The organism is Micromonospora chokoriensis (assembly GCF_900091505.1).
Taxonomy (GTDB): Bacteria; Actinomycetota; Actinomycetes; order Mycobacteriales; family Micromonosporaceae; genus Micromonospora; species Micromonospora chokoriensis.
Map to the genome: position 1 here is coordinate 744,377 of NZ_LT607409.1, position 56,402 is coordinate 800,778.

The following is a 56,402-nucleotide window of genomic DNA, read 5'->3' on the forward strand; positions in this document are numbered from 1 at the left end:
AAGCACGCCGCTGCCGCTGCTGTCGAAATTCTTCAATCTCTGCCGGCGGGTGTCAACGGGTCAGGGGCGGTAGCGGTAGCCCATTCCCGGCTCGGTGATGAGGTGCCGGGGGCGGGCCGGGTCGTCCTCCAGCTTGCGCCGCAGCTGGGCCAGGTACTGCCGCAGGTAGTTGGTCTCGTTCTGGTACTCCGGCCCCCACACGTCCTGCAGGAGCTGCCGTTGGCTGACCAGCTTGCCGGGGTGCCGCAGCAGCTTCTCCAGCACGCTCCACTGGATGGGGGTCAGCTTGACCTCGGTGCCGTCGTCCCTGCGCACGCTGTGGTCGGCCAGGTCGACGGTGTGCTGACCGATCCGCAACGCCGGCACCGCCTCGCTGGGCGCGCCGAGGCGGCGGGTCACCGCGCGGATGCGGGCCAGCAACTCCTCGACCCCGAACGGCTTGGTGACGTAGTCGTCAGCACCAGCGTCCAGCGCCGCCACCTTGTCCTCGCTGCCGGCCCGGCCGGAGAGCACGATGATCGGCACGCTGGTCCACCCGCGCAGGCCCCGGATCACCTCCACCCCGTCGATGTCGGGCAGGCCCAGATCCAGCACCACCAGGTCCGGTGGGTGGCCGGCGGCGGCCTTCAACGCGGCGGCCCCGGTCGCGGCGACGTCCACGTCATAGCGGCGGGCGCGCAGGTTGATCCGCAGGGCCCGCAGGATCTGCGGTTCGTCGTCGACGACCAGGATGCGCGTCATTCCTGCGGCCCCTCCGAGCTGGTCGGTGCGGCCGGCAGCCGCAGCACCATGGTGAGCCCACCGCCGGGGGTGGTCTCCGGGGTGATGCTGCCACCCATCGCCTCGGCCAACCCCCGGGACAGGGCAAGACCGAGACCGACACCGGTCTGGTTGTCCCGGTCACCGAGGCGCTGGAACGGCAGGAAGATGTGCTCCCACTGGTCCTCCGGGATGCCCGGCCCCCGGTCGATCACCCGCAGCTCCACCTGACCGGCGTGCGCGCTGGCGGTGATCGTCGGCGGCTGGTCCGGCGGGCTGTAGCGCAGCGCGTTGGCGACGATGTTGACCAGCACCCGTTCCAGCAGGCCCGGGTCGGCGGTGGCGGCCGGCAGGTCGGCCGGGATGTCCGTGCCGACGGTCGCGGCCACCGGGCCAAGTTCGTCGAGCGCCAGGGGTACGGCGTCCTCCAGCCCGATAGCGGTCGCCGAGATGCCCAGGACACCGGCCTGGAGGCGGCTCATGTCGAGCAGGTTGCCGACCAGCCGGGCGAGCCGGTCCAGCGACTCCTCCGCGGTCTCCAGCAACTCCTCGCGGTCGGACTCGTCGAACTCGATGTCGTGGCTGCGCAGACTGGTCACCGCTGCCTTAGCCGACGCCAGTGGCGTACGCAGGTCGTGGCTGACCGCGGCGAGCAGCGCGGTGCGCATCCGGTCCGCCTCGGCGAGGGGTCGGGCGGTGGCGGCCTCCTGGGCGAGCCGTTCCTGGCGGAGCGCGACGGCGGCCTGGGCGGCGAACGCCTCGACGATCCGCCGGTCGGCGGCCTCCAACCGTCGGCCGCTGAGCACCACCGTGATCCGCTCGTCGACCGGCACCGCCGTCTCACCGCCTTCCGGGGTGCAGGGCGGGCCCTCACCGACGCTGGCCACGACGTGCCAGGCGTGCTCCTCGCGGGCCCGGTCCGGGCGTCCACCGGCCTCCTCGGCCAGCTCCAGCACGCTCACGGCGCGCAGCCCGAACGTCTCCCGGAGCTGGTCCAGCAGGGCGGGCAGCGGGCGCTCGCCGCGCAGCACGCCACCGGCGACGGCGGCGAGGGTCTGCGCGTCGGCGGCGGCCCGGGCGGCTTCCCGGGTACGCCGGGCGGCCACGTCGACGACCCAGCTCACCGCCAGCGCCACCCCCACGAAGACGGCCAGGGCGAGCAGGTTGTCCGCCTCCGCGATGGTCAACGTGCGGAACGGCGGGGTGAAGAACCAGTTGAGCAGCAGCGAGCCGCCGAGAGCGGCGACCAGGGCCGGCCACACGCCGCCGACCAGCGCGACCCCGACGACCCCGGCGAGGAACAGCAGGATGTCGTTGGTCAGGGTCAGGTCGGGCAGTGTCTTGAGCAGCACGGTGAGCAGTGGCATGCCGAGCACGGCCAGGGCGAAGCCGAGCAGCCGTCGACGTCGGGACAGCGCGGCCGGCACCGCAGCCGCCCGACGGCCCTTGCCGGCCTGCTTGTGGGTGACCAGGTGCACGTCGATCGATCCGGAGAGCGCGGTGGTGGTCACCCCGACACCCCGGGCGAAGATCTGCGCGAGGCGGCCCCGGCGGCTGGCGCCGAGCACTAGCTGGGTGGCGTTCACCCCCTGGGCGAAGTCGAGCAGCGCGGCCGGCACGTCGGTGCCGAGCACCTGGTGGTACGTGCCGCCCAGGCTCTCCACCAGCACCCGCTGCCGGGCCAGCTGGGCCGGGTCGGCCCCGGCCAGGCCGTCACTGCGGGCCACGTGCACGGCGAGCAGGTCGGCGCCCTTGCTGCGGGCCGCCACCCGGGCCGCGCGCCGGATCAACGTCTCGCCCTCCGGGCCGCCGGTCAGCGCCACCACGACCCGTTCCCGGGCCTCCCAGGTGGCCGCGATGCCCTGCTGGCTGCGGTAGCGGTCGAGCTGCTCGTCGACCTTGTCGGCCAGCCAGAGCAGCGCCAGCTCGCGCAGCGCGGTGAGGTTGCCGACCCGGAAGTAGTTGCCCAGCGCGGCGTCGATCTTGTCGGGCCGGTAGATGTTGCCGTGCGCCATTCGCCGACGCAGCGCCTCGGGGGTCATGTCGACAAGCTCGACCTGCTCGGCGGCGCGGACGATCTCGTCCGGCACGGTCTCCCGCTGGGTGGTGCCGGTGATCTGCGCGACGACGTCGTTCACCGACTCCAGGTGCTGCACGTTGACCGTGGACAGCACGTCGATCCCCGCGTCGAGCAGCTCCTGGACGTCCTGCCAGCGCTTGTCGTGGCGGGAACCGGGCACGTTGGTGTGCGCCAGCTCGTCCACCACCGCGATCTCCGGCCGGCGGGCCAGCACCGCGTCCAGGTCCATCTCGGTGAACTCGACGCCCCGGTACTCCATCGCCCGGCGGGGCACCTGCTCCAGCTCACCGAGCATCGCGGCGGTGTGCTGGCGGCCGTGGGTCTCCACGAAGCCGATCACCACGTCGGTGCCGCGCGCGGCCCGCCGCTGGGCCTCCTCCAGCATGGCGTACGTCTTGCCGACGCCGGGGGCGGCTCCGAGATAGATGCGCAGTTCTCCGCGTGGCACGGGGACATTCTCCCTGGTCAGATCGGCGGGCCGGGCCGTGCCCGGTGGACACGGCCCCGCCTGCGGTGTGCTCAGCGCGCGGCGAACTGCCTGTCGAGGGCGAGGTTGAGTTCCAGCACGTTGACGCCGGGCTCACCCATGAAGCCGAGCGCCCGCCCGTCGGTGTGCTCCCGCACCAGCTTGCGGACCGCCGCCGGGTCCGCGCCGCGCTCCCGGGCGACCCGGTTCACCTGCAACTCGGCGTACGCCGGGCTGATCTGCGGGTCGAGGCCGCTGGCGCTGGCGGTGACCGCGTCGGCGGGCACCGCCGGGTCGGCCGGCGCGTCGCCCCGGATCGGGGTGACCACCCCGCCGGCCGCCACGTAGTCCTCGCCGGGCTGGGCCAGCTCCACAGTGACTCCCTGGTACGAGCTGACGAACGGCGTCGCCGGGGCGGTCTGGTTGACGCTGACCACCCGGGTGACAGTGCCGGTCAGCCCGTCGGCGCGGAAGACCGCGAGCACGGCGCCCACCCCGTCGTCGGTGCAGAAGGGGCGTCGCCCGTCGACGCCGTTCAGCTCACCGACGGCCTTGCTGCGCCCGCACACCTGGGTGAGCAGGCTCTCGCTGGACTCCTCCGGGTCGCTGGAGATGGTGTCGACAACGCTCTCCGGGCCCAGGTTGCTCGCCGAGGTGGCCCTCGGGTCGTAGCCGTCGCCGGCGGCGGAGGGGCGGGACTGGAAGTAGCGGGCGACGGGGTTGCCGTCCGCGTCGGTGAAGGACTGGCCGATCAGCGAACTGCCGACGGTGGCGCCGCCCACGGTGATCAGCGAGCCGTCGGCCTTGTGGTTGAGGCCGGGCAGGTGGCCGAGCGCTACCAGGGCCAGCGGGTAGACCAGGCCGAGCAGCACCGTGAAGACGAGGACGGCGCGCAGGGCGGCGAGGTGTTGGGCGATCCAGGTGGGTAGGCGCATCACGAAATCCCCGGGATGAACTGGATGAGCAGGTCGATGAGCTTGATCCCGATGAACGGCACGACGATGCCGCCGAGTCCGTACACCAGCAGGTTGCGGCTGAGCAGCTTCGACGCGGCGGCCGGCCGGTACCGCACGCCGCGCAGGGCGAGCGGGATCAGCGCGATGATCACCAGGGCGTTGAAGATGACGGCGGACAGGATCGCCGACTCCGGGCTGGCCAGCCGCATGATGTTCAGCGCGTCCAGGCTCGGGTAGAGGCCGGCGAACATGGCCGGGATGATCGCGAAGTACTTCGCGATGTCGTTGGAGATGCTGAACGTGGTCAGCGCCCCGCGGGTGATCAGCAACTGCTTGCCGATCTCGACGATCTCGATCAGCTTGGTCGGGTCGGAGTCGAGGTCGACCATGTTGCCGGCCTCCTTGGCGGCCGACGTGCCGGTGTTCATGGCCACGCCGACGTCGGCCTGGGCGAGCGCCGGGGCGTCGTTGGTGCCGTCACCGGTCATCGCCACCAGCCGGCCGCCCTCCTGCTCCCGCTTGATCAGCGCGAGCTTGTCCTCCGGCGTCGCCTCGGCCAGGAAGTCGTCCACCCCGGCCTCGTCGGCGATCGCCTTCGCGGTACGCGGGTTGTCGCCCGTGATCATCACGGTCCGGATGCCCATCCGGCGCATCTCGTCGAACCGCTCGCGCATGCCGGACTTGACGACGTCCTTGAGGTGGATGACGCCCAGGGCGCGGGCGGGTTGACCGTCGACGTGCTCGGCGACGACGAGCGGGGTGCCGCCGGTGCCGCTGATCGCGTCCACGATCTCGCCGACCTGCTCGGTCGGGTGACCGCCGTTCTCGCGTACCCACTTCATCACCGCGGCGGCGGCCCCCTTGCGGACCCGGCGGGCCGTGCCCACCGCGCCGCCGTCCACGCTGGCGTCCGGGGTGAGGTCGACGCCGCTCATCCGGGTCTGCGCGGTGAACGGTACGAAGGTGGCGTGCGGCATGACGCCGGGCTCGCGCTCGCGCAGCCCGAACTCGTTCTTCGCCAGGACGACCACCGAGCGCCCCTCCGGGGTCTCGTCGGCCAGGCTGGACAGCTGCGCGGCGTCGGCCACCGTCGCGGCGTCGACCCCCTCGACCGGGACGAACTCGGCGGCCTGCCGGTTGCCCAGGGTGATGGTGCCGGTCTTGTCCAGCAGCAGGGTGTTGACGTCACCGGCCGCCTCGACGGCCCGGCCGCTCATGGCCAGCACGTTGCGCTGGACCAGGCGGTCCATGCCGGCGATGCCGATGGCCGACAGCAGCGCGCCGATGGTGGTGGGGATCAGGCAGACCAGCAGCGAGACCAGCACGACGCCGGTCACGCCGGAGCCGGTGATCGCCCCGCTGTCCGGCGCCGCCGCCTGGTACGCCTTGGAGAAGATGGCCAGCGGCTGGAGGGTGACCACGGCCAGCAGGAAGATGATCGTGAGCGCGGCGAGCAGGATGTTCAGCGCGATCTCGTTCGGTGTCTTCTGCCGGTTGGCACCCTCGACCAGGGCGATCATCCGGTCGATGAAGCTCTCCCCCGGCTTCTGGGTGATCTTCACGATGATCTGGTCGGAGAGCACCTTGGTGCCACCGGTGACCGCGCTGCGGTCGCCGCCGGACTCCCGGATGACCGGGGCCGACTCACCGGTGATGGCCGACTCGTCGACGCTGGCGATGCCCTCGACGATGTCCCCGTCGCCGGGGATGATGCCGCCCGCCTCGACCAGCACGATGTCGCCCTGCCGCAGCTCGGGCGCGGGCACCGCCTCGTCACGGTAGGTGTTGGCCCGTGCGCCCGGCTTCCAGTCGATCAGCCGGGTGGCGATGGTGTCCTTCTTGGCCTGCCGCAGCGTCGCGGCCTGGGCCTTGCCCCGACCCTCGGCGACCGCCTCGGCCAGGTTGGCGAAGATCACTGTCAGCCAGAGCCAGATGGTGATCGCCCAGGCGAACACCGACGGGTCGGTCACCGCCAGGACGGTGGTGAAGGCCGCGCCGACCTCCACGATCAACATCACCGGGTTACGCCAGAGCGTTGTCGGGTTGAGCTTGCGCACCGCGTCCGGCAGGGACCGGATGAGCTGCTTCGGGTCGAGCAGGCCCCCGCCGAGCCGGTTGGCGCCGGTGGCGAGCTGCCCGGATGTCACGGACATGTCCTCGTTCCTCATGATGGTCAGAGCCCCTCTGCCAGCGGGCCGAGCGCGAGCGCGGGCAGGAAGGTCAGCGCGACCAGGACCACCGTGACGCCGACGACCATCCCGATGAACAGGGGTCGGTGGGTCGGCAGGGTGCCCTCGGACGCGGGGGTGGGTGCCTGGCGGGCCAGCGAGCCGGCCAACGCGAGCACGAAGATGAGCGGCAGGAAACGGCCCAGCAGCATGCACAACCCCAGCGCGGTGTCCCACCAGGTGGTGTTGACGGTGATGCCACCGAAGGCGGAGCCGTTGTTGTTGCTGGCCGAGGTGAACGCGTACAGCACCTCGGAGAGGCCGTGCGGGCCGGCGTTGAGCGCCGTCGAGTTGTTGCCGGTGGCGAACGCGGCGGCCGTGCCAACCAGCACCAGGATCGGCGTGATCAGGAAGTAGAGCGAGGCGAACTTGATCTCGCGCGACCCGATCTTCTTGCCCAGGTACTCCGGCGTGCGGCCCACCATCAGGCCGGCCACGAAGACCGTGATCACCGCGAGGATCAGCAGGCCGTACAGCCCGGCACCGGTGCCGCCCGGCGCGACCTCGCCGAGCATCATGTTGACCATGGTCATCATGCCGCCGAGCGAGGTGAACGAGTCGTGGAAGGAGTTCACCGCACCGGTCGAGGTGAGGGTGGTGGCGGCGGCGAAGGTGGCCGAGTTCGACACGTCGAACCGCACCTCCTTACCCTCCAGCGCCGCGCCGACCGCCTGCGGCACCGTGCCGTGGCCGGCCACCTCGAAGATGGTGGTGATGGCGACGCTGGCGAACGCGAGGATGCCCATCACCGCGGCGATGGCGTAGCCCTGCCGGTTCTGCCCGACCATCCGACCGAAGACCCGGGGCAGGCTGAACGGAATGAGGAAGATCAGGAAGATCTCCAGCCAGTTCGTCCAGGCGGTGGGGTTCTCGAACGGGTGCGCGCTGTTGACGTTGTAGAAGCCGCCGCCGTTGGTGCCCAGCTCCTTGATCACTTCCTGGCTGGCGACCGGACCACCGGTGATGGTCTGGGTGCCGCCGGTCAGCGTGGTCACGTCGGTGCCGCCGGAGAGGTTCTGCACCGCCCCGCCGATCATCAACGCGATGGCGCCGAGCACCGCGATCGGCAGCAGGATCCGCAGCACGATCCGGGTCAGGTCGACCCAGAAGTTGCCGAGCTGCCCGGTGCGGCTGCGGGCGAAGCCGCGCACCAGCGCGACAGCCACCGCGATGCCGACCGCCGCCGACACGAAGTTCTGCACGGCCAGGCCGGCCATCTGCACCAGGTGACCCATTGTCGACTCACCCGAGTACGACTGCCAGTTGGTGTTCGTCACGAACGACACCGCCGTGTTCCACGCCCCGTGCGGCACCACCGGGTCGAAGCCCAGCGACAGCCACAGGTGGTTCTGCACCCGCTGGAACAGGTACAGGAACAGGATCGAGACCGCGGAGAACGCCAGCACGCTGCGGGCGTAGACGCCCCAGGTCTGCTCGGCGGCCGGGTTGACCCCGACGAGTCGGTAGATGCCCCGCTCGACCCGCGACTGTCGGGTGCCGGAGACCGCCCGGAACATGTAGTCGCCGAACGGCTTGTAGACGGCGACGAGGGCCGCCACCAGCGCCAGCACGAAGATGACGCCCGCTGTTGTCATGCTCATCAGAACCGCTCCGGGAACAGCAGGGCGAACACCAGGAACGCGCCCAGGACGATCGCGAGCACCAGACCGACGGCGTTGACCGCGTTCACAGCTTCTCCACCGCCCGGACCACCAGGGCGAGCGCTGCGAACAGCGCCACCGTCAGGACCACGAACACCACGTCAGACACGCTGACTCCTCATAGCGGAAAGGTTCGTCGCGACCGCCTTCCGATCGCGCCGGGCAAGCAAAGCCCGAGTGCGCGTCCGATGGCAGGGGTCATAACGCGACCATGACGGCGGCGAACCTTTTCTTGACGTGGTTTTCACACCCGCACCTTGAACAGGTGAAATGGGGCACAGAACCCCCGCGCGGCCGGCGGGGTCAGGACTGGTTGTCCGCCCTTTGCTCTGCACCCGCGGAGGCGACGCTCACGGTCTGTAGCTGGTGCCTCCGCGGGTGCAGAGCAAAGGACATGCGGGAGACGTGCGCGACCGGATGGGGTGGCGCAGGGCGCGGCGAAAGCGGAGGTGCGAGCCCGTTCAGACCGGGCGGCGGGCCACCAGAACGTCTCGCATGATCGACTGGTCCACCCGGTGCCGCAGCGCCCGGTAGGGCTCGTCGTCCACCACGGTCAGGCCCGCGTCGGCCAGCGCGGCCGCCGCGTCGTCGCGGCTGGCGACATGGGTGTTCCAGGAAATACCGAGCGCACCGCCGGGGCGCAGCAACCGCGCCCAGACCGGCGCGGCGTCCGCGAGCAGCGCCAGCGGGTCGCGCGACAAACCCTGATCGGCGGTACGACTGCCGTGCTGTACGCCGTACGGCGCGTCGGCGACGACCAGGTCGACGGTCTCCAGGCGGAAGAACTCCGCCGACCGGGCGGTGTCGGCGTTCACCACGTCCAGCAACTGCACCTGGCCGGCCTTGTGCTCCTCGCGGGTCGGCGCCAGCTCGATCCGCACCCGTCGGCCGACCACCTTGCGCTCGCGGCGCACCGGCCCCGACTCCAGCACCCGGTGCTTGAGCCGCTTCTGCTTCAGCCAGGTGGTGACGAACGCCCGGTACGCCTCGACGTCCTTCTGGTCGCGCTCGATCCCGGCGGCGTCGAAGCCGTACATCAGCGCCTGGTTGAGCGTGGTGCCCCGGCCGCAGAGCGGGTCGAGCACCCGGAACCGCCGGCTGGTCATCTCGGTGGCCCAGTCCGAGGCGAGCAGTGTGACGTTGAGCAGCAGCTTGGTGAACTGCTCGTTGGTCTTGCCCGGGTACTTCTGGATGGTGAGCAGGTCGTCGTCGTAGCGGTCCAGCCGGCTCCACTCGACCGGACGCAGCAACTCGCCGACGATCTCGAACAGCGCGTACCCGGCGGAGAGATTGCCCAGGACGGCAAGATCACGCTCGGTCAGCCCGTCGCCGGTGAACGTGACGTAGGACGCGCCACCCACCACCTCGGTGTCCAGGTCGCCGATGCGACCGTCGAGCGCCGAGCCGCCGAAGATCTCCAGCTCGGCTCGGGTGAGGTCGACGGCGGAGCGGGCGTACACCCGATTGGTGGCGGGCAGGATCAGCAGGCCGTAGCGCGTCATGGTCCGGCGAGTATTCCACAACGGGTGACGGTCACCGGGAACCGGAGCGGCTGTCGGAGCGACTACCGATACATGGGGTGTGAGCAGTGGCGGGAGGTCCTGTCCGCGCAGTTGGACGGGGAGGAGACCGCCGCCGAACGGGCGGCGGCGCAGGGGCACCTTGACGGGTGTGCCGATTGCCGGGCCTGGTTCACGGCGGCGGCTGCGGTGACGCGTCGAGTTCGTACCCGTTTGGTCACCGACGTACCCGACCGGACCGCGGCGATCCTGGCCGCCACCGCGACGGCCCCGCCGCCCCGGCGGTCGTGGTGGCGGCGCCTGGCCGGGCGTGGCCCCCTGGTCGCCGGGCTACGCGCGGCGCTCGGCCTGCTCGGCGCGGTGCAGTTGGTACTCGGCCTGGCCCAGGTGGCCCGGGGCGCGACCACCGACCACCTGCACCCCACCGGCCAGCACCTGTGGCACGAGTCGGCCGCCTGGAACGTGGCGGTCGGCGCCGGCTTCCTCTTCGTGGCGGTACGCCGCACCCCGCCGGCCGGGCTCCTGCCGATGCTCAGCGCGTTCGTCGGCACGCTGCTGCTGCTCTCGGTCAACGACCTGGCCGTCGGTTCGGTGGGCGGGGAACGACTGGTCAGCCACGGCTTCCTGGTGGTCGGCTACCTGATCACCGTGCTGCTGTCCCGGCCCGGCCTGCGCCCCGGTGGGCCCGCGCCGCAGCGGCAGCCGACGCCGTCACGCTGGCGGTTCGGCACGGACGAGGTGGAGCGTCCGCTACGGGTGGTGCGCCCCGAGTCGTATCCGGCCCAGGCGGCCGACCGGTACGCCGCCCCGGCAGCGCACAGCGGCCGGCACCGCACCGGCCAGGGCGACGAGCGGCGGGCCGCCTGATCGTCAGTCCGCCTGTCGTTGGCGCGCGCGGTGGGCGCGCAGGTTGGTCGGGTGCCCGCAGACGCGTACGGAGTGCCAGACACCGCTGTTGTTGCGTGAGCGGTCGTAGAACGCCACCCGACAGCGGGGGTTCCGGCAGGTCTTGATCCGCCGCCCGACGTCGGCGATCTGCGCCTCGAACAGCCCGGCGAGGATGAGTGAGATCAGCAGATCGGCCCCGGCCCCGGCCGGGTCGAGGTGGACGGACCCGTCCCGATCGAGTCGGAGTGTGGCCTCGGTGGTGCGGGATCCGGCCGGGATCCCATCCGACGCGTCGGCGGATTGCCCGAGGTCCGGCGTGCGGCTCAACCTCTTGTCGATCCCGTCCAGCAACTCCTCGCGGAAGATCCGCAGCGCCTGGAGTCCTGCCGGATCGAGCGGGATGTCGGGCGCCGGCCGCCCGGTGGCCGCCGACCACTGCGCGACGGCCAGTCTCGCCCACTCCGTGGCGCTGCCCGGATCGTCCAGGAGGTCCGGTTGCCGTGGCGTACCGGCCGAGATCGTGTTGAGCAGATCCTGCACGAGCCCGAGGCCGCCCGGGGCCGCGTCCAGGTCGTACCGCGCGGTGGCGGGCCACGACCCGACCACCACATCCGCCGGGTGGCCGGGGATCGAGGGCACCATCAGCTCACTTCCCGAGCAGGGCGAGCGCCCCGTACCACACCGGCCCCGGATTGAGCCAGTCTGGATAGAGTCGCACCATCTCGTCGAAGAACTCGCGAGCGGTCTGCTTCTCGGCCAACAGCCGCTCCACGTTCAGCAGGTACTGCCGGGTCTGGTCGATGCTGGCGGGGTCGTCGGGGAGGTCCCGGTTCTTGTGGCTGGCGACGACGGCGCGGGGCGCGAGCGCCTCGACGCGATCGAGGGCGTCGAGCCACTGCCGCAGGCCCCCGTTGACGGTTTCCGAGATGTACTGGTGAACCCCGTTGTAGACGACGTCACCGGCGACCACCAGGCCGATCGACGGGACGTGCAGCACTGTGGTCCGGTCGGTGTCGGTGTGCCCGGTCTCGACGGGCTGGATGAGATTGCCCTCCAGCAGGAACCCTTCGGCCGGCACGGGCACCGCGTCGACCGACGTCTCCGGGATCAGGCCGGGGAAGATCTGGTCGAACAGTTGGCTCCGACCAACCGTGGCCTGCTGGTGCATGACCTCGATGGTGCCGGGCGTCGCGTAGATGACGGCACCGGGGAAGCGCTTGACCAGCTCAGCCGCGCCGAACCAGTGGTCGCCGTGCCCGTGGGTGGCGTAGATGTACGTCAGCCGCCTACCCGACTGGGCGATCCAGTCGCCCACCTCCGCGATCTGCTCGTGGGTGAAGGGTGGGTCCACGAGAAGCGCCTCCTCGGTCCCGAAGATCAACGTGGACGCGACCGGACTCCAGTGGAGCCGAGACCCATCCGGCATGCGCTGATCACCGGCTCGCATCGGACCGTCTGAGACGAATACCTCGTAGGACAGGGCAGATGTGGACATGTCTCCTCCTCGGCGACGCCACGACGGGTTCGCGGGGTGAGTACCCGTCGCACGATGAAATAACCGTAACCGCTATGCCTATTTCACCGCCGCCATCGGACCGGTGGCCTGCGTCACCGCCCGTCGTCACGCCCTAGCCGGGAGGCCCAGCCGGACGCGCCGACAGGGGCGCGGCGTCGCCGGCCAGGACCTGCGGAACGACCTGTTCGACAATCGTCAACAGGGTCGTGGTGAGCAGCAGATGCACCTGGGGCCGGGTGAGCGCGTCACGCTGGAGCCACTCCCGGGCGGTGGCCGTCGCCAGCCCGCAGTACGCCCGGACCATCCCCCGCAGCTCCTCGCGGCCCTCGGCCTCGTCGGCGAGCCCGACGGCGACCAGCATCCGGTCCGCGGCGACCTCCTCGGCCTCGGCGAGCACCCGCTCCACATCGGCGTCGCCGCCCATCCCCCGGGCGGTGACCGCCGCCAACCACGAGGTGCTGTGCCGGGACACCACGTCGAGGAACCAGGTGACACTGGCCTCGACCCGGGTCCGGAGATCACCCTTGGGCAGCCGTTCCACCGCCACTTCCGGAATGGTCACCATCACCCGGACGACCTCCAGGTAGAGGTCCTTCTTCGTGCCGAAGTAGTGGTTGACCAGGCCCCGGGCGACGCCCGCCTCACGGGCGACGTCGGTGGTCGACACCTCCGCGTACGGGCGTTCGCCGAACAGCCGGACCGCGCAGGCCAGGATCTGGCCGCGCCGGGCGTCCGGCTCCAACCGGCGGCGGCGCGGAGCCGTCTCGACACTCATCTGCCCGACCCTATCGGCAGCTCACCGCGTCGCCCTCGTCGTCGCGCGCCGACGTACCGTGATCACCTGCTCACCGGGTGCCCCGGCGACGTCGCACCACGTGCCGTCCCAGGTGGCGCAGATTGGACGCCTCGGAGTAGAGCGCCGCGTTGATCGCACCGACGGCGACGCCGGGCGCCTGCTGCACCCGGTCGACGTCCTGGACCACCCGACCGATCAATGTCAGTCGACAACGGAGGTCGAGCAACTCCCTGCGCGCACCGCGCAGCGCTGCCTCCAATCCCCCGACCCGCTCCCGCAACCACGCCAACTCCGTCGCCTGGTCCATCAGCACCCCTCTCCGACCACGCCCACGCCGCCCAGCAAAAGACGCAGTGACATGCTCTGACCACACTCAGCTACTTTTGCTTTCCTGTCAACCCTTTTGGGGACCCCCGATCGGGGACCCCTGATTGGAGACGGGCTAACGTGCCTAGGTTCGAGATGTGGCAGACAGCGGGCCGGGTGAGTTGATGGGGCCGTACGAGATCGGCCAGCGACTCAACGTCTCCCGGAGTCGGTTCCAGCAGATCGCCATGCGGCCGAGCTTCCCGAAGCCATACCAGGAACTACGCGGCATGAAGGTGTGGCTGCGCGCTGATGTCGAAGCGTGGATCGCCGAGCACCGCCCGCCGCGCCCGACGGATGGCGACGAAGCCGAGTAAGACCCTTCGCGCACGTAGCCCAGCGGCCGCACTGCCCCTGCCAGCGGCGCCAGGCCACCGGATCACCGCCACTGGCTGGCATTTGCACGAAGGCGGCATCGCCGAACTCGAACTCCGCCTGCGCCCACACCACCTCTCACACCTTGATCGACTCGAGTTTGCCGAAGACGGGGCATCCAGGTCGGGCGCATGGCCCGACTTCAAGGAAACGGAGTCGATCAAGCCGGGCTTTTCTCATCACTTGATCTTGAGGTGGTGGCCGGTGGTGGCCGGAGGCGGACGGAGGTGGACGGGCCACCCCACGGCTTATTGACATGCTGCCAACAGGGCGCGAGGGTGGTGCTCATGCCGACGCCCCCACTCGACGGTCCACCCTCGCCCTGGCGGCAGCCGGAGCACGACGACCTCGCCGACCTGGCCCGCACCTTCTTCACCAAGGAGGTCCTGCCACACCACGAACGCCTGCAGACGCAGGGCCACCCGGACCGCGAGCACTACCGGCGCGCCGGTGAGCTGGGGTTGCTCGGCCTGTCCGTCCCGGAGGAGTACGGCGGCGGGGGCGGCGGGTTCACCCACGAGGCCGTGATGCTGCACGAGCAGGCGTACACCGGGGAGAGCAGCCTCGGGCTGGCCGTGCACAGTGGAATCGTCACCGGTTACCTGGCGGCGTACGGCAGCGAGGAGCAGAAGCGGCGCTGGCTGCCCGGCCTGTGCAGCGGTGAGCTGGTCGGCGCGATTGCGATGACCGAGCCGGACGGCGGCTCCGACCTTCAGGCGATGCGTACCCGGGCGGTCCGCGACGGCGACGACTACCTGGTCACCGGCGCGAAGACGTTCATCACCAACGGCGGCCTGGCCGATCTGATCATCGTGGCCGTGAAGACCGACCCGGAGCAGCGGGCGGCCGGTGTCTCGCTGCTCGTCTGCGAGGTGGGCGGTGACCCGGAGGGGTTCCGCCGGGGGCGGTTGCTGTCGAAGATCGGGCTGCACGCCAACGACACGGCCGAGTTGTTCTTCGACGGGTTCCGGGTGCCGGCGGCCAACCTGCTCGGCGGCGTCGAGGGAATGGGCTTCGTCCAGCTCATGCAGCAACTCCCGCAGGAGCGGCTGGTCATCGGTGTCGGCGCGGTCGCGGCGATGGAGCGGGCGGTAGCGCTCACCGTCGCGTACGCGAAGGAGCGCACCGCCTTCGGCAAACCGCTGATGGGCCACCAGAACACCCGGATGGTGCTCGCGGAGTGCGCCACCCGTACCCGGGTCAGCCGGGTCTTCCTGGACGACTGCATCGTCCGGCACAGCCGCGGCGACCTGGACGTGGCGACCGCCGCGATGGCGAAGTCGTGGCTCACCGAAGGGCAGTGCGAGGTCATCGACAGGTGCCTGCAGATCTTCGGTGGCTACGGCTACACGACCGAATATCCGATCGCCCGGATGTACGCCGACGCCCGGGTGCAGAAGATCTACGGCGGCACCAACGAGATCATGAAGGAGTTGATCGCCCGTGGCCTCTGAGGCGTACGTCTATGACGCGGTCCGCACCCCGCGCGGACGCGGCCGGGACACCGGCGCGCTGCACGGGGTCAAGCCCATCTCGCTGGTGGTCGGCCTGATCGACGCGTTGCGCGAGCGCAACCCCGGCCTGGACGTGGGCCGGTTGGAGGATCTTCTCCTCGGCATCGTCACACCGGTGGGCGAGCAGGGCGGTGACCTGGCGCGGGCCGCCGCGCTGCTGGCGGGTCTGCCCGACGAGGTGGGCGGGGTGCAGCTCAACCGGTTCTGCGCCTCCGGGTTGGAGGCGGTCAACTCCGCCGCCGCGCGGATCCGCTCGGGCTGGGAGCACCTGCTGCTGGCCGGCGGGGTGGAGTCGATGTCCCGGGTGCCGATGGGCTCCGACGGCGCGGCCTGGGCGACCGACCCGCAGACCGCGCTTGCCACGTCGTTCGTGCCGCAGGGCGTCAGCGCCGACCTGATCGCGACCCTTGAGGGTTTCACCCGCGACGACGTGGACGGTTACGCGGTGCGGTCGCAGGAACGGGCCGCCAAGGCGTGGGCCGGCGGGCACTTCGCGCGTTCGGTGGTGCCGGTCCGCGACGCCAACGGGTTGGACATCCTCACCGTCGACGAACACCCGCGCCCGGAGACGACGCGGGAGTCGTTGGCCCGGCTCACCCCGTCCTTCGCCACGATCGGTGAGGCGGCCGGTTTCGACGCTGTCGCCTTGCAGAAGTTCCACTGGTTGGAGGCGATCGAGCACGTCCACCACGCGGGCAACTCGTCCGGCATCGTGGACGGTGCGGCGCTGGTGCTGATCGGCTCCGAACAGGTCGGCCGCGACCTCGGTCTCACCCCACGCGCCCGGATCGTCGGCGCGGCGGTCACCGGCGCGGACCCGACGCTGATGTTGACCGGTCCGATCCCGGCCACCCACAAGGCGCTCGCCGCCGCCGGGTTGACACTCGACGACATCGACCTGTTCGAGATCAACGAGGCGTTCGCCGCGGTGGTGCTCAAGTACGTCCGTGACCTGGGCCTCGACCCGGACCGGGTGAACGTCAACGGCGGCGCGATCGCCCTTGGCCACCCGCTCGGCGCGACCGGAGCCATGCTGCTCGGCACCGCGTTGGACGAGTTGGAACGCCGCGACCTGCGCCGCGCCGTGGTGACCCTCTGCATCGGCGGCGGCATGGGCGTCGCCACCGTTCTCGAGCGCTGCTGACCCGGAGGACGACAATGACCGACACCATCCGGTACGACCGCGGCGCCGACGGCATCGTCACGCTCACGCTGGACGACCCCACCCAGACCGCGAACACCATGAACCGGGCGTACGCCGCGTCGATGAGCGCCGCCCTCGACCGGTTGGAGGCCGAGCCCGATCTTGTCGGGGTCATCGTGACCAGCGCGAAGTCGACGTTCTTCGCGGGTGGTGACCTGCCGGAGATGATCAAGGCCACCCGCGCGGATGCCCCGGCTCTCAGCGACCTGCTCGGCACCATCAAACGGGACCTGCGCCGACTGGAGACGCTGGGCCGCCCGGTGGTGGCGGCGGTCAACGGCTCCGCGCTCGGCGGCGGTCTGGAGATCGCGCTCGCCTGCCACCACCGGATCGCGCTGGACGCGCCCGACAGCCGGCTCGGATTGCCCGAGGTGACCCTGGGTCTGCTGCCCGGGGCCGGCGGGGTCACCCGGACCGTACGGATGCTCGGCCTGGCCGGTGCGCTGACCACTGTGCTGCTCACCGGTCGGCGGATGCGACCGGCCGACGCCCTGGCCGCCGGGATCGTGGACGAGGTGGTCGCCACCGAGGCCGAACTGCTGGACTCCGCCCGTGCCTGGATCGCCGCCAACCCGCAGCCGAAGCAGCCGTGGGACCGACCGGACTACCGGATGCCCGGCGGCAGCCCGGCCAGCCGGTCCCTCGCCGCCCAGTTGCCCGCCTTCCCGGCGACACTGCGCAAACAGCTCAAGGGTGCCCGGCTGCCCGCACCGGAGGCGATCCTGGCCACCGCCGTGGAAGGCGCGCAGGTCGACGTGGACACCGCGCTCACAGTGGAGACCCGGCACCTGATCGGCCTGCTCACCGGGCAGGTCGCCAAGAACATGATCGGGGCGTTCTTCTTCGACCTGAAGGCCGTCAACGGCGGTGCCGCCCGACCGTCGGTGGACGTCGCACCGGTGCGGCGGGTGGCGGTGCTCGGGGCGGGCATGATGGGCGCGGGCATCGCGTACGCCTGCGCCAGCGCCGGTCTCGACGTGGTGGTCAGGGACGTCACGGCCGAGGCCGCCGGGCGGGCCCGGGAGCACGCCGAACGGTTGCTGACCCGCCGGGTCCGCAAGGGCCGGTCCACGGAGGCGGAAGCCCACGCGGTGCTGGACCGGATCACCACCACCGACCGGGTGGACGCGCTGACCGGCTGCGACGCGGTCATCGAGGCGGTCTTCGAGGACCCGGCGCTGAAGAAGGCCGTCTTCGCCGAGGTGCTGCCCGTGCTGGCACCCGACGCGCTGATCGCCTCCAACACGTCCACCCTGCCGATCACCGGGCTGGCCGAGGGGGTGGACCGCCCGGCCGACTTCATCGGCATGCACTTCTTCTCCCCGGTGGACCGGATGCCACTGCTGGAGATCGTGGTCGGCGAACGGACCGGCGACGCCGCGCTGGCCCGCGCGTTCGACCTGGGTCGCCGGATCGGCAAGACCCCGATCGTGGTCAACGACGGCCGGGGCTTCTTCACCAGCCGGGTGATCGGACAGTTCATGGACGAGGCGATCGGCATGGTCGCCGAGGGCGTCCCCGCCGCGTCGGTGGAGCAGGCCGCGTTGCAGGCCGGCTACCCGACCGGGCCGTTGGCGCTCGCCGACGAGGTCAGCCTCACCCTGATCCAGCGGATCCGCCGCCAGTTCGAGGCCGCCAGCGAGGAGTTCCTGCCGCTGCCCGCGCACCGGCTCGTGGACGAACTGGTCGACGCGTACGACCGGCCGGGACGCGCCGCCGGGCGCGGCTTCTACGCGTACGACGACGGCACCCGGGGCCGGTTGTGGCCCGGCCTCGCGGACCTGACCACCGACGCGGGACGGGCGGTGCCGTTCACCGACCTCCAGGAGCGGATGCTGTTCGCCGAGGCGCTCGACGCGCTGCGCTGCCTCGACGAGGGCGTGCTGCGGACCGAGACCGACGCCAACATCGGCTCGATCTTCGGCATCGGCTTCCCCGCCTGGACCGGAGGGGTGATCCGCTACGTCCGGCAGTACTCCGGCGGTCCGGCGGGCTTCGCGGCCCGCGCCACCGAGTTGGCCGACCGCTACGGCGACCGGTTCAGGCCGCCCGCCGACCTGGTCGACCGGCTCGCCGCCCGTACCGCCGAACCGGCCGGCGTCGCGTGACGGCCGCCTGGCCGAGCCCCGGCGGATCGGCGGCGGCCGACGACCCGGGCGCGGATGGACGCGGCGGGCCGCTCGCCGGGGTACGTGTCGTCGAACTGGCCAGCCTCGCCCCGGCCCCGTTCGGGTGCATGGTGCTCGCCGACCTGGGCGCGGACGTGGTGCGGGTGGACCGGCCGGGCGCACCCGGAGCGGGCCGGCTGGCCGCCCCGACCGGTGGCCCGTTGCAGCGCGGTCGGCGGGTCACCACGCTGGACCTGAAGACCCCGGACGGCGTGGCCGACCTGTTGCGTCTGGTCGACAGGGCGGACGTGCTGGTCGAGGCGTACCGGCCGGGGGTGGCCGAGCGGCTCGGCTTCGGCCCGCAGGTGTGCCGGACCCGCAACCCCCGACTGGTGTACGCGCGGATGACCGGCTGGGGTCAGGACGGCCCGCTGGCCGCCCGAGCCGGGCACGACATCGACTACATCGCGGTCGCCGGGGCGTTGGAGCCGCTGGGGCGCGCGGGCGAGCGCCCGTACGCCCCGATGAACCTGCTCGGCGACTTCGGCGGGGGCGGCATGCTGCTCGCCGTCGGAGTGCTGGCCGCACTGCTGGAACGGGAACGCTCCGGCGTCGGCCAGGTGGTCGACGCGGCGATGGTGGACGGTTCGGCCCTGCTCACCTCGTTCCTGCACGGGCTGCTCGGCACCGGCCTGTGGGCCGCGCCGCGCGGGCGCAACATCTTCGACGGTGGAGCGCCGTTCTACGACACGTACGCCACCTCGGACGGCGGATTCATGGCCGTCGGCGCGGTGGAACCGGCCTTCTACGCCGTACTCCTGGCCGGCCTCGACCTCGCCGACGACCCGGACCTGCCCGCGCAGTACGACCCGAGCGGCTGGGACGAGCTGCGGCGACGGTTCACCGAGCGGTTCGCCGAGCGCACCCGGGACGAGTGGACGGCGGTCTTCGCCGACCTGGACGCCTGCGTCGCGCCGGTGCTCGCTCCCGGCGAGGCGCACCGGCACCCGCACAACGCCGCCCGGGACACGTTCGTCGAGGTGGGTGGAGAGATCCAACCGGCGCCGGCACCCCGCTTCGACCGAACACCGACAACGCGCCCGACCCCAGCCCCCGACCCGGACCGAGACACCCAACCGGTCGACGACATCCTCACCGGGTGGCCCCCGCACCCACCCTCAAGTTGATCAAGGGGTGTGCGTCAAGGAGTCTCTTCTGACGCAAACCCCTTGATCAACCGCATTGGGCGGCGGGACGGGGACGGGGACGGGCGGTGGGCTGGGCGGCGGCGGTGGGGGCGGGCGTACCAGGTGGTGAAGAGGGCCACCGCCAGCAGCAGTTCGGCCAGGTCGCCGCCGTAGTACATGAGGTGGGCCGCCGACCGGAACGCCGCCGGATCGCTGTCGGTCAGGCCGGGCGGGAGCGTTTCGGCGTGCGCGTACAGGTACTTGGCCAGCACGGAGTGACCGGCCGCCGCGCCGATCAGCGCGCCGACCCGCACCGCCAGCCCGGGGCGTCGGGGCGCCGGGTCCGGTCCGGCCAGCGACCAGGCGAACAGGTACCCGGCCGCCAGGTAGTGCAGGTGCACGGCGTGGTGCAGGACCGGCTGCCGCTCGGCCACGGCGTACAGCGGGGTGAGCAGCACCAACGCCATCCCGCCGGTGGTCAACAGTGCGGCGGTGACCGGGTGGGCGAGCAGGTGCACTGCCCGGGAACGCAGCAGCCGACCGGTCGCCCGACGTACCGCCGATGGGGAGACCCGTAGCAGCAGCGTCACCGGCGCGCCGAGCACCAGCCCGAGCGGAGCCAGCATGCCGAGCAGCAGGTGTTGCGCCATGTGCCCGCGCGGATCGTCGGGGAGCCAGCCCGGCGACCCCACGGCGACGGCCAACAGGGCGCAGCCGACCAGCCACGCGGCGGTGCGCCGGTGGTCCCAACCACGCTGGTCGCGGACGGCGGCCACCATATAGACGCCCGCCAGCACCACGACCGGCAGGAGCGGCAACCAACCCGGCCCCTCCGCCGCGTGCCCGCCGTGCGCGAACACCGTCGGTTCCGTCATCGTCGGCCGTCACCCCGGGACCGGCTTCGCCACACCACCGCGATGCCGGCCAGCAGCAGCACCGCGCCGGCCACGTTCCACACCACGTCGTACGGAACCAGGTGTACGCCATAGCGGATCTGGTGCAGCCGCAGCACCTTGTGGTCGACCAGCCCGTCGAAGAGCTGGAAACCTCCGGCGCCGAGCAGGAGGCCACCCCAGGTCAGCCGGCTCGACAGAGCACCCCGTCGGCGCAGGTCGGCGAGCCAGAAGAAGCCGCCGACCAGGGCGACCACCTCGGCGGCGTGCAGCAGACCGTCGGAGAGCAGCGCCACCGACGGTGTGGACCGGTCGTAGAAGTGGTGCCAGGCGAGTAACTGGTGGAAGACGATCTCGTCCACCGCGGCCATGATCGCGACCCCGATCAGGACACCGACCAGGACGGACGAGCGCACCTCGACGACACGTGCCCCTGGCAGGCGCGACTCGGCCACCACACACCTCGCATCCATGTCAGGGAGCGACAAATACCCGAAAATGCCCGAGTCATGCCGTCACCGCGCTCAAGGTCATCACGAGTTCGGCGAAGTGGGGCGATCAACTGGGGCGGGATACCGCCACTTCGAGGAACTCGTGTGGATCACGCCCCAGGGCCCGGGCAGGGCCGGGCCGGACAGGGCCGGGCCGGACAGGGCCGGGCCGGACAGGGCCGGGCCGGGCGGGCCGGGCAGGGCCGGGCCGGGCCGGGCAGGGCCGGGCCGGGCCGGGCAGGGCCGGGCAGGGCCGGGCAGGGCCGGGCAGGGCCGGGCAGGGCCGGGCAGGGCGGTGCGGTGCGGGAGACCCGCGCGGGTGCCCGTTTCACGGCTCCGACACCCCGCGCGGCATGATCATGGAGCCTGGAGGGGCAGCGCAGGTCAGAGCCAGTCAAGGAGGTGCCCGTGCCGAACGCTGACGAACTCGTCGCCAACGCGCTCGCGGCGGTGCGCGGCACCGACGTACGGCAGGCCGAACGACAGCTGGACCAGCTGATGGTCGGCACCGGCGCGGCGGACGGCAGCACAGCGGTGGACGCGGCGTTGTCGGGCCGCCTGATCCGCGGTCTGAGCCGACTGTGGCCGCGCGGCTGGCAGCCGGCCGACGTGGACCGGATCGTCGACCGGCGGCTCGGCAGCCGTGCGGCACTGCTGGTCCGCGCGGCGATGGCCGCCCAGCGGCGTACCCAGCCCGAACCGGTCCCCACCTGGTGGGACGACCAGCTACGCGGGCTGACCGCCGACGTCCGCAGGACCGCCGACGTCCGCAGGACCGACGACGACGTGCTGGCCTCCTGGACGATTGCGGAGGGCCTGGACCGGGCCGACGCGCTCCGGACCGCTGTGGAGACTCTCGCGCTGCTGGAGAGCCTGCCGCCGATCGCGGTGCTGCGCCCACCGCCGGGCACGACCGGCGCGGTGACCGCCCGACCGGCGGGAGCGGCCCGCAGCGGGTCACCGATGCTCGACCGGGTACGGGCGTTGCTGGCCAAGGCCGAGTCGACGACCTTCCCGGCCGAGGCGGAGGCGTTGACCGCCAAGGCGCAGGAGTTGATCGCCCGGCACAGCATCGACGAGGCGCTGCTGGCCGCCGGGGCGGAGCGCGGCGACCAGCCCGGTGGGGTACGCCTGAGCACCGACACCCCGTACGCGGGCGCGAAGGCGCTGCTGGTGCAGGAGGTGGCGGCGGCGAACCGCTGCGAGGCGGTCTGGTCCGACGATCTCGGCTTCACCACCGTGCTGGGTTGGCCGGCGGATCTGGTGGCGGTGGAGCTGCTCTACACCTCGTTGCTGGTGCAGGCGACGGCCGCGATGCTGCGGGGGCGCGCCGAGCGGCGCTCGGGGTCGGGGCGGCGGACGAAGGCGTGGGACGAGTCCTTCCTCAACGCGTTCGCGCTGCGGATCGGCGAGCGGCTGCGTACGGCCACCGAGGCGGCGACCGAAGCGGCGGACCGGGCGACGGCCGAGACGACCGGGGCGGAGCGGCTGTTGCCGGTGCTCGCCGCACGGGGTGAGGCGGTCCGCGAGCGGCTGGACACGCTCTTCCCCGGCGTCACCCGGCATCGACTCAGCGTCCGGGACGCCGAGGGCTGGTCCTCCGGCACGTCGGCCGCCGACCGGGCGTCGTTGGACGTCGGCGGCGGGCGGAAGCCCCGGCAGGTGCCCGGCGGGCGTCCACCCGGGCGGCGCTGACCGCAGCGTCGCCGGCTCGACCGGCGTGGGAGCACCACCGGCGGAGATTTCTGGGATTTTCTTCGCTGAGCCGTAGGGAACGGGGCGACGACTCCGACCCTCCCGTGAGCCGCGCCCCGACCGGGGTGCGATCGAGGTCTGAGGAGCACCACTGTGAAGTACATGCTGCTGATCTGGAACCGGCCCGGCTTCACCGAGGAGCTGACCGAGCAGGACCGCACGGCCCTGTTCGGCGAGGTCGACGAGATCATGAAGGAGTTGACCGAGACCGGCGAGTTAATCGACGGCCAGGCGTTGGCCAACCCGGCGCAGACGGTGACGGTCCGGCTCGTCGGCGGCAGCCCGGAGGTCGTCGACGGGCCGTTCATGGAGAGCAAGGAGCAGTTCGCCGGGTATCTGACCGTCGACTGCGACAGCCCGCAGCGGGCCGCCGAGATCGCCGCCCGCTGGCCGGACGTGCGGTTCGGCGGCGCGATGGAGGTCCGTCCGGTGATGGAGCAGGCCGGGACGGAGATGTGACCGACGACCGGACGGTCGAGGACCTGCTGCGTACGCTCGCGCCGCAGGTCCTCGGCCTCCTGGTCCGCCGACACGGCCAGTTCGACAGGTGCGAGGACGCGGTCCAGGAGGCGCTGCTCGCCGCCGCGACGCAGTGGCCCGGGCAGGGCGTACCGGACAATCCCCGCGCCTGGCTGCTCACCGTCGCCACCCGTCGGCTCACCGACGAGTGGCGCAGCGAGAGCGCCCGCCGGGACCGCGAGGCGGCGGTGGCGTTGCGGGAGCCGGCGTACGCCGGGGTGTCGCCGCCCGCCGACGAGGAGCCGGCGGTGCCGGACGCCGACGACACGTTGACCCTGCTCTTCCTCTGCTGCCACCCGGCGCTGACCGGATCGGCGCAGGTGGCGCTGACGCTGCGCGCGGTCGGTGGTCTCAGCACCGCCCAGATCGCCCGGGCGCACCTGGTGCCGGAGGCGACGATGAGCCAGCGGATCCGCCGCGCGAAGCAGCGGATCGAGGCCGCCGGCGCCCGGTTCGACCTGCCCGCGCCGGGTGAGCGGGAGGAGCGGCTGCGGACGGTGCTGCGGGTGCTGTACCTGATCTTCAACGAGGGGTACACCGCGTCCAGCGGGCCGGATCTGCACCGGGCCGACCTGACCGCCGAGGCGATCCGGCTGGCCCGCATCCTGCACGGGCTGCTGCCCGACGACGGTGAGGTGGCCGGGTTGCTGGCGCTCATGCTGCTCACCGACGCGCACCGGGCGGCCCGGGTCGGCGCCGACGGGGACCTGGTGCCGTTGGCCGAGCAGGACCGCACCCGGTGGGACGCCGCCGCCATCGCGGAGGGGATCGCCCTGATCACGGAGGCGTTGACCTGGTCTCCGCCGGGCCCGTACCAGCTCCAGGCGGCGATCGCCGCGGTGCACGCCGAGGCGTCGACGGCGGCGGAGACGGACTGGCGGCAGATCGTCGCGCTCTACCGGCTGCTGGCCCGGATCGCCCCGAACCCGATGGTCACCCTCAACCAGGCGGTGGCGGTGGCCATGGTGGACGGGCCGCAGGCCGGGCTCACCCTGCTGACCGCGTTGGACGCCGACGAGCGCACCGCCGGGCACCACCGGCTCGCCGCCGTCCGGGCGCACCTGCTGGAGCTGGCCGGTGAACCGGAGGCGGCACGGGACGCGTACCTGGCGGCGGCACGCGGCACCACGAGCCTGCCCGAGCAGCGCTACCTGGAGTTGCGGGCCGCCCGACTGACCGGGCCACGCGCGCCCTAGGTCGTCGGGGTGGAGCGAGGTGTGCGCGTTCGCCCTGCTCGCCGATCAGACCGAGGAACTCTTTTGCCATTCGGCAACAGGCTTTGCGGATCGTTCCGGCGCCGGTCACAGTCGGTGGCGACACGCGGAGGAGCGACAGATGACCGAGCGGCACGAATTCGACAAGGACTACTGGGACCGGCACTGGCACCAGGCGCACCACGAGCGTCCCGACGCCGTGACCGGCACCCTCGCGCACCCGTACCTGGCTCGAGAGACCGCCGAGCTGACGCCGGGCACGGCCCTGGACGCCGGGTGCGGCACCGGCGCGGAGGCGGTCTGGCTCGCCTCGCACGGCTGGCGGGTGACCGGCGTCGACCTCGCCTCCGCCGCCCTCACCCGTGCCGCCGACCGAGCCGCGACCAGCGGGGTGTCCGACCGGGTGCGGTTCGTGGAGGCGGACCTGACGGTCTGGGAGCCGGGTGCCCGGTTCGATCTCGTCACCACCCACTATGCGCATCCCGCGATGCCGCAGCTGGCCTTCTACGACCGGCTCGCCGCCTGGGTGGCACCGGGCGGCGCCCTGCTCATCGTCGGGCACCTGCACGCGTCGGGCACCACCGGGCACGATCACCACCCGCCCACCGAGGCATCGGTCACGCTCGCGGACATCACCGCCGGTCTGGACAGCACCGCGTGGGAGGTCACCACCGCTGCGGAGCACCACCGCACGGTGACCGGACCCGGTGGGCACGAGAAGACGCTGCACGACGTCGTCGTACGCGCCACCCGACGCAGCTGACCACACCGCCGGCCGTCGGCGTTCCCCGACGGCCGGCGGCACGTGCTCAGACTTCGGGCTCGACGGCCGGGCAACCGGCGTCCCGAGCCGGCACCACCAGGTCGATCAGGTAGGCGTCGACGGTCTGCTGCACGCACGGGCTGCTGCTGTAGCTGCCGTGCCCCCACCCCTGGTACGTGAGCAGCACGCCGTGCCGGCCCAACTGCCGGGCCAGGTTACGAGCCCAGCCGTAACCGCTCGCCGGGTCGTGCACGGTGGCGGCGATCAGCAACGGCACGTCGGTGCGGACCCGTAACCGGTGCTGCGGGTTGGCCACCGGCGTCGGCGCGCCCAGGCAGGTGACCACCGCGAACAGCGCGGGCGGGTAGCGCAGGTCGGGCGCGAGCTGCGCGCTGCGGCGCAGATGTCCGGCGTACTCGCGGTAGTCGCGGACCGGCAGGCTCCAGTCCTGGCAGAAGACCGCGAAGGGGTACGGAGCCACCGCCTCGTCGGACAGCGGGCTGACGCGGGCGGCGCCGGCGCCCTCCAGCCTGACGATCCACTCGGCGAGCCCCGGCCACCGCCACGTGTCGTAGAGCTTCTTGTGGGCGAGCCGGCTCAGTTCGAACGGGGCGAGCGCCGCGCCGGCCCGGTCGGGGTCGGTCAGCGTGCCCCGCTCGGCCCGGGAATGCAGCCCGGCCCAGATCGCCCGTACGTCACTGTCGTGCAGCACACAGTCGGCGGAGCGGGCACACCAGGCGAGGAATTCGTCGAACGCCCCTTCCGCGGTGACGGCCTGGGTGTCCAGGAAGGCCCGGGTGCCGAGGCTGTGGTCCATGGCGGCCTCCAACACCATGGCCCGGACCCGGCCGGGGAACAGTTCGGCGTACCGCTGCCCGAGCAGGGTGCCGTACGAGCTGCCGTGGAAGGTGAGCTGCCGTTCGCCGAGCGCGGCACGGACCGCGTCCAGGTCACGGGCGGCACTGGTGGTGTCCACGTGGTCGTAGAGCGCACCGGTGCGGGCCCGGCAGTCGGCGCGCAGCAAGGCGTTGTTCTCCAGTGTGGCGTCGAAATGGGCGTGGTCGGCGATCACCTGCGGTTGCCGGCCGAGCAGGTCCCGCGAGCAGATCACCGGGTGGCTGCGTCCGGTGCCGCGCGGGTCGAAGCTGACGATGTCGAACCGGCGGCGCAGGTCGGGGCTGAACCGGGAACTGCCCTCCACCACCCGATCCACGCCGCTGTCCCCCGGTCCGCCGGGGCCGAAGAACAGCACCCCTTCCCGGACGGCCGGGTCCGCGGCCCGACGGGCCAACTCCAGGTCGAAGCGCTCACCCCGTGGTCGGTTCCAGTCGACCGGCAGCGACACTGTGCCGCACTCGGCGGTGGCGTCCTTGACGCAGGGCCGCCAGTCGATCGTCGGGGCGGGTTGTGGTCGGGCGGCGGCGGGGCTCGCCGGGGCCAGGCCGGTGGCAGTGAGGGCCAGGGTGACCGCCCAGGCGACTGCGGATTTGCGTACGCGCAGCATGAGGTGTTGTCCTCTCCGGGTAGGAGCGTTGCCGGTGTAACCCGCCCACTGGGCGGGGTGACGCTCTTCCACCCGGGCCGTCGAGTAGCCGCTCGGCGGCCCGGGGTCTGCGGCCGGGGTCAGTCGACCTCGGTCAGCACCCGTTCGACACTGTTCATCCGGGTCTCCATTCCGCTCAACCGCCCTTCCATCGCCGCGAGCAGTCGGGTGTTCTCCGCCTGGGCACGGGCGGCCGTCTCGGCGAGTTGGCGGTAGTCGTCCGCGCGGGCCGCCTCGTACCGGGCCCGCCGGGTCTTGGCGACCTGCACGACGGTCACCGTGAACACGCTGATGATCAGGGCGAAGATGCCGATCGCGCCGACCACCTCGGTCCAGTCGTGCTCGCTCATCCCGGTCACCGCGATCCTCCGGGCTGCTCGGCCGAGTCGGGCACGGTCAGCGTTTCGGCCGCCGCCGCGACGACGTGGGGAGTGAGTGTGAGCACGAACGGCTCCACCTCGTAGTAGTTCATGGCCTTCCCGTCCTCCGACAACTCCAGGCGAGCGGTGACCAGCCCGGCCGCCGCCAGCTTCCGTAGGTGGACCTGCAACAGCGCTCGGCTGATGCCCAGTTGCCGGGCCAGCCCGCTGACGTACGCACGCTCACGGGACAGCGCTGCCACGATCCGCAACCGATGCGGATTGGCCAGGGCGGCCAGCACCCGCACCAGGTCGTCGCCGGCCGGCGGTGGGGCACTGCTCACAACAAGCCCTCGCACATGCAAAAAGAAGCTAGCAGGTTGCGGCGCGCGACGGTGGGGAGCGAAGACGGAATCAGGGGGATCTCAGGGGCGCGAAAGCACCCGGACACACAGCACGCCGGGCCGGTGAAAGATCACCGACCCGGCGTGCGGGGTACGTCGTACGTCAGCTCTTGAAGGCGTCCTTGATCTTCTCGCCGGCCTGCTTGAGCTTGGCGGTCGACTGGTCGGCGCGACCCTCGGCCTCGAGCTGCTCGTTGTCGGTGGCCCGACCGGCGCCTTCCTTCAGCTTGCCGGCCGCGTCCTCGGTGGCGTTGTTGATCTTGTCGTCGAAACCCATTGCCAACCTCCATCGCAAGCGTCGCTACGACACCAGCAGTACCCCGTCGTCACCGGTCCAACCATTGCCGTCGTCACAGTCCGCGATCGACAGTGGCCGACCGGAACCGCCGCAGTCGCAGACTGTTGGCCACCACGAAGACCGAGGACAGCGCCATGGTCGCGCCGGCGATCATCGGGTTGAGCAGTCCGGCGGCGGCCAACGGCAGGGCCGCCACGTTGTAACCGAACGCCCAGAACAGGTTGCCCCGGATGATGCCGAGCGTGCGTCGGGACAACCGGATGGCGTCCACCGCGGCGTCCAGGTCGCCCCGGACGAGAGTGAGGTCGGACGCCTCGATCGCCACATCGGTGCCGGTGCCCATGGCCAACCCGAGGTCGGCCTGGGCCAGCGCCGGTGCGTCGTTGACCCCGTCACCGACCATCGCCACCGACCGTCCCTCGGCCTGGAGCCGCTTCACCACCTCGACCTTGCCGGCCGGCAACACCTCGGCGATCACCTCGTCGATGCCCACCTCGGCGGCGACCGCCCGGGCCACCGTGGTGTTGTCGCCGGTCAGCAGGACCGGGGTGAGCCCCAGCGCGCGCAGCCGGGCCACCGCCGCCCGGCTGGTCGGGCGGACCACGTCGGCGACCGCGAGCACACCCCGGGCCTGTCCGTCCCAACCGGCCACGATCGCCGTACGGCCGACGGCCTCCGCCTCGCTGACGGCCCACTCGACCTCGGGCGGCACGTCGATCTGCCGCTCCCGCAGCAGTCGGGCCCGGCCGACCAGTACGACCCGACCGTCCACGGTGCCGGTCACGCCCAAACCTTCGAGGTTACGGAAAGCGGTCACCGGAGGCAGCGCGCCGGCCTCGGCGGCACCTGCGGCGACCGCCCGGGCGATCGGGTGTTCGGAGGCGGCCTCCACCGCACCGGCGAGCCGCAGCAGCTCGGCCCGGTCCTCCCCGCTGGCCGGCACCACGTCCACCACTGTCATCCGGCCGGTCGTGACGGTGCCGGTCTTGTCCAGCACCACGGTGTCCACGCGGCGGGTGGACTCCAGCACCTCCGGACCCTTGATCAGCACACCGAGTTGGGCTCCCCTGCCGGTGCCGACCAGCAATGCCGTCGGGGTGGCCAGGCCGAGCGCACAGGGGCAGGCGATGATCAGCACGGCCACGGCGGCGGTGAACGCCGCGGTCGGGCCGGCTCCGGTGCCGAGCCACCAGCCGAGGGTGCCGACGGCCAGCGTGATGACGATCGGCACGAAGACACCGGAGATCCGGTCCGCCAACCGCTGCACGGCCGCCTTGCCGCTCTGCGCCTGCTCGACCAGGTCGGCCATCCGGGCGAGCTGGGTGTCCGCACCGACCCGGGTCGCGGTGACGACCAGCCGTCCGCCCGCGTTGATGGTGGCACCGACCACGCCGTCGCCGGGGCCGACCTCGACCGGCACCGACTCACCGGTGAGCATGCTGGCGTCGACGGCGGAGGTGCCCTCGTCGACCACCCCGTCGGTGGCGATCTTCTCCCCGGGGCGGACCACGAATCGGTCACCGACGGCGAGCCGGTCCACCGGGATCAGGGTCTCCACCCCGTCGCGCAGCACCGCCACCTCGCGGGCGCCGAGTTCGAGCAGGGCCCGCAGGGCCGCGCCGGCGGTGCGCTTGGAACGGGCCTCGAAGTAGCGCCCGGCCAGGATGAACACCGTCACTCCGGCGGCGGCCTCCAGGTAGATGTTGCCGGCGCCGTCGGTGCGGGTGATGTCGAAACGGAACGGGTGCGTCATCCCGGGCATGCCGGCGTCACCGAGGAACAGCGCCCAGAGCGACCACCCGAACGCGGCCAGGGTGCCGAGCGACACCAGGGTGTCCATGGTCGCCGCGCCGTGCCGCAGGTTAATCCAGGCGGCCCGGTGGAACGGCAGGCCGCCCCAGACCACCACCGGGGCGGCCAGGGTCAGCGACAGCCACTGCCAGTAGTCGAACTGCCAGGCCGGGACCATGGCCAGCAGCACCACCGGCACGCTCAGCGCCACCGAGACCCAGAGCCGGGTACGCGGGCCCTTCAGCGGGTCCACCGGCTGATCCTCGGTCGGCGGGCTGGGCAGCGCTGCCGTGTAGCCGGTCTTCTGCACCGTCTCGATGAGGTCGTCCGGGGTGACCCCGTCGACGTACCGGACCGTCGCCTTCTCGGTGGCGTAGTTGACGGTGGCGCTGACGCCGTCCATCCGGTTGAGCTTCTTCTCGATCCGGGCGGCGCAGGCGGCGCAGGTCATGCCGCCGATCGCCAATTCGATCCGGTGGGGTGCCTCGGGCAGCGGTCTGCTGCTGGTGGTGGTCATCGTCTGTCCCGTCAGTTGTGCCCGTGCCCGGGGGTGCCGTGGTCGGCGCTCTCGGTCGGCGCCGGTCCGCTCGGGCTTGGAACGGCCCCGGTCGAGGTGCCGTCGGTGACGACGGTGAACTCGGCGGTGTGCACCGCCCCACCGTGCCGGAAGTCGAGGTAGAGCCGGTAGGTACCGGCCGAGGGCACCTCGGCGAGGAAGGTGACCGCCGGACCGGGTCGGGTCCGCCCGTCCCCCGGTGTCCCGTCCGGGTGCACGTGCAGGTACGCCAGATCACCTCGGCGTAGCGCCACCAGGTGCCCGTACGCGCCCAGGTATGGCTCCAGGTCGGTGACCGGCTGCCCGTCCCGGCTCACGGTCAGGGTCAGCTCCGCCGTGCGGCCGGGCTCCGGCGCGCCGGTCAGGGTCACCGTGTAGCCGTCGACGGTGGTGCTGGTCGAGGGTGCCGGCAGTGGCCGTTCGGTCAGCTCGCCGGGGACTGTCACGTCCACACCGAGGGTCAGCGGCTCCGCCCCGGTCGGGGCGAAGTCGGCGAAGGCCCGCCACTGCCCGGCGCCGGCCAGCGGCGTGTCGACCCGCCAGGTGCCGTCCGGGGCCAGCTCGGGGTGCACGTGGCGGAAGCCGGAGAGGTCCCGCCGGGCGACGATCAGGTGCATCCGCCTGTCGTGCGCCACGTCGTAGCGGGTCACCGGGCGTCCGTCCGGCCCGACGATCCGGAAGGCGAACTCGTCGGCCGGAGCGTCGACGGTTTCGAGGGTGTAGCCGTTGTCGGAGACGAGCAGACCGCCGGGGAGGCGATCGGTCACCCCGCCCGCGTCGGTCGCCGGAGCAGCGCCTTCGTCGTGCCGGCTCTCGGCCGCCGGGGCACGGTCGACCACCCGGCCGATCCCGTACGTCGTGCCGAAGACCGCCGCCAGGCCGACGGCGAACCCGGCCAACCTCGTCACGGTGCGCATGGCGGCCCTCCGATCACGCGTCGACGAGGGTGTAGCCGGCCTCGTCGACGGCGGCCCGGACGACGTCGGTGTCCAACGGCTGGTCGCTGTCGACGGTCACCCGGCCGGTGGCGAGGTCGACCTGGACGTCGTGCACGCCCGCGATGCCGCCGACCTCGGCGGTGACCGCGCTGACGCAGTGCCCGCAGGTCATGCCCTGCACCTGGTACGTCGTGTTGACCATCAGAACGTCTCCCTTACCGGTACGGGGTGGGGGTATCCCCACCGGAAGCGACCGTACCATACCCCCCGGGGGTAGGCTATCCTTGCCGGCATGACCACACCCGCCCCGATCCGGGGGTACACCGCCAGCAAGGACCAGCTGCTCGCGCGACTCCGCCGTGTCGAGGGGCAGGTCCGGGGCATCGAGAAGATGGTCGACGACGACCGTTACTGCATCGACGTGCTCACCCAGATCTCCGCGATCCAGGCCGCCCTCGACAAGGTGGCGCTCGGGCTGCTCGACGGGCACGCCCGGCACTGCATGCACGAAGGGGCGGCCGAGGGCCGGGCCGACGAGATGGCCACCGAGATGATGGCGGCGGTCGGCCGGCTGATGAAGCGCGGCTGACCGGCCCGGCCGCAGTCCTGGCCGAGGCGCACCCGGCCTCAGTCCGGATCGAGGCGCACCCGGCGGAGCAGCTGCGCGTTGAGCGCCACCACGATGGTGGACGCGGACATCAGCACCGCGGCCACCGCCGGGCTCAACGCCACACCGGCCCAGGCCAGCACCCCCGCCGCGAGCGGCAGCGCCACCACGTTGTAGCCCGCCGCCCAGGCCAGGTTCTGACGCATCGTCCGGTACGACGCCCGGGACAGCCGGACCACGGCACCCACCCCGCGCGGGTCCGACGACGCCAGCACCACGCCGGCGGACTCGATCGCCACGTCGGTGCCCGCGCCGATCGCGATGCCGACGTCCGCCCGGGCCAACGCCGGCGCGTCGTTCACCCCGTCGCCGACCATCGCCACCGTCAACCCCCGCCGTTGCAGGTCGGCCACCCGCTCGTCCTTCTCCGCCGGCAGCACCTCCGCGAAGACCTCGTCGACGCCGGGTCGGAAGCCGAGTTCGGCGGCGACCGCCTCCGCCACCGGGCGGGCGTCACCAGTGATCATGGCGATGGTCCGGACCCCCTCGGCGCGCAGCTCGTCGACGGCCCGCCGGGCCTCCGGGCGCACCTCGTCGGTCAGCGCGAACGCGCCGAGCACGGCCTCCGGCAGCCGCACCAGGTGCAGCACCGCCGCTCCCCGAGCCGACCACCGGGTGGTCGCCGCCTCCAGCTCGGTCGGGAGGGTCAGGCCCAGTTCCCGCAGCAGCGCCGCACCGCCCACCGCGTACTCCGTACCGTCGACTGTCGCCCGCACACCGCGGCCCGGCAGCGACCGGAACCCGGCGGCCGGGCGCGGACCTGCGGGCCCGGCCGCCGCCACGATCGCGCGGGCCAGCGGATGCTCGCTGTCCGACTCGACGCCCGCCGCGATCCGCAGCGCCTCGTCCCGCTCCGTGCCTCGCACCGTCGCCACGTCGGTCACCGCGTGTTCGCCCCGGGTCAGCGTGCCGGTCTTGTCGAACAGCACCGCGCTCACGGTCCGCATCCGCTCCAACGCCAACCGGTCCTTCACCAGGATCCCGGACCGCGCGGCCAACGCGGTGGAGAGCGCCACGACGAGGGGAATGGCGAGACCGAGCGCGTGCGGGCAGGCGATCACCAGGACGGTGACCGCACGGACCACCGCCTCGTCGGCTCGACCGAGCGCGGCCCAGACCAGCACGGTCAGCACGGCCGTGCCGGTGGCCACGTAGAACAGCGCGGCGGCGAACCGGTCGGCCAACAGTTGGGCCCGCCCGCCGGAGCCCTGGGCCTGCGCGACCATCCGCTGGATGCCGGCGAGCGCGGTCTGTTCACCCAGCGCCTCGACGCGTACCCGGATCGCCGAGTCGGTGGCCACCGTGCCGGCCACCACCCGGCCACCCGCGGACCGGGCGACCGGCCGTGACTCACCGGTGATCATCGACTCGTCCAGCTCGGCGTCACCCTCGACGACGCGGCCGTCCGCCGGCACCCGACCGCCCGGACGGACCAGCACCACGTCACCGACCCGCAGGTCGGACACCGCCACCGCCTCGACCTGCCCGTCCGCCGCGACCCGCTCGGTCTCGTCGGGCAGCAGCGCGGCCAACGCCGCGAGCGCTCCCCGGGCCTGCCCGATGGCCTTCATCTCCTGCCAGTGGCCGAGCAGCATGATGGTGACCAGCGCGGCCAACTCCCACCAGAAGTCCAGGTCGAAGGCGCCCACGCTGGTCGCCAGGGACGCCGCGTAGGCGACGGTGATCGCCATCGCGACCAGCAGCATCATTCCGGGCGCGCGGTCCCGCACCTCCCGCACCGCACCCACGAGGAACGGCCGGCCGCCCCACCAGAACACCACCGAGCCGAGCACCGGGCCCACCCAGGCGCGGCCGGGTACGTCCCAGCCCGGGCCCCACTGATCCCACACCAGGTGGCTGGTCAGGACCACCGGGACGGTGAGGGCCAGGCAGACCCAGAAGCGCCGACGGAACATCTCGGGGTCGTGCCCGGCGTGCTTGTCGTGCCCGGCGTGCTCGCCGTGCTGCGCCGGCGCGGCCGGGACGTGCCGGCCGGGGTCGGGCGGTGACGACGCGGGCATGTCTCCACGATGCCGGTCCGCGGACCGCCACGCCGACGGTTCCACCACCGACACTCCGTCACGACCTGCGTCCCCCGATCGTGCTGGTTAGCATTCCCCACGATGACCCCCGGTGGACCGAGGCACGAACGGACACCCGCGCCGCCGCGCGGTGCTGTCGCGGCCGGCTGGTCGGGTCGGATCCTGACCGTGCGTGACCGAGCGGTCGTCAGCCGGCGAACCGTCGCGTTCCCCCACCACGTTTCCGCAGTGACGGTGAACCGACCGGCCCACTGACACGTACCCCGCACTGGATCGTTGGGAGTCTCACCTTGGGTTCCGACCACGCCCGTCCCGCTCCGTCCGCCCCGCCGAGGGTGCGACGGATCCTCGTCATGACCGTGGTGCCCCTCTTCGTCGCCACCGTGATCGCGGCCCTGGTCCTCTGGCCGCGCGGCGGGTCACCGCAGTCCGACGGCGAGGCGGACGTGCCGCGCTACAGCGGCACGGTGACCCGGGTGGTGATGGAGCCGTGCCCGCCGTCGCCGTCGAGTCCCGAGGGCACACCGCGCGTCGGCGACGGGCGCTGTGGCACTGTCGACGTCCGCGTGGACGACGGGCCGTCGGCCGGCCAGCAGGTCGAGACGCCCGTGCCCGACGGGCCGGGCGCGCCCCGGGTGGAGGTCGGCGACGAGGTCATCCTGGTCGAGTTGACCGACCCCACCGACCCCACCATCAGCAACTGGAACGTCGCCGAGCACCAGCGGGGCACCCCGATGCTGTGGTTGGCTGTCGTCTTCGCCGCCGCGATCGTCGCGTTCGGCCGATGGCGGGGTCTCGCGGCGCTCGCCGGGCTGGCCGCCAGCTTCGCCATCCTGCTCACCTTCGTGTTGCCGGGTATCGGCGCGGGGAAGTCACCCCTGCTGGTGGCGGTGGTCGGTGCCGCCCTGATCATGTTCGTGGTGCTCTACCTGACACACGGGGTCACCGCACAGACCTCGGTAGCGGTGCTCGGCACCCTGGGCAGCCTGGTGTTGACCGGGGTGCTCGCCACCATCGCCACGGCCGCGACCCACCTCACCGGCTTCGGCAGCGAGGAGGCCACCACCCTGTCGATGTTCCAGGGCGACGTGGACCTGCACGGCCTGCTGCTCGCCGGCATCATCATCGGATCGCTCGGGGTGCTCGACGACGTGACAGTCACCCAGGCGGCCACCGTCACCGAGCTGGCCCACGCCAACCCCGGCCTGACCCGGTTGCAGCTGTACCGTGCGGCAACCCGGGTCGGTCGGGCGCACATCGCGTCCACTGTCAACACCATCGTGCTGGCGTACGCGGGCGCGTCGCTGCCGCTGTTGCTCCTGCTCACCGCCGACTCCCGACCGATCGGGCAGATCCTCACCAGCGAATTCCTCGCCCAGGAGATCGTCCGCAGCGCGGTCGCCACCCTCGGCCTGATCGCCGCCGTGCCGCTGACCACCGGCCTGGCCGCGCTGGTGACCGCCGCCGGTCGCACGGACACCACGTCGCCCGCCGACGCCGCCGCCCCGCGACCGCGGACGGACCGGGCTGAGACGCTGGCCGCACTGATCTCACCGCGAACGGGTCACCCCGACGAGTCGGACCCGACGCGGCCCTCACCCCCATCTACCGCCGCCGACCGGTGGCCGGAGCCGAACAGGAGCACGGATACGACATGGTGACACTCCTCAGCGTGACCAGATCGGGCCTCCACCCTGAGAACCGCGTCACTGGTCACTCACCGCTATGGCGAAATGACGCTTTTGGTCGGCATCCAGGCGTAGCTCACCCGACCGACTCTCGGGTAACCTCGCTCGCGGTCACCGATGAAGGCGCGAAGCGGCGTCTGCGGTGCCACCGCCCAATCGCCAACCGGCGAGCCGGGGACCCAGGTACGTGGGGTGAATCCGCGTCAGCGGTAGGGGCCACTTCCGCCCCGAACCCGTCAGCTAACCCGGTCGGCGGTCGAGGGAAGGGAACATTGTGACGGCACCCCTACGCCGCTGGTTGACACCCGTGGTGGCCGTGATCGCCGCACTGACCGTGCTCGCCGGGCCCCTCCCGGCCCACGCCGCCCCGACGACTCCCACCCCGTCCGGGCACGAGGAGGACGGCGAGCCGAAGCTGCTCACCGACGTCATCGAGCAGGCCAACCGCGACTACTCCGCAGCCAAGTCCCAATTGGACAAGTCCAAGAAGCGGCAGGGCGACCTGGCGCGGGAAGTCGATCGGGCCCGGGCCGACCTGGACGCGCTGACCCCACAGGTCGGGCAGATCGCCGCCCAGTCGTACCGGACCGGCCGCATCGGCGCGCTCGCGATGCTGTTGGAGAGCAAGGCCCCGGACGCGTTCGTCCAGCGCGCCTCGCTGCTCGACGAGATGAACATGGTCAACGAGAAGAAGCTCGCCGAGGTCAACGCGGTGAAGGCCCGCGCGGAGCAGGCCAAGCAGCTTCTCGACGCGGAGGTCCGCGAGCAGCAGAAGCAGACCGCCCTGATGGCGAAGCGCAAGAGCGAGGCGGACAAGGCGCTGTCCCTCGTCGGCGGGAAGGGCTTCACCGGCGGCCTGGTCGACGCCACGTCACCGGTTGCCAAGATCGGCCCTGGCCGCACCGCCGACGGCGACTGGAAGCCGCAGTCGTGCAGCGAGAAGGACCCCACCACGTCCGGTTGCGTCACGCCCCGCACGCTGCACGCGTACAAGGAGGTCAAGCGGGCCGGCTTCAACCGGTTCGTCGGCTGCTACCGCTCCGGTGGGCCGTGGGAGCACCCGAAGGGCCGCGCCTGCGACTGGTCGCTGCAGAAGAGCGGCTTCTCGCCGTGGCACAACGAGGACACCCGGAAGTACGGCAACAACGTCGCCGCGTTCCTCATCCGCAACGCCGACCGGCTGGGCATCTACTACGTGATCTGGAACCGGCAGATCTGGTTCCCGGCGACCGGCTGGAAGTCGTACAGCGGGCCGTCGAACCACACCGACCACGTCCACATGTCGCTGCTCTGACCCGCAGGGCCTTGGCCGAGGGCCGTTCCGCGTCGCGCGGAACGGCCCTCGTCGCGTCAGGCCGCGAAAGGCGCGGCCCCTGTCACGTCAGGCCGCGAAGGGCGCGACTCTCGTCGCGTCAGGCCGCGGCGGGCGCGGCCGGGTCGGTGCCGAGCGTCGTGAGGTCGGCCGGCACGGCGGCCACCGGGCGCACCTCTCCGGCGGCGAGCCGGTACGACACACCCACCACCGCGCACCGCCCCTGCGCCACCTCGCCGGCCAGCACGGGCGACTGCCCGAGCACCGTCTCGACGGTCTGTGCGATGTGGATGTCGACGATGCCGTCGATGTCGCGCACACCCTCGGCCTCGGCCCGGCGCAGGCTGGGCAGCACTGCGTCGACCACTGCGGGCAGGTGCCCCGGCGGCCGGGCACCGGTCGCGGCGGCCTCCCGGGCCGCCTGCACCGCGCCGCACGAGTCGTGACCGAGCACCACCACGAGCGGGGTGCCGAGCACAGTCACCGCGTACTCCACGCTGCCGAGCACCTCAGGGCCGGCGGTGTGGCCGGCGGTCCGCACCACGAACAGGTCACCCAGCCCACGGTCGAAGATGATCTCGGCGGCCAGGCGCGAGTCGGAGCAACCGACGATCACCGCGAACGGGTGCTGCCCGTCGGCCACGGCGGCCCGGCGCCCGGCGTCCTGGTTGGGGTGGCGAGGAGCGCCGTCGACGAAGCGCCGGTTGCCGGCGACCAACTCGGTGTACGCCCGAGCCGGCGCGCTCGGCGCGGCTGCCCGGTCAGTGGTTCGCTGCGGCCCCGGCTGCCCACCGGTAGTTCCGGAATGACTCATTCCCGCACCTCGTCTCGATGCATCTGACCTGGTCAAACGGCTTCAGGTGGGCCGGCGGCGGGCGCCGGCTCGGGGTCAACGGTCACACGCACCGAAAAACGCGTCAAGGGATGCGTGATATAGATTTCATACGTTGACCCCGAATCGACCCGCGGGCGACGCACCGAGGACGGGCATCCGGAGAGGTGGTCACACGATGACGAACACGTCGACCGGCAGCGGGCGGAACTGGACATTCCTCACCAACCACGGTCACGTCCTGCTGGCCATCGCCCGCGACCCCACCGCCCGACTGCGGGACGTCGCCGCCGAGGTCGGGGTGACCGAACGCGCCGCGCAGGCGATCGTCGCCGACCTGGAGGCGGACGGATACCTGCACCGCACCCGCGTCGGCAGGCGCAACGAATACACCCTCAACCCGGCCGGCCGGTTCCGGCACCCCGCCGAGGCCGACCGTCAGGTCGGCGCGCTGCTCGCACTGTTCGCCGAGACGCCCACCGCGGAGACCGACCCCCAGGCCGGATCCTAGGGCCGTTGCCCGACCGGGCACGGCGGTAATCTCTGCGGGTGCGCGAATGCCCGCCGTCGAGCGCGACCCCCTCGTCCCGCCCCGCCACCCGCGCTGTCCTCAGTGGAATGGTGGCGCTTCTGCTCGGCACCGGCCTGGTGGCACCCACCCCGGCCACCGCCGCACCCCCCACCTGCGGTCCCGCGGGCGAGGAGGGCCTGGCACAGATGCCGTGGGCGCTACGCCGACTGGAACCAGCCTCGGCGTGGCCGCTGTCCCGCGGCGCCGGAGTGACGGTGGCGGTGATCGACTCCGGGGTCTCCGCGACCCACCCGCTGCTCCGCGGTCAGGTGCTCGACGGTCGCGACTTCAACAACCTGCCGGCCAACAAGGGCCAGTGCGACCTCGTCGGGCACGGCACGATGATCGCCGGCATCATCGCCGGACGGGAGGGCACCGGCGTCCCGTTCAGCGGCATCGCCCCGGCCGCCCGCATCCTCCCCATCCGGGTCCTGCCGGACCTCAAGGACACCGCCGACCCGCAGCTACCCGGGCAGATCGCCGCCGCGATCGACTGGGCGGTCGCACAGGGCGCCGACGTGATCAACCTGTCCCTGACGACCATTCCCGGCCCGGAACTCACCGCCGCCGTCGACCGGGCGTTGGCCAAGCGGGTGGTGCTCGTCGCCGCCGCCGGCAACCAGCAGGAGGGGCAGCAGAGCAGGCCGGGTTATCCAGCCGCGTACCCCGGGGTGCTGGCCGTCGGCGGGGTCGACGAGGAGGGCGGTCACGTCGGCACCTCGATCAGCGGTGACTACGTCGACATCGCCGCGCCGGGGCTGAACATCATCGGGCCGGCGCCACGGGGGGCCGGCTACCGCGCCGAGCCGAACGGCGGCACCAGCTACGCCGCCGCGTACGTCTCGGGTGCGGCCGCGCTGGTCCGGGCCGCCTACCCCGACCTCACCCCGGAACAGATCGCCGAACGACTGGAACGCACCGCCGACAACCCGCCGGAAGGTCACAACGCCGACATCGGTTACGGCATGGTCAACCCGTACCGGGCGGTGTCGAGCATCCTGGGCACCCGGACGAACCCGCCCGCCAGCGCGATCCCCGCGCCGATGGCACCGGACGACCCGTTGGGCTGGCAACGCACGGCCGCGATCTGGACGGCGCTGATCGGCGGGCTGATCGCCGCGCTGCTGCTGATCGGGCGACCGGTCGTCAGCCGGGGCCGCGAACGAGGTTGGCGCCCGGGCCGACGCACCGACGCGTCGACCGCCGGCTGACCCGCCGGGTCGGCAGCACCTCGCCGGGGCAGAAACACTGCGGCTCCGGCCCGGGTCGACCGGACCGGAGCCACACCAACGGGCTTCTCAGCCCCACACCTTCGAGTTGCTCATCTCGGTGGAGACGTAGTTTTCGCGGGCGATGCCGACAGCGCCGCCGATCTCGTTGAGGATCCGGTTGATGTCCCGGACCGCCGTGTCCCACTTGGCCTGGTGCTGCTCGTAGGCAATCCGGTCCTCGCCGTCCCAGTGCAGCTTGGACAGCATCGACCGCAGCGTGTCGAGCTTCTCGTCGATGGTCTTCGAGATGGCCTGCATCTGCTGGTTGCTGCTCTCGAGGACAGCGTAGTCAACTTTGATCGTCACGATTTCCTCCTCTGCTGCCTGCGGATCACGGGTTGAGAGCAGAGTGGAACTTGTCCAGCATCTGCTGCTGCTCTTCGTCGTTGACCTGGTGCGTCGTACCCGACTTGTCGAGCAGGTCGGCGATGTTGTCCATCGCCGTCAGCAGCTTGACGGTGTCCTCGTTCCAGCGCGTCATCAGCGACTGGAAGCCCGTGGACGCCTGGCCCTTCCACGCCATCGCCAGGTCGTCGACCACGTTCCACAGCTTCTTCAGCTCGCCGTCAACCTCGCTGCGCGTGGACCGCACGTCACTCGCGGCGGTATGCAGAGTCGCTGCTTCGACCTCGAACGCCATGCTTCACACCCCTCCGTCATCTTGTGGTGGCGGCTTCGCCGCACCCCTCCCCCGCGGCAAGGCAGCAACACCCCACCGACGGACACTCCAGTTAAGACCGTAGCGGAACCCGACCAGCCCTCGCAGCCCTGACCACCGCCGCCCGGTGGATGGTGGCGAATCGGACCAGGCCGGCTCGACACGTCCCGCCAGAAGACAGGCGACGGTCACGCGGGCTCGGCCCACGCGGTCTGGATCAGCTGCTGGCCGTCGCGCCGGCGGACCAGGGTGCCTCGGCCCGGCGGCTGTGGACTCGGCCGCAGCGTCCCGAAGACCGCACCCTCCTCCCGGCTGCCGGACATCAGCAGGCCCGGGGAGTCCAACTCACGCAACCGTTGCAGCACCGGCTCGTAGAGCGCCCGGGACACCCCGCCGACCCGCCGCGTGATGATCAGGTGCAGGCCGATGTCGCGTGCCTGGGGCAGCAGCTCCTGCAGGGCGCTGAGCGGGTTGCTGCCACCGGAGGCGACCAGGTCGTAGTCGTCGACCAGGATGTAGAGGTCCGGACCCTTCCACCAGCTGCGGTCCCGCAGTTGGGCCGTGGTCACGTCCGGCCCGGGCAGCCGGTTGGACAACGCGCTGCGGATCGAGGCGAGCCCCTGCGCGAACGCCTGGTTGGACGGCGCGTAGTCCAGCAGGTGGTCGCCCTCCACCGCCCCGAGCAGACCGCGCCGGTAGTCGGCGATCACCAGGCGGGCCTGCGCGGGCGTGTACCGCTCGGTGATGCCCCGGGCGATCAGTCGCAACAGGTTGGTCTTGCCGCACTCCGCGTCACCGAAGACCGTCAGGTGCGGCTCGTTGACCAGATCCAGGTAGACCGGCGCCAGCGCCGACTCGTTGACACCGATCGGCAGACCGGGTGCCGACCGGTCGATGATCCGGGCCAACTCGCCCACCGGCAGCCGGCGGGGTAGCAGCCGCACCTTCGGCGCCGGACGACCCGGCCAGTTCGCCGCCACGTGCCCGGCCAGGGACACCGACGCCTCACTGAGGTCGTCGATGTCCCGGCGACCGTCGATCCGCGAGATCGCCGTGAGGAAGTGCAGCTTGTCCCGGGTCAGGCCGCGACCGGGCGACTTCTCCGGCACGTTCGTCGCCGCCCGGCGGTCGATCTCCGACTCGGACGCGTCACCCAGCCGCAGCTCCAGCTTGGTGCCGAGCAGATCCCGCATGTTGATGCGGATCTCCGCCCACCGCACGGCCGTGAGCACCACGTGTACGCCGAAGCCGAGGCCACGGTTGGCCAGCGTGGTGATGGTCTGCTCCAGCTCCTCGTACTCCTGGCGCAGCGTGTTCCAGCCGTCCACCACCAAAAACACGTCGCCGAAGGGATCGTCGACGAACTCGCCCGCGGCCCGGCGACGGCGGTAGCTGGCCACCGAGTCGATGCCGTGCTGGGCGAACCGCGTCTCCCGGTCGTCCAGGACGGCCACCACCTCGGCCACCGTCCGGCGTACCGCCTCGACGTCGCGTCGACCGGCCACCCCCGCCATGTGCGGGAGCCGCTCCAGACTGCGCAGCGCGCCTCCGCCGAAGTCCAGGCAGAAGAACTGCACCTCGCGCGGGGTGTGCGTGAGAGCCAGCGAGGCCAGCAGCGTACGCAGCATGGTGCTCTTGCCGCTCAGCGAACGGCCGACGATGACCACGTTGCCGCCGGCACCGGCCAGCTCGACCATCATCGGGTCGCGGCGCTGCTCGTACGGGCGGTCCACCACACCGACCGGCACCGTCAACCGCCCCCGCCCGGGCCAGGACGCGGTGCACAACCCGTAGGTCGGGTCGACGGCCAGCGCGCCGAGCAGCTCACCCAGGCCCGGCGGATCGGCCAGCGGCGGCAACCACACCTGGTGGGCAGGGCGGCCCCGGCCCTTGAGCTGGTCGATCAGCACGTCGAGCATCGCCACTGCCTTGCCGTCGGCCGGTTGCTCCGGCTCGGGAGCGGCGGCCACCGGCATCTGCGGGAGCTGGGCGGGCACGAAGTCGAGGCCGTACGGCACGATCCGCCGCTGCACCAACGCCTGCGAGGCGGAGGCCTGCTGCCCCGGCGCCCGGTACGCACCCGACACGTACGCCGCCCGGAACCGCAGCATGGTGCTGGTGTCGGTCTTCAGATAGCCGTGACCGGGCGCGTTCGGCAGCTCGTACGCGTCCGGCACACCGAGCACGATCCGGCTCTCCACAGCGGAGAAGGTACGCAGACCGATCCGGTACGACAGGTGCGTGTCCAGACCACGCAGCTTGCCCTCTTCGAGCCGCTGGCTGGCCAGCAGCAGGTGCACGCCGAGTGACCGGCCCAGCCGGCCGATCATCACGAACAGGTCGATGAAGTCGGGCTTGGCGGCGAGCAGCTCGCTGAACTCGTCGCAGATGATCAGCAGGCTGGGCATCGGGGCCAGCGGCTCACCGGCGGCGCGGGCCTTCTCGTACTCGAAGCGCGAGACGTAGTTGCCGGCCGCCCGCAGCAACTCCTGCCGGCGCACCATCTCGCCGGCGAGAGCGTCCCGCATCCGGTCGACGAGTGGCAGCTCGTCGGCCAGGTTGGTGATCACGGCGCTGGTGTGCGGCAGCGCCTCCAACGAGGCGAACGTCGCACCGCCCTTGAAGTCGACCAGGACGAAGTTCAACTCCTCCGACGAGTGGGTCACCGCCAACGCGGCCACCACCGTACGGAGCAACTCGCTCTTGCCGGACCCGGTGGCGCCGATCACCAGGCCGTGCGGGCCCATGCCCTCGTGCGCCGACTCCTTGAAGTCCAGTTCGACCACGTTGCCGTCCGGGCCGACGCCGAGCGGAATGCGCAGGCGGTCCCGGTGCCCGCGCGGACGCCAGGTGTTCTGGACGTCCAGCGTCGCGGCGTCACCCACACCGAGCAGGTCGGGTAGCTCCATGCTGCGGGCCAGCGGCTCCTCGTTGCTGGTCTGCTGCTGGGACAGCCGGTAGGGGGCGATCTGTCGCGCCAGCCCCTCGGCGGCCTCGGCGCTGAGCTGGTCGGGTCGGCCCAACGGCGACGACGAACTGCCGCGCACCAGGTCGAGCGAGCTGCCGTCGGCCACGTCGAGGCAGAGCAGCCAGCGGCCGGCGTCGCGCGGAACCGTGCCGGACAGGTCGATCACGGTCGTGCCGAGCAGCCCGGGCCCCACCAGCTGACAGGTCGGCGAGACCTCGCCACCGTCGATGACCACGACCAGGTGCGCGGCGGTGGTCAGCGGCTTCGCCTCGGGTGCGAAGCGGGGCCGCGCGGCCAGCTCACCGGCGAGCGCGGCCTCGGCCTCGGCCAGGCTGGCGAAGACCAGTCGGCGAGCGCCGGCCGCGTCCGTACGGGCGCTGTGGTGGGCGTGCGGCAACCACTTCACCCAGTCCCACGACGACTGTCGGTCGGGCGCGGCGACCACCGCCACCACCAGGTCGTCCGGTGCGTGGAAGGTGGCCAGCTGGCCCAGCGCCGCCCGGGTCAGGCTGAGCACCGGCTCACGGTCGCCGCGCAGCACCACCCGGCTGAACGCGCGCACCGACAGCGCGGTCGGCAGCTCGGGCACTGTGGAGTGGGCGCGGACGAACCGGCGAAGCGCGATGGCGCTCATCGGCTCCAGGTCTTCGACGGGCTTGGTCTCCGGTGGGACGATCTCAACCGCCAACCGCTGCGGACCGAGGGCGATCCGGGTCTCGCCGAAGTCGTCCTCGGTGATCCGCCGCTCCCAGAGCCGGCGGGACGCGGCGATCGACCAGAGCGCGTCGGGCTCCGGGTGTCGCCAGGCCATCGCGGCCCGCTGCTGCTCGGCGGCACGCCGGGTGCGCTTACGCATCTGCGCGAGGTAGCGCATGTAGTCGCGGCGGTCGGCGTTCAACTCGGCCTTGTCCTTGCCGCCGCTGTTGGCCAGCGAACCGATGGCCATGCCGAGCATCGAGACGCCGAAGAGCCCGCCGGCGACGTACGTCATCATGCCGCCGCCCTTGCCGGCGTAGAGGAAGGCCATCGCACCGACCCCGCAGAACATCGGCAGGATCATGAGCAGTTGCCCCATGCCGCGAGGTGTCGGCTCGGGCAGCTCGGGCGGCGACTCCAGCAGCACCTCGCCGCGAGGTAGGGCCGGTCCCGGCTGACGCGGGAGCCGGCGGAACACCACCGTGCTCACGGCTGTCTCCTCCCCAGAAGCGGCCCTGACGACGTGCCGCCGCGGACCGGAGCCCGCGGGTGGGCATCGTACGTGCCCGCCATCGTAGGTAATCTGCCGTGGGCGCGGTGGACCCGGACCGCAGCATCGCGGCCAGCCGCTCGCAGACGCACACCTGGAGGCCACTGTGGCGACGAAGACGGCGACCGGTGGGCTGAGCCGGATCACCATCGTGGCTCCGCGTACCCGGATGGATCTGGCGCTGCCGTCGGACGTGCCGATCGCGGACCTGCTCCCCACCCTGCTGCGCTATGCCGGCGAGGATCTCGCCGACGAGGGCGCGCGGCACGGCGGCTGGGCCCTGTCGCGCTTGGGCGGTGCGCCGCTGGACGGCGGGCGCACCGCTACGCAGCTCAGCATCCGCGACGGTGAGGTGCTCTACTTCAACCCCCGGTCGGCCGCCGCGCCGGAGATCGTCTTCGACGATGTGGTGGACGCGGTGGCGACCGCCACCAACCAACGTCCCGGGGCCTGGCAGGCCGGCGCGACCCGATCCTTCGCCGTGGTCTTCGCGGCGGCGGCGATGGGCGCCGGCGCACTCGCCGCGCTCTTCGCCGGCCCACCGCACCTGCCCGGTGCGTTGGCCGCCCTGCTGGTCGCTGTGGCGTTGCTGGTCGGCGCGGCGGTGCTGTCCCGGGCCGCGGGCGACAGTCAGACCGGTGCAGTGCTGGCCATCGTCGGTCTGACGCACGCCGCCACCGGCGGTCTGCTGCTGCTCGCCGGTGACCGGCCGCTGACCGGGTTGGCCAGCCCGCACGTACTGGTGGCGGCGACCGCCGCGGTGGTCGCCGGCGCCGTTGCCGTGTTGGCTGTCGGTGACCGGTACCCGCTCTTCTTCGCCGCGATCGGGGTGGGGGCCGCGACCGGTTTCGGCGCGCTGCTCTGCCTGGTCTTCGGCCTCGACGCGTCGGCCTCCGCCGCGGTGGTGGCCGCTGTGGCGTTCGCCGTGGTGCCGGCGCTGCCGATGACCGCCTACCGGCTGGCGCGACTGCCGGTGCCGTCGATCCCGACCGGTCCGGAGGACCTGAAGACCGACACCGAGTCGGTGGACGGCCGGCAGGTGCTCCAGCGCAGTGAGCGGGCCGACCAGTTCCTGACGGGTCTGTTGTGGACGTTCGCGCTCCTGGTGCTGGGCGCACAGGTCGTGCTGGCCCTCGACGGTCGGTTGGCGGCGGTCCTGCTGTGCCTGGTGCTGGCGCTGTTGTCGCTGTTGCGGGCCCGACCGCTCCTGGGCCGCGCCCAGCGCACCCCGGTGCTGCTCGCCGGGTCCGTGGGGCTGGGCCTGACCGCCGCGGCCACCTTCACCGGCGGGTCACTGCCGGTCAAGCTCGGTCTGGTCCTCGGCGGTCTGGTGCTGGCCGCCGTGATCAGCCTGATCTACGGCCTGACCGTCGCCGGCAAACGCATCTCACCGGTCTGGGGCCGACTCCTCGACATCGCCGAGATCCTGCTGATCATCGCGCTGGTCCCGCTCGCCTTCTGGGTGTGCGGGCTCTACGGCTGGATCGTCAACCTCCGGCCCTGACCACCCACCGCGCCACCCCGCCGATCACTGCTGTCGCGCACGGGAGGGGGCGCCCAACGCCGACGCGACCGGCGCGCTGGCGTAGATGCCCGGTCCGTGCTGACCGTCCACCGGCCGGGTGGGCACGCCGGCCCGGTGCGCGACGTCACGGACCACCTTCAGCAGCGCCTCGACGTGACCGTCCATCGCGGCGATCCGGAGCAGCGGTGCTGCCACGCGGCCGTCCATCGACACCGTCGCGGCCACCGTGTGCGACGGCGCCGAGGTCGCCGTGATCGCGTCGACGAGCGGGCCGAGGGGCGCATCAGATCGACCACGCAGCGCCATGCACCGGTGGGTCCACCCACCGCCGTGCAGCCCACGCCACGTCTCCGTCGGCGCTTCCGGCCCCAGGTCGAGGCCGGCCGCCGAGACGATGGCGGCGCGCAGCTCCTCCCGGCCCAGCGGCCGGTGGGCCAGGCCCGCACCGGTCAGCGCCTTGCCGAGCCGACCGATGCCGGCAGCCAGGGTCCGGTGCACGCCCGGCAGCCCGCCGCCCCGGCTCACCGACTCGACCCGCGCGTCGCGGACGGTGAGGCGCAACGCCACCCAGACGGTCCGGTGCGCGGCCGGCGGCGCGCCGGGCGCCGGGTACCAGACCAGGGTGTGTGCGACGACCTGGGCCCGGGACACCGGGGCGCTGAAGTCGGCGAGCACCCGTAGCGCGGCGTCCATCGTGGACGCCTGCACCGATCCGACCGTCGCGCCACTGACGGACTGCAGCGCGACCGCCGCGAACCACCCCTGGGCGTCCTGCCCGATGCCGAGCCGGGTGCCCCGATCGGTCAGTTCGATGATGCTCAGCTCGGGGGCGAGGGTGGCCAACCGTGGGTCCGCCGCCGTGCCACCGGCCACCGCGGCCGACGCGCGCTCACGACGGCTCCGCAGCCGGCGACGCAGCAGCAGGTCCTCGAACCACCAGCGGCCTCCCCGTCGGGCGAAGGTGGCCAGGAGGACGAGCACCCCCACGCCACCGGCGACGGCGAGCAGCCAACCGGGCCCGGCCGACGCCGCCCAGACGCCGAGCACGCACAACTCCAGCACGACGAGCTGCCCGACCAGCACCGGACCGATTCGCCCCCCACCGGGTCGGTCGCCCGGCGGCGTCGAACGGGTCGTGGACGGGTCCGTGGCCGCTCGGGCGGGTCGTGCCTGAACCTGCGTCATCGCTGACTGTCCCTCCTGCACGTACGGCTCTGCGCCGGGTGGGTCCGGCGTCGGCCACGAACGGTGGTCCCAAGGAACCCCGGTCGGCCCCTTATCGTAGGGAAGCCCGCGACGGCGCCCCGACCTGATCGTCGCGGATCCACAGTGCCGGAGGTAAGTCATGCGGACCCGCCGCGATCAGGTGCAGGCGTACCGCTTCGTCACCCGCCGGATCGTCTCCGCTCTGCTGTCGGGCGACCCGGAGACCACCAACCTGCCGATGCGAAGGCTCGGCATGGCTGTCTTCGGCAGTGTCATCACCGCGGCCGTCGTGCTCGGCGCGGTCGGCGCCTACGGTCAGCTCACCGGGAACACCGCGCCGCTGGAGGACCAGACCCTGGTCATCGAACGGGAGACCGGCGCGACGTACGTGTTCCTGGAGGGGCAGCTCCACCCGACGCTCAACTACGCCTCGGCGCGTCTGATCCTCGACCAGCCGGACGCGACGGTGCGGACGATGTCCCAGGCGTCCCTGCGGGACCGGCCACGCGGGCTCACCCTCGGCATCGTCGGCGCACCGGACGCGCTACCGGATCGCAAGTCGCTGACCGGTCTGCCCTGGTCGGTCTGCGACGTGCCCGATCCGGTCGACCCGCAGCGCTCCCGCACCCGGGTCGTGATCGACCGGGCGTTGCCCGGTGGCGTCCCGCTGGGCGACCGGGCGGCGCTCGTCGTGGTGGACGACCAGCGTTACCTGGTCACCAACAACGTCCGACTCCAGGTGCTCGGCGGGGACCGGACGATCACGGCGCTGAAGATGGCCGGCGTGGCACCGCTCCGGGTCGGGCAGCAACTGCTCAACGCCGTTCCGGCCGGGCCACCGTTGCGCAAGCCGACGCTGCCCGGCGAGGGGGAGTCCAGCACCCGGAGGGTGGCCGACCGACCGGCCACCGTCGGCCAGGTGTTCAGCGCCGCCGGGCGGTACTACGTGCTCACCCGGGAAGGGCTCGCCTCGATCAGTGAGATCACCGCCCTGCTGATGGTCGGCGGCGGCGGTCGGATCACGGACATCACACCGAACCAGGCTGGCGAGTTGTTCGTCGAGCAACGGATCGAGGAGGACGGGCTGCCGAAGACGATGCCCAGCTTCCACCCGACCAGCTCGGGTCGGACCGCGCTGTGCGCGACGTACCGGGCGAGCAGCACGGGCGGGCCGCCGACCACCACCCTGGAGGTCTTCGAACGGGCGCCGGCCGAGCTGACCGAGGCCGACCCGGGTCCGGTGCCGGTGCCGCAGACCAGGCGGGACGCCGTACGGACCACCGAGGCCGTGCTGCTGCCCGGCGGCAAGGGCGTCGTCGCGCAGGCCTCACCCGGTGCCGGGACCAGCGGTTCCGGCGCCGCCGGATCGACGATCTACCTGATCAGCCCACAGGGCATCCGGTACCCGCTCGGCTCGGCGGCGACGCTGGGGGTGCTCGGCTACGGCGGGGTCACCCCGCTGGCGGTGCCGGGCTCGCTGCTCTCGCTGATCCCGACCGGGCCCACCCTGAGCCGCGACGCCGCGATGTCGGTCTTCTCGCCCGGGGGGCAGTGACCGGGACGGATCGCTGAGCAGCGATGACGGGTCGCCCCGTGTCATAGCCGTGGACTAACCTGAATGCCGCTGTCGGTTGTCAACCAGAACGACGGGGATGTTGCCATGACCGGGCGTACGGAAGTCGACCTGCTGTCCCTCGAGGACTTCCACCAGCACCTGTCTTCGCGGCTGAGTCAGGTGGAGTCGGTGCTGCGCAAGCTCAACACCGAGATGCAGTGCCGGCCGCCGGCGCTCGGCACGTTCCTGGACGCCACCGACCAGGCACGCCGCTACAGCGAGGTTCATCAGTCCTATGTCGACCAGGCCGAGCGGGTCCGGCAGGCGGTGCTGGCGGCGCAGCAGGCGACCAGCACGATCCTGACCAACTACCGCACCGCCGAGGCGCGTAACGCGGCCAACGCCACCGATGTCACAGCGGCGCTGAACGGCGTCGATCGGGCGTTCGAGCCGAAGGAGGACGGGCGTGTCTGACTACACCCAGCGCTACCAGGGCAACACCCACCAGCAGCTCTATGACGGCGTCATGGCCGGCCGGCCCGAGCAGATCGAGGGCGTGGCCACCCAGTGGGCCGAGCTCAAGGGCATCCTGGACGGCTTCGGCCGCGAGTTGAGCGGTGACCTGGAGAAACTGAGCAACACCTGGACGGGTTCGGCGGGTCGGGAGTTCAACCGGCGGCTCAGCCTGATCGTCGCCCACTCCGACGCCCTGGGCGACGGGATGGCCGACATCAAGCAGGGGCTGACCATGATGGCCGACCATCTACGGACCGCCCGCAAGCAGGCCGAGAGCCCGGAGGAGACCGACGACAACGACAAGGCGATCTCCGGCGCGGTGAAGGGTGCCGCCACCTTCGGTCTGCCGGGTGCTCTGGTCATGGGCATCGCGGGCCACCAGCAGGACAAGCAGGAGCAGGAGAAGGCCCACCAGCGGATGGTGAACCTGGTGGCCGAGCTGGCCGGCAGTTACGAGATCTCCGCCTACGACCGGCTCGTCGATCCGCCCCTGCCACATCCGGACACCCCGGACGCCGCCCGCAAGGACCCGACCTCCCCGCAGGCCATTCCGACGGTCGCCAAGGCCAGCGCCGGGCCCAGCAGCACCGGCGTCAGCGCGCATACCGGCGACGCGACCATCGCGAGGCCCGACCGGGCCGCCCAACCGCCGGGCGTCGGCGACGCCTCGGTCCCTGGCCAGCACGGCACCGGCACCGGTGGCGCGCCGGCCGTCGCCGGCGGTCCGATCGGCGCCGGCAGCGACTCCGATTCGCGGAGCACCACGCTGGCCGGGGCCGACCCCCTCGTCGGTGGGGCGCTGGTCGCCGGTGGCGCTGCCGGGCTGGTCGGGCTGTCCGGGCCGAGCACGGCGACCCTCGCCGCCGGTTCCGGGCCCGGTCTGCTCTTCGGCGGGCAGGGCGGTGCGCCGGCCGGCGGTGTCCTGCGCACCGCGACGCTCGCCGGTTCGGGCAGCACGCCGACCACGTCGGTTCGCCCGGCCGGTGGGGCCACCCCGGCTGAGAGCCGCGCCGCCAGCGGGATCGGGCGCAGCATGGACGGCCAGCGTGGCGGCCGGGCCACGGCCGGCGGCAGCGGCCGGCCGGGCGGAGGCAACTCCGGTGTGCTCGGCGGGCGGGGCCGACCTCAGGACGACGACTCCGACGAGCGGCTGACCTGGTTGACCGAGGACGAGATGGTGTGGCGCGACGGTGGCGACGCCGCACCGCCGGTGCTCGGCAGCGGCCACTGACCGCAGCCCTGTCGCGGGGGCGCCGTTGCCCCCGCAGTCAGGCGATGAACGACGGCTGTGCCCCCGCCCGGATCAGGTCCGGCGGGGGCACAGCCGCTTCCGCGCGTGGACCGGCACCGTCCACTGTGCTCATGGTGGTGGTGGTCACGGCCGATCAGGCCGTCACCGTGGTGCGGCACGCCGCACTGGGCGATAGGTTGGTCGGGTGTCGTCCGCAGCCTCTGTCCGCCCAGCCCGGTGGGCTGTGCTGCGGTCGCTGCGCGAACTGACCCGACTGGCGGTCACCGCGCTGGTGCTGGCGGTCGGCCTCGGTGGCGCTCTCGCCGCGACGCCGCCGCCCACCCCGACGCAGCTGCGGCCGAGCGCCGTGAGCAGCCGGGTGGCAACGGTCCGCCCTGATGCGGGTCCGGCCACCGAGCGTGCCGGCCAGCCCGCCGCGCCGCCGACCGACGCGGTCGGCATCGTCGCCGCACCCGTTGTGGTCGCGGAGGGCCCGCAGAACACGCCGGCCATCGATCTCGGCCGTGGCACTCCGGCGCGGCGCGGTCCGCCCGCCCGCTGATCCAGTTCCGACGATTTCCGAGGCCCAGTCCCGGGTCGTCCGTCACGGCAACCGAGTCTCCGCCGACGGGGCGACCCCACCACCCGGCTGACCGGCGCTGTCGGGCTCCTCCTGCCACCCGTCGATACCCGCCTTCGACCGCGAGGTGCTGATCATGCAGACCATCCTCTCCGCCGCCCTGCCCGACCTGTCCCGAGCCGCCGCCATCTGGCTGAGCCTGCTCGGGGTGGTCGGCGTCATCGTCTCCGCGCTTCTGCTGCGGCCCGGCCGACTCCGCATCGACCCGGGTGCCCGGATCCGCCGCGCGGCCATGCCGAGCCACCTCGAACAGGTGCAGGAGGAACGCGAGCAGAGCCGGTACGCGCAGGAGGTCGCGGTGGCCGCGGAGCGGGCGACCACCTCCGCCCAGCGCCGTCGGGCGGAGTGGGTGACCGCGCAGGAGGCCGTCGAGGCAGCCTGGCAGGCGTACGAGGCAGCCGAGGCGGCGGTGCGCCGGCTCGCCGCCGCCGCCGCGATGCCGCTGCCGCACACCGCCCGGACGCCCGCCGAGTACGTGGACCGCGAGCGCTACCTGCACCGTGCGGCGCTGAACGCGTACTGGCGGCGGGAGCTGTCGGTGGAGCAGCTCAGCGAGGTGTTCGCGCACCGCGACGGCTGGGATCCGCGGCTGCACCCGGTCGAGCAGGAGTTGGTGCTGCAGCGGGCGATCCGCGACAACCTGGCGGCCCGGCACGCCGCTGCGCGCGAGCAGGAGCAGATCGCCTGGCGGGCTGCGGAGTTGGCCGTGGCGGCGGCCCGCAGTCTGCGCGCGGAGGCGCACGCCGCCACCGGGCGACGGGCCGCGGATCCGTCGGTGTTGCCGCTCAGCGAGGTGGCCCGGTCGACCGCCGAGCAGACCCGGGAGAACGTCGAGCAGACCCGGGAGAACAAGGTGACGGCGCGCGGTCGGGCGACGGTGCCCGCGTTCTGAGCCACCTGCCGTCCGGTGCGTTAGCGTGACGGCATGTCCCGTGAGGCGTGGGTCCTCGTGGTGATCGCCGGCATCCTGGCGATCGCCACACTCGTCGGCGCTGTGGTGCTCGCGGTGCGGGTGGTGCGTACGCGACGGATGCTGACCGGGCTCGGCGCGGGCGGAAAGGTCGCCTTCTACGGGGCGTTGATCTACACGATCTTCCCGATCGACGTGCTTCCGGACCCGATCTACCTGGACGACATGGGTGTCCTGGCCGCGGCGCTGATCTACCTGACCCGGCTCGTGCACAAGCGTCGGGCGGTCGGTCGACGCGTGCCCGGTCAGCCGAACGCCCTGCCGGAGGGGGACCAGGCACGCCGCGTGCCATGATCGGGTCCGGTGCGGCGGACAGGGGGCGGGCATGGCGGGCGGTCATCGGCTGGACTCACACGACGAGCGGGTTGTCGCGTTCTGCGCGGAACGTCACCTTGCCACGCTGACCACTCTGCGGGCCGACGGCACCCCGCACGTCGTACCGGTCGGGGTGACCCTCGACCCGGTGGCCGGACTGGCCCGGGTCATCACCTCCGGCACGTCCCGCAAGGCCCGCCAGGTGGCCGCTGCGGGGCCGGCGGGAGCGGCGGTGGCGGTCTGCCACGTGGATGGCCGCCGTTGGCTGACCATCGAGGGCCGAGCGGTGGTGCGGTCGGACCGGGCCTCCGTGGTGGAGGCGGAACGCCGCTACGCCGAGCGGTATCGGACCCCCCGTCCGAATCCCGAGCGGGTGGTCATCGAGATCACTGTGACCGGGCTGCTGGGGAGCCTCTGAACCATCGAGGGCCGGCGGAATCCCGCCCGGCCTCCCGCCGTTGCACCTGATCGCGACGGCCGCACCACGCCGCCGGCGGAATGTCCGCCGGAGCACTGCCGTTACGTCCCCGGTGCGCCAACGGCCCAACCTGCCGCTGGTCGCCTCCCGTGTTGAGCCGAGCGCCATTCCCGGTGCTGCGTCCTCCGCTGCGCGGAGACGTCAACCCCCCGAACGGAGACTCGACCATGAATCCGATCGTCCAGAAGAGCGGTCTGTCCGTTGCCGGCCTGCTGGTCGCCGGCGGCTGCGCCCTCGGCCCGGCGGTAGCCGCCCAGGCCGCCCCGGCCGCTCCGGCACAGACGTCGACGAGTCAGACCCAGCGGTCCGCTGAGCGGATCCTCGGCGTCGACTACCAGGCCCAGCCCAACTTCTACTACTGCGGCCCGGCCGCGACCCGGATCGCGCTGTCCGCCCAGGGCAAGGCGCTCTCCCAGGACGAGGTGGCCAAGCTGCTCGGCACCACCGAGGCGGGCACCCCCTCGGCCCTGGACACCACCCGGGTGCTGAACGAGCTGACCGGTGGCAAGTACCGGACCACCGAGATCCGTGACTCCGTCGCCCGGCCCGACCAGGTCGAGCAGTTGCGTCGGGACGTCCTGGCGGCGGTGGACGCCGGCCGGCCGGTGGTGGCCAACATCAAGGGCACGACCGTCGACACCGACGGCAACCCGCACTCGTACGAGGGCGGCCACTACCTGACCCTCGTCGGCTACCGGGACGGTGGCGACACCATCCGGGTCGCCGACCCGGCCGACCCGGTCTTGGGCGAGTACTGGGTCAGCCTGCCGAAGGTCGCCAACTGGATCGCCGAGCGCGGCTACTCCTCCTGACCTGGACGAGTGTCACCGGGCCGGTCTCCCCCCGGTGGGGAGCCCGGCCCGGCTCTCGTTCCGGGCGCGGGAGGCGAGGTGTGCGCGACGACGCGCCCGGGTGGACCGCGCCGGCCGCAGCCGGCGCAGTGTTCGCCGGGCCGGCGGGTGCACCTTCGTCTGACCGGCACCGACCGACCGACGCACGATCCGGTTGGCGTCGTCGGGTTCGTATCCGCAGGCCCGGAGCAGGTCGCTGGCCGCGGTACGCAGTCCGGTGACGAGTGACTCGCCGAACGACCCGACCCCGCTCACCCCGGCGCTCCCGGCCAGTTCGGCGCACTCCTCGATCAACCGGCGGGTGCCCTCCGGGTTCGCACCGGACCGGCACTCTCGCCGCATCTCCGCGACCGATCGACCGAGCCGGTCGATCGCGTCCGGCAGCTCCGACGGGATCGGCTCGCCGTACTGCAACGCAGTCGTCGACCAGCGGGCCAGGGCTCGGCTGTCGAGCAGCAGACGCTCCAACTGGTCAGCGCTGCGGGCGTACCTGTGGAACTGCTGGCGGCGGTGCCAGCGGGCCGGAGCGATCGTCACCACCTCCTCCGCACCGCTCAGCGCGTCGTGCAGCCGACCCACGTCGCTCTCGCTGCCCCGGAGCCGTCCCAGGACGCGAAGCGTCCCGTCGCCGTCCCGTTCCCGCAGAGCCTGCGCCAGCTCGCCGAGTTGGTCGCAGAGCACCTCGAAGATCGGTGCCGCGGCCCGGTCCAGCACCCGCATCGGGTTGATCGGCAGCAGCAGCGCGACCACCACCAGACCGACCGCTCCGCCGACGAGCGCGTCGAAGATCCGGGGCAACTCCAGACCACGGTCCATCGGGGCCAGCGTGGCGATCAGCACCGCGGTACCGCCGGCCTGACCGACCAGCGCGCCACCCTTGCCGGCCACCAGCAACGCGGCGGCGATGGCCAACGCGACGACCACGCCGGTCTGCCAGGGACCCGAACCGAGCAGGTACCGCAGGGTGTCCCCGATGACGATGCCCAGCGACACGCCACCCAGCAGTTCGAAGGTGCGTCGGGCCCGCTGCCCGATGGCGGTGGCGATCGTTCCGACGGCGGCGGCCGGGGCGAAGACGTGCGATCCGGGGCCGAGCAGATTCTTGGCGAGCAGAGCGGCGATCGCGGCGGCGAGCCCGGCCTGGATGGAGATCACCAGGGTGATCTCCCACTGCCGGGCCCGGATCCGACCCGCCTGACCGCTCCGGTGCCGCACCCGTTCGACTGCCTGACCGCTCCGCTCGGCAGCCTCGTCGAGACGCGACCGATCGCGGTCGGCGGGTGGGCGGTCGTCGGCCATGGCGGCGGTTACCCCGACGGGGACGGGGCAATCGTGCCGGTCCGGCACCACCCGCCCCCAAGGCACCACAGGCCCCGCCCGACACATCGTTGCCGGTGGGTTTGTGCAGACCCGTGGGGGTACCAGGGCCTCACACCTCCCACCGATCCGCAACCGGTAAGGGGCCGTGAGATGACCGAACCACAGACCACCGACGACCGTGACGTCGTCGACGTCCTGGTCGCCGACCACAGTGCCGTCGAGGCGCTCTTCGTCGAGTTGGAGACTCGGCAGGGCGCCCCCGAACACCGCCGCCACCTCGTCGACGTGGTGATCGCCGAACTCGTCCGCCACTCGGTCGCGGAGGAGGCGTACGTCTATCCGATCGCGCGTAAGGCACTGCCCGACGGCGACGAGATCGCCGATCGCGAGATCGCGGAGCACGCCGAGGCCGAGCGGACCATGAAGGAGTTGGAGTCGGCCGACCCGACCGGCAGCCGCTTCGACGAGTTGCTGGCCCACCTGACGCGCACGATCCGGCACCACGTGCGGGAGGAGGAGAACGAACTCTTTCCCCGGCTCCGGGCGGCGACGGCCCGGGAGGAACTTGTCGACGTGGCCGCCAAGGTGGAGGCGGTCAAGGAGATCGGTCCGACCCGGCCGCACCCGGGCACCCCCGACCACCCGCCGGCGAACAGGCTGCTCGCTCCCGGCATCGGCCTGGTCGACCGGCTGCGCGACGCGTTGAGCGGGCGACCGACCTCAGTGGACGAGCTGCGCGAGCAGAAGCAACGCTGAGCGGCGTCGTCTTCCGACAGGAGCGCCCCGGGCCGCCGACGGCACGGCGACCCGGGGGCTTCCGGTGGGTCAGCGAGCCTGGTCGCCCTGGCCGGTACGCGCCTGAGCCTGGTCGACGCCCTTGTCGATCTTGTCGGTGTACTTGCCGCCGGTGCGCCTGTCGACCATGTCACCGGCCTTCTCCATGCCCTTGTCGACCTGCTCGTCGTGCTTGTTCGCGAAGTCCTTGGCCTTGTCCATGAAGTCACCCACGGCACTCCCCCTTCAGTCGGCCTCCAGCCAGATGCGTTCCCTCGCGCCGGCGAGGCAAACGCCGTCGTCCCGGACGCCGTAGGCGAACACCCCCCTGATCCGTCCGATCCGGCGTACGATCCGCGCGGGCCGCGGCTGACGGTGAGCCGACGCGAAACGGGTGTCGGGGCACGACCGGCTGGGTACCGACCTCGCCGAGTTCGAGGAGGACCGACATGGCGGCAGAGGAACCCGGAACCACGACCGGCGACTCCGGCCCACGGCAGACTTGGGCGGCGCTGCCCTGGCTGGTCCGGACCGCGGTCGTGTGGAGCGCCTGCCTGGTGGTGATCGTCGTCGGGCTGTACCTGCTGGGCAAGATCGCCGTTCTGCTGGCGCCGCTGG

At 72.2% G+C, this 56,402-nt stretch carries 54 protein-coding genes and 1 riboswitch (1 of these 55 cut by a window edge); of the genes, 26 read left to right on the forward strand and 28 right to left on the reverse strand.

The window, feature by feature from the left end; translation table 11 throughout:
- Positions 1-60: 60 nt before the first annotated feature.
- The 7 genes from GA0070612_RS03445 to GA0070612_RS03475 all read right to left on the reverse strand — a co-directional run bounded on the left by GA0070612_RS03445 (position 61) and on the right by GA0070612_RS03475 (position 9,652).
- Positions 61-741 carry a response regulator gene (locus tag GA0070612_RS03445; protein WP_088986595.1) on the reverse strand — a complete coding sequence of 227 codons (681 nt, stop codon included), beginning with the start codon at positions 739-741 and terminating at the stop codon, positions 61-63.
- Positions 738-3,287: a DUF4118 domain-containing protein gene (locus GA0070612_RS03450; protein ID WP_088986596.1), complete on the reverse strand. Its 2,550-nt coding sequence runs from the start codon at positions 3,285-3,287 to the stop codon at positions 738-740. Before GA0070612_RS03450 ends, GA0070612_RS03445 begins: the two co-directional genes overlap by 4 nt.
- Positions 3,288-3,358: 71 nt before the next feature.
- Complete coding sequence (locus tag GA0070612_RS03455) at positions 3,359-4,240, reverse strand: potassium-transporting ATPase subunit C (protein WP_088986597.1); 882 nt, start codon at positions 4,238-4,240, stop codon at positions 3,359-3,361.
- On the reverse strand, positions 4,240-6,414 hold the full coding sequence (gene kdpB / locus GA0070612_RS03460; protein WP_088986598.1) for a potassium-transporting ATPase subunit KdpB: 2,175 nt from the start codon (positions 6,412-6,414) through the stop codon (positions 4,240-4,242). The genes GA0070612_RS03455 and kdpB overlap by 1 nt, the downstream gene beginning before the upstream one ends.
- A gap of 20 nt (positions 6,415-6,434) precedes the next feature.
- Entirely contained in the window at positions 6,435-8,090 is a 1,656-nt protein-coding gene (gene kdpA / locus GA0070612_RS03465; protein ID WP_088986599.1) for a potassium-transporting ATPase subunit KdpA, read from the reverse strand.
- The gene (kdpF, locus tag GA0070612_RS03470; RefSeq protein WP_036390805.1) at positions 8,090-8,179 is read right to left on the reverse strand and encodes a K(+)-transporting ATPase subunit F; all 90 of its coding nucleotides are present in this window, start codon (positions 8,177-8,179) and stop codon (positions 8,090-8,092) included. Before kdpF ends, kdpA begins: the two co-directional genes overlap by 1 nt.
- A gap of 432 nt (positions 8,180-8,611) precedes the next feature.
- Positions 8,612-9,652 (reverse strand): TRM11 family SAM-dependent methyltransferase, encoded by a 1,041-nt coding sequence (locus tag GA0070612_RS03475; protein WP_088986600.1) that lies wholly within the window; start codon positions 9,650-9,652, stop codon positions 8,612-8,614.
- Between the two features lie 72 nt (positions 9,653-9,724).
- On the opposite strand from GA0070612_RS03475, the gene GA0070612_RS03480 reads away from it, so the two are divergent.
- Entirely contained in the window at positions 9,725-10,537 is an 813-nt protein-coding gene (locus tag GA0070612_RS03480) for a zf-HC2 domain-containing protein (RefSeq protein ID WP_088991243.1), read from the forward strand.
- Between the two features lie 3 nt (positions 10,538-10,540).
- Here the strand turns inward: GA0070612_RS03480 and GA0070612_RS03485 are convergent, their stop codons facing one another.
- The 4 genes from GA0070612_RS03485 to GA0070612_RS03500 form a co-directional block, all read right to left on the reverse strand.
- On the reverse strand, positions 10,541-11,200 hold the full coding sequence (locus tag GA0070612_RS03485; RefSeq protein ID WP_088986601.1) for a CGNR zinc finger domain-containing protein: 660 nt from the start codon (positions 11,198-11,200) through the stop codon (positions 10,541-10,543).
- Between the two features lie 4 nt (positions 11,201-11,204).
- Positions 11,205-12,053 carry an MBL fold metallo-hydrolase gene (locus GA0070612_RS03490; RefSeq protein ID WP_088986602.1) on the reverse strand — a complete coding sequence of 283 codons (849 nt, stop codon included), beginning with the start codon at positions 12,051-12,053 and terminating at the stop codon, positions 11,205-11,207.
- A 133-nt stretch (positions 12,054-12,186) separates the two neighbouring features.
- Complete coding sequence (locus GA0070612_RS03495) at positions 12,187-12,849, reverse strand: TetR/AcrR family transcriptional regulator (protein WP_088986603.1); 663 nt, start codon at positions 12,847-12,849, stop codon at positions 12,187-12,189.
- 70 nt (positions 12,850-12,919) lie between these two features.
- Complete coding sequence (locus GA0070612_RS03500; protein WP_157742417.1) at positions 12,920-13,177, reverse strand: hypothetical protein; 258 nt, start codon at positions 13,175-13,177, stop codon at positions 12,920-12,922.
- 157 nt (positions 13,178-13,334) lie between these two features.
- On the opposite strand from GA0070612_RS03500, the gene GA0070612_RS03505 reads away from it, so the two are divergent.
- From GA0070612_RS03505 to GA0070612_RS03525, 5 genes are all read left to right on the forward strand, one after another.
- The gene (locus GA0070612_RS03505) at positions 13,335-13,553 is read left to right on the forward strand and encodes a helix-turn-helix transcriptional regulator (protein WP_331716389.1); all 219 of its coding nucleotides are present in this window, start codon (positions 13,335-13,337) and stop codon (positions 13,551-13,553) included.
- Between the two features lie 345 nt (positions 13,554-13,898).
- On the forward strand, positions 13,899-15,065 hold the full coding sequence (locus GA0070612_RS03510; protein WP_088991245.1) for an acyl-CoA dehydrogenase family protein: 1,167 nt from the start codon (positions 13,899-13,901) through the stop codon (positions 15,063-15,065).
- Entirely contained in the window at positions 15,055-16,269 is a 1,215-nt protein-coding gene (locus GA0070612_RS03515; protein ID WP_088986605.1) for an acetyl-CoA C-acetyltransferase, read from the forward strand. Before GA0070612_RS03510 ends, GA0070612_RS03515 begins: the two co-directional genes overlap by 11 nt.
- A 14-nt stretch (positions 16,270-16,283) precedes the next feature.
- Positions 16,284-18,437 (forward strand): 3-hydroxyacyl-CoA dehydrogenase NAD-binding domain-containing protein, encoded by a 2,154-nt coding sequence (locus GA0070612_RS03520; RefSeq protein WP_088986606.1) that lies wholly within the window; start codon positions 16,284-16,286, stop codon positions 18,435-18,437.
- The gene (locus GA0070612_RS03525; protein ID WP_088986607.1) at positions 18,434-19,624 is read left to right on the forward strand and encodes a CaiB/BaiF CoA transferase family protein; all 1,191 of its coding nucleotides are present in this window, start codon (positions 18,434-18,436) and stop codon (positions 19,622-19,624) included. Before GA0070612_RS03520 ends, GA0070612_RS03525 begins: the two co-directional genes overlap by 4 nt.
- A 14-nt stretch (positions 19,625-19,638) precedes the next feature.
- Here GA0070612_RS03525 and GA0070612_RS03530 read toward each other — a convergent pair whose 3' ends face one another.
- Positions 19,639-20,499 (reverse strand): cytochrome c oxidase assembly protein, encoded by an 861-nt coding sequence (locus tag GA0070612_RS03530; protein ID WP_088986608.1) that lies wholly within the window; start codon positions 20,497-20,499, stop codon positions 19,639-19,641.
- The gene (locus tag GA0070612_RS03535; protein WP_197699302.1) at positions 20,496-20,972 is read right to left on the reverse strand and encodes a DUF2243 domain-containing protein; all 477 of its coding nucleotides are present in this window, start codon (positions 20,970-20,972) and stop codon (positions 20,496-20,498) included. Before GA0070612_RS03535 ends, GA0070612_RS03530 begins: the two co-directional genes overlap by 4 nt.
- Positions 20,973-21,416: 444 nt before the next feature.
- On the opposite strand from GA0070612_RS03535, the gene GA0070612_RS03545 reads away from it, so the two are divergent.
- The 4 genes from GA0070612_RS03545 (at position 21,417) to GA0070612_RS03560 (ending at position 25,259) form a co-directional block, all read left to right on the forward strand.
- The gene (locus tag GA0070612_RS03545; protein WP_088986611.1) at positions 21,417-22,703 is read left to right on the forward strand and encodes a DUF2786 domain-containing protein; all 1,287 of its coding nucleotides are present in this window, start codon (positions 21,417-21,419) and stop codon (positions 22,701-22,703) included.
- 162 nt (positions 22,704-22,865) lie between these two features.
- A complete protein-coding gene (locus GA0070612_RS03550) occupies positions 22,866-23,222 on the forward strand; it encodes a YciI family protein (protein WP_231924588.1) in 357 nt (118 codons plus the stop codon).
- Entirely contained in the window at positions 23,219-24,478 is a 1,260-nt protein-coding gene (locus GA0070612_RS03555; protein WP_088986613.1) for an RNA polymerase sigma factor, read from the forward strand. Before GA0070612_RS03550 ends, GA0070612_RS03555 begins: the two co-directional genes overlap by 4 nt.
- Before the next feature lie 139 nt (positions 24,479-24,617).
- Positions 24,618-25,259, forward strand: coding sequence for an SAM-dependent methyltransferase (locus GA0070612_RS03560; protein WP_088986614.1), 642 nt, complete (start codon positions 24,618-24,620; stop codon positions 25,257-25,259).
- A 46-nt stretch (positions 25,260-25,305) separates the two neighbouring features.
- Here GA0070612_RS03560 and GA0070612_RS03565 read toward each other — a convergent pair whose 3' ends face one another.
- From GA0070612_RS03565 to GA0070612_RS03595, 7 genes are all read right to left on the reverse strand, one after another.
- Entirely contained in the window at positions 25,306-26,763 is a 1,458-nt protein-coding gene (locus GA0070612_RS03565; RefSeq protein WP_088986615.1) for an alpha/beta hydrolase, read from the reverse strand.
- A gap of 119 nt (positions 26,764-26,882) precedes the next feature.
- Positions 26,883-27,152, reverse strand: a complete 270-nt coding sequence (locus GA0070612_RS03570; RefSeq protein ID WP_157742418.1) for a hypothetical protein — start codon at positions 27,150-27,152, stop codon at positions 26,883-26,885.
- Between the two features lie 5 nt (positions 27,153-27,157).
- Positions 27,158-27,505, reverse strand: coding sequence for an ArsR/SmtB family transcription factor (locus GA0070612_RS03575; RefSeq protein ID WP_088986617.1), 348 nt, complete (start codon positions 27,503-27,505; stop codon positions 27,158-27,160).
- Positions 27,506-27,668: 163 nt separating this feature from the next.
- A complete protein-coding gene (locus GA0070612_RS03580; RefSeq protein WP_088986618.1) occupies positions 27,669-27,842 on the reverse strand; it encodes a CsbD family protein in 174 nt (57 codons plus the stop codon).
- Between the two features lie 73 nt (positions 27,843-27,915).
- On the reverse strand, positions 27,916-30,171 hold the full coding sequence (locus GA0070612_RS03585) for a heavy metal translocating P-type ATPase (RefSeq protein ID WP_088986619.1): 2,256 nt from the start codon (positions 30,169-30,171) through the stop codon (positions 27,916-27,918).
- An 11-nt stretch (positions 30,172-30,182) separates the two neighbouring features.
- Entirely contained in the window at positions 30,183-31,127 is a 945-nt protein-coding gene (locus GA0070612_RS03590) for a hypothetical protein (RefSeq protein ID WP_088986620.1), read from the reverse strand.
- A gap of 13 nt (positions 31,128-31,140) precedes the next feature.
- Positions 31,141-31,350: a heavy-metal-associated domain-containing protein gene (locus GA0070612_RS03595; RefSeq protein WP_088986621.1), complete on the reverse strand. Its 210-nt coding sequence runs from the start codon at positions 31,348-31,350 to the stop codon at positions 31,141-31,143.
- Positions 31,351-31,440: 90 nt separating this feature from the next.
- On the opposite strand from GA0070612_RS03595, the gene GA0070612_RS03600 reads away from it, so the two are divergent.
- Positions 31,441-31,737, forward strand: coding sequence for a metal-sensitive transcriptional regulator (locus tag GA0070612_RS03600; protein WP_088986622.1), 297 nt, complete (start codon positions 31,441-31,443; stop codon positions 31,735-31,737).
- Positions 31,738-31,775: 38 nt separating this feature from the next.
- Here GA0070612_RS03600 and GA0070612_RS03605 read toward each other — a convergent pair whose 3' ends face one another.
- Entirely contained in the window at positions 31,776-33,836 is a 2,061-nt protein-coding gene (locus tag GA0070612_RS03605; protein ID WP_088991246.1) for a heavy metal translocating P-type ATPase, read from the reverse strand.
- Between the two features lie 311 nt (positions 33,837-34,147).
- On the opposite strand from GA0070612_RS03605, the gene GA0070612_RS03610 reads away from it, so the two are divergent.
- Both GA0070612_RS03610 and GA0070612_RS03615 read left to right on the forward strand, forming a co-directional pair.
- The gene (locus tag GA0070612_RS03610) at positions 34,148-35,518 is read left to right on the forward strand and encodes a YibE/F family protein (protein ID WP_088986623.1); all 1,371 of its coding nucleotides are present in this window, start codon (positions 34,148-34,150) and stop codon (positions 35,516-35,518) included.
- 166 nt (positions 35,519-35,684) lie between these two features.
- Positions 35,685-35,815, forward strand: a riboswitch (cyclic di-AMP (ydaO/yuaA leader).
- A gap of 4 nt (positions 35,816-35,819) precedes the next feature.
- The gene (locus tag GA0070612_RS03615; RefSeq protein WP_088986624.1) at positions 35,820-36,839 is read left to right on the forward strand and encodes a coiled-coil domain-containing protein; all 1,020 of its coding nucleotides are present in this window, start codon (positions 35,820-35,822) and stop codon (positions 36,837-36,839) included.
- A 118-nt stretch (positions 36,840-36,957) separates the two neighbouring features.
- On the opposite strand, the gene GA0070612_RS03620 is transcribed toward GA0070612_RS03615, so the two are convergent.
- Positions 36,958-37,671, reverse strand: a complete 714-nt coding sequence (locus tag GA0070612_RS03620; protein ID WP_088986625.1) for a carbonic anhydrase — start codon at positions 37,669-37,671, stop codon at positions 36,958-36,960.
- A gap of 196 nt (positions 37,672-37,867) precedes the next feature.
- On the opposite strand from GA0070612_RS03620, the gene GA0070612_RS03625 reads away from it, so the two are divergent.
- Together GA0070612_RS03625 and mycP are read left to right on the forward strand one after the other, a co-directional pair.
- Positions 37,868-38,200 carry a helix-turn-helix transcriptional regulator gene (locus GA0070612_RS03625; protein ID WP_088986626.1) on the forward strand — a complete coding sequence of 111 codons (333 nt, stop codon included), beginning with the start codon at positions 37,868-37,870 and terminating at the stop codon, positions 38,198-38,200.
- 107 nt (positions 38,201-38,307) lie between these two features.
- The gene (gene mycP / locus GA0070612_RS03630; RefSeq protein WP_231924458.1) at positions 38,308-39,471 is read left to right on the forward strand and encodes a type VII secretion-associated serine protease mycosin; all 1,164 of its coding nucleotides are present in this window, start codon (positions 38,308-38,310) and stop codon (positions 39,469-39,471) included.
- An 87-nt stretch (positions 39,472-39,558) separates the two neighbouring features.
- Here mycP and GA0070612_RS03635 read toward each other — a convergent pair whose 3' ends face one another.
- The 3 genes from GA0070612_RS03635 to eccCa all read right to left on the reverse strand — a co-directional run bounded on the left by GA0070612_RS03635 (position 39,559) and on the right by eccCa (position 44,343).
- The gene (locus GA0070612_RS03635; RefSeq protein WP_088986627.1) at positions 39,559-39,837 is read right to left on the reverse strand and encodes a WXG100 family type VII secretion target; all 279 of its coding nucleotides are present in this window, start codon (positions 39,835-39,837) and stop codon (positions 39,559-39,561) included.
- A 25-nt stretch (positions 39,838-39,862) separates the two neighbouring features.
- Entirely contained in the window at positions 39,863-40,171 is a 309-nt protein-coding gene (locus GA0070612_RS03640) for a WXG100 family type VII secretion target (protein WP_088986628.1), read from the reverse strand.
- A gap of 206 nt (positions 40,172-40,377) precedes the next feature.
- Positions 40,378-44,343 (reverse strand): type VII secretion protein EccCa, encoded by a 3,966-nt coding sequence (gene eccCa / locus GA0070612_RS03645; RefSeq protein ID WP_088986629.1) that lies wholly within the window; start codon positions 44,341-44,343, stop codon positions 40,378-40,380.
- Between the two features lie 166 nt (positions 44,344-44,509).
- Between eccCa and eccD the strand changes: the two genes are divergently transcribed.
- Positions 44,510-45,907 (forward strand): type VII secretion integral membrane protein EccD, encoded by a 1,398-nt coding sequence (eccD, locus tag GA0070612_RS03650; protein WP_088986630.1) that lies wholly within the window; start codon positions 44,510-44,512, stop codon positions 45,905-45,907.
- Positions 45,908-45,931: 24 nt separating this feature from the next.
- Here eccD and GA0070612_RS03655 read toward each other — a convergent pair whose 3' ends face one another.
- The gene (locus GA0070612_RS03655; protein WP_088986631.1) at positions 45,932-47,113 is read right to left on the reverse strand and encodes a type VII secretion protein EccE; all 1,182 of its coding nucleotides are present in this window, start codon (positions 47,111-47,113) and stop codon (positions 45,932-45,934) included.
- Between the two features lie 160 nt (positions 47,114-47,273).
- Here GA0070612_RS03655 and eccB point away from each other — a divergent pair, with 160 nt between their 5' ends.
- The 8 genes from eccB to GA0070612_RS03695 all read left to right on the forward strand — a co-directional run bounded on the left by eccB (position 47,274) and on the right by GA0070612_RS03695 (position 53,651).
- Positions 47,274-48,689: a type VII secretion protein EccB gene (gene eccB, locus GA0070612_RS03660; RefSeq protein WP_088986632.1), complete on the forward strand. Its 1,416-nt coding sequence runs from the start codon at positions 47,274-47,276 to the stop codon at positions 48,687-48,689.
- 105 nt (positions 48,690-48,794) lie between these two features.
- Complete coding sequence (locus GA0070612_RS03665; protein ID WP_088986633.1) at positions 48,795-49,163, forward strand: hypothetical protein; 369 nt, start codon at positions 48,795-48,797, stop codon at positions 49,161-49,163.
- Entirely contained in the window at positions 49,156-50,436 is a 1,281-nt protein-coding gene (locus GA0070612_RS03670; protein WP_088986634.1) for a WXG100 family type VII secretion target, read from the forward strand. The genes GA0070612_RS03665 and GA0070612_RS03670 overlap by 8 nt, the downstream gene beginning before the upstream one ends.
- Before the next feature lie 205 nt (positions 50,437-50,641).
- Positions 50,642-50,998 carry a hypothetical protein gene (locus GA0070612_RS03675; protein WP_157742419.1) on the forward strand — a complete coding sequence of 119 codons (357 nt, stop codon included), beginning with the start codon at positions 50,642-50,644 and terminating at the stop codon, positions 50,996-50,998.
- Between the two features lie 154 nt (positions 50,999-51,152).
- Positions 51,153-51,968, forward strand: coding sequence for a hypothetical protein (locus tag GA0070612_RS03680; protein ID WP_088991248.1), 816 nt, complete (start codon positions 51,153-51,155; stop codon positions 51,966-51,968).
- 33 nt (positions 51,969-52,001) lie between these two features.
- Positions 52,002-52,340 (forward strand): YkvA family protein, encoded by a 339-nt coding sequence (locus tag GA0070612_RS03685; protein ID WP_088986636.1) that lies wholly within the window; start codon positions 52,002-52,004, stop codon positions 52,338-52,340.
- A 31-nt stretch (positions 52,341-52,371) separates the two neighbouring features.
- On the forward strand, positions 52,372-52,779 hold the full coding sequence (locus tag GA0070612_RS03690) for a pyridoxamine 5'-phosphate oxidase family protein (RefSeq protein ID WP_088986637.1): 408 nt from the start codon (positions 52,372-52,374) through the stop codon (positions 52,777-52,779).
- A gap of 227 nt (positions 52,780-53,006) precedes the next feature.
- Positions 53,007-53,651, forward strand: coding sequence for a C39 family peptidase (locus GA0070612_RS03695; RefSeq protein WP_088986638.1), 645 nt, complete (start codon positions 53,007-53,009; stop codon positions 53,649-53,651).
- Positions 53,652-53,663: 12 nt separating this feature from the next.
- Here the strand turns inward: GA0070612_RS03695 and GA0070612_RS03700 are convergent, their stop codons facing one another.
- Complete coding sequence (locus GA0070612_RS03700; protein WP_088986639.1) at positions 53,664-54,989, reverse strand: FUSC family protein; 1,326 nt, start codon at positions 54,987-54,989, stop codon at positions 53,664-53,666.
- A 171-nt stretch (positions 54,990-55,160) separates the two neighbouring features.
- Between GA0070612_RS03700 and GA0070612_RS03705 the strand changes: the two genes are divergently transcribed.
- Positions 55,161-55,766, forward strand: a complete 606-nt coding sequence (locus GA0070612_RS03705; RefSeq protein WP_088986640.1) for a hemerythrin domain-containing protein — start codon at positions 55,161-55,163, stop codon at positions 55,764-55,766.
- Positions 55,767-55,835: 69 nt separating this feature from the next.
- Here GA0070612_RS03705 and GA0070612_RS03710 read toward each other — a convergent pair whose 3' ends face one another.
- Complete coding sequence (locus tag GA0070612_RS03710) at positions 55,836-56,006, reverse strand: antitoxin (protein WP_408630555.1); 171 nt, start codon at positions 56,004-56,006, stop codon at positions 55,836-55,838.
- A 227-nt stretch (positions 56,007-56,233) separates the two neighbouring features.
- On the opposite strand from GA0070612_RS03710, the gene GA0070612_RS03715 reads away from it, so the two are divergent.
- On the forward strand, positions 56,234-56,402 hold the 5' portion of the coding sequence (locus tag GA0070612_RS03715) for an AI-2E family transporter (protein ID WP_088986642.1). It continues 935 nt past the right edge of the window; 169 of the gene's 1,104 nt are visible here — the first part of the coding sequence; its start codon is at positions 56,234-56,236; its stop codon lies off the right edge, out of view.

Bases quoted from the DNA above. Each gene is read 5' to 3' on its own strand.
- GA0070612_RS03665 (WP_088986633.1), top strand. From the start codon at position 48,795: ATGACCGGGCGTACGGAAGTCGACCTGCTGTCCCTCGAGGACTTCCAC.
- GA0070612_RS03520 (WP_088986606.1), top strand. From the start codon at position 16,284: ATGACCGACACCATCCGGTACGACCGCGGCGCCGACGGCATCGTCACG.
- GA0070612_RS03565 (WP_088986615.1), bottom strand. From the start codon at position 26,763: ATGCTGCGCGTACGCAAATCCGCAGTCGCCTGGGCGGTCACCCTGGCC.
- mycP (WP_231924458.1), top strand. From the start codon at position 38,308: ATGGTGGCGCTTCTGCTCGGCACCGGCCTGGTGGCACCCACCCCGGCC.
- GA0070612_RS03485 (WP_088986601.1), bottom strand. From the start codon at position 11,200: ATGGTGCCCTCGATCCCCGGCCACCCGGCGGATGTGGTGGTCGGGTCG.
- GA0070612_RS03705 (WP_088986640.1), top strand. From the start codon at position 55,161: ATGACCGAACCACAGACCACCGACGACCGTGACGTCGTCGACGTCCTG.
- GA0070612_RS03585 (WP_088986619.1), bottom strand. From the start codon at position 30,171: ATGACCACCACCAGCAGCAGACCGCTGCCCGAGGCACCCCACCGGATC.
- GA0070612_RS03550 (WP_231924588.1), top strand. From the start codon at position 22,866: ATGCTGCTGATCTGGAACCGGCCCGGCTTCACCGAGGAGCTGACCGAG.
- GA0070612_RS03480 (WP_088991243.1), top strand. From the start codon at position 9,725: ATGGGGTGTGAGCAGTGGCGGGAGGTCCTGTCCGCGCAGTTGGACGGG.
- GA0070612_RS03495 (WP_088986603.1), bottom strand. From the start codon at position 12,849: ATGAGTGTCGAGACGGCTCCGCGCCGCCGCCGGTTGGAGCCGGACGCC.
- kdpB (WP_088986598.1), bottom strand. From the start codon at position 6,414: ATGTCCGTGACATCCGGGCAGCTCGCCACCGGCGCCAACCGGCTCGGC.
- GA0070612_RS03700 (WP_088986639.1), bottom strand. From the start codon at position 54,989: ATGGCCGACGACCGCCCACCCGCCGACCGCGATCGGTCGCGTCTCGAC.
- GA0070612_RS03710 (WP_408630555.1), bottom strand. From the start codon at position 56,006: ATGGACAAGGCCAAGGACTTCGCGAACAAGCACGACGAGCAGGTCGAC.
- GA0070612_RS03530 (WP_088986608.1), bottom strand. From the start codon at position 20,499: ATGACGGAACCGACGGTGTTCGCGCACGGCGGGCACGCGGCGGAGGGG.
- GA0070612_RS03655 (WP_088986631.1), bottom strand. From the start codon at position 47,113: ATGACGCAGGTTCAGGCACGACCCGCCCGAGCGGCCACGGACCCGTCC.
- GA0070612_RS03620 (WP_088986625.1), bottom strand. From the start codon at position 37,671: ATGAGTCATTCCGGAACTACCGGTGGGCAGCCGGGGCCGCAGCGAACC.
- GA0070612_RS03690 (WP_088986637.1), top strand. From the start codon at position 52,372: ATGGCGGGCGGTCATCGGCTGGACTCACACGACGAGCGGGTTGTCGCG.
- GA0070612_RS03595 (WP_088986621.1), bottom strand. From the start codon at position 31,350: ATGGTCAACACGACGTACCAGGTGCAGGGCATGACCTGCGGGCACTGC.
- GA0070612_RS03455 (WP_088986597.1), bottom strand. From the start codon at position 4,240: ATGCGCCTACCCACCTGGATCGCCCAACACCTCGCCGCCCTGCGCGCC.
- kdpA (WP_088986599.1), bottom strand. From the start codon at position 8,090: ATGAGCATGACAACAGCGGGCGTCATCTTCGTGCTGGCGCTGGTGGCG.
- GA0070612_RS03625 (WP_088986626.1), top strand. From the start codon at position 37,868: ATGACGAACACGTCGACCGGCAGCGGGCGGAACTGGACATTCCTCACC.
- GA0070612_RS03500 (WP_157742417.1), bottom strand. From the start codon at position 13,177: ATGGACCAGGCGACGGAGTTGGCGTGGTTGCGGGAGCGGGTCGGGGGA.
- eccB (WP_088986632.1), top strand. From the start codon at position 47,274: ATGCGGACCCGCCGCGATCAGGTGCAGGCGTACCGCTTCGTCACCCGC.
- GA0070612_RS03680 (WP_088991248.1), top strand. From the start codon at position 51,153: ATGCAGACCATCCTCTCCGCCGCCCTGCCCGACCTGTCCCGAGCCGCC.
- GA0070612_RS03580 (WP_088986618.1), bottom strand. From the start codon at position 27,842: ATGGGTTTCGACGACAAGATCAACAACGCCACCGAGGACGCGGCCGGC.
- GA0070612_RS03685 (WP_088986636.1), top strand. From the start codon at position 52,002: ATGTCCCGTGAGGCGTGGGTCCTCGTGGTGATCGCCGGCATCCTGGCG.
- GA0070612_RS03640 (WP_088986628.1), bottom strand. From the start codon at position 40,171: ATGGCGTTCGAGGTCGAAGCAGCGACTCTGCATACCGCCGCGAGTGAC.
- GA0070612_RS03600 (WP_088986622.1), top strand. From the start codon at position 31,441: ATGACCACACCCGCCCCGATCCGGGGGTACACCGCCAGCAAGGACCAG.
- GA0070612_RS03490 (WP_088986602.1), bottom strand. From the start codon at position 12,053: ATGTCCACATCTGCCCTGTCCTACGAGGTATTCGTCTCAGACGGTCCG.
- GA0070612_RS03445 (WP_088986595.1), bottom strand. From the start codon at position 741: ATGACGCGCATCCTGGTCGTCGACGACGAACCGCAGATCCTGCGGGCC.
- GA0070612_RS03560 (WP_088986614.1), top strand. From the start codon at position 24,618: ATGACCGAGCGGCACGAATTCGACAAGGACTACTGGGACCGGCACTGG.
- GA0070612_RS03510 (WP_088991245.1), top strand. From the start codon at position 13,899: ATGCCGACGCCCCCACTCGACGGTCCACCCTCGCCCTGGCGGCAGCCG.
- GA0070612_RS03475 (WP_088986600.1), bottom strand. From the start codon at position 9,652: ATGACGCGCTACGGCCTGCTGATCCTGCCCGCCACCAATCGGGTGTAC.
- GA0070612_RS03590 (WP_088986620.1), bottom strand. From the start codon at position 31,127: ATGCGCACCGTGACGAGGTTGGCCGGGTTCGCCGTCGGCCTGGCGGCG.
- GA0070612_RS03695 (WP_088986638.1), top strand. From the start codon at position 53,007: ATGAATCCGATCGTCCAGAAGAGCGGTCTGTCCGTTGCCGGCCTGCTG.
- GA0070612_RS03605 (WP_088991246.1), bottom strand. From the start codon at position 33,836: ATGCCCGCGTCGTCACCGCCCGACCCCGGCCGGCACGTCCCGGCCGCG.
- GA0070612_RS03570 (WP_157742418.1), bottom strand. From the start codon at position 27,152: ATGAGCGAGCACGACTGGACCGAGGTGGTCGGCGCGATCGGCATCTTC.